Below are 57,671 nucleotides of genomic sequence, written 5' to 3' on the forward strand. Positions count from 1 at the left end.
CATTGATGATCGGTGGCAGCCTGGGGCTGGATAAGTTGCAGATTGCCTATCTGATCAGCTCCGATCTGTTTTGCTGTGGCGTGGTGACGCTATTGCAATGCATCGGGATTGGCCGCTTTGCGGGTATTCGGTTGCCTGTCATCATGTCCGTCACCTTTGCAGCCGTCACGCCGATGTTGGCCATCGGAGCCAACCCCGAAATCGGTCTGACCGGCATATTTGGTGCCACTATTGCGGCTGGAATTATCACCACGTTGCTGGTGCCGTTGGTAGGCCGTTTGATGCCGCTGTTTCCAACCCTGGTGACGGGGATTGTGATCACCTCTATCGGCCTTAGCATTGTGCGGGTCGGGATAGATTGGGCCGCCGGGGGCAGGGGTAATGCCAACTACGGTAATCCGGCCTATATTGGCGTCTCGCTGCTGGTGCTGATTTTTATTTTGCTAATCACCCGGTTTAGCAAAGGCTTTATCTCAAATATTTCCGTGCTGTTGGGGATTGGCTTCGGTTTTGTGGTGGCGCTGCTGATGGGAGAGGTCAGCTTTTCTGGCCTGGATGATGCCGCCTGGTTTGCCATCGTGCGCCCCTTTGCCTTCGGTTGGCCCACCTTTGATCCGGCTTCGATTATCACCCTGACGATCGTCATGCTGATCGTATTTATTGAATCGATGGGCATGTTTATGGCACTGGGGGAGATTGTCGGCCGCCCAACCACCAAGCAGGATGTGGTACGCGGGCTGCGGGTTGACGGCCTGGGAACCATTATCGGCGGTGTTTTCAATACGTTCCCGCATACCTCGTTCTCCCAGAATATTGGCTTGGTCAGCGTTACTCAGGTGTCCAGCCGCTGGGTGTGCGTGATGGCAGGTTTGATTCTGGTACTGTTCGGCCTGATCCCCAAAATGTCTATTCTGGTGGCCTCGATCCCGCAGTTTGTCTTGGGGGGCGCAGGTATCGTGATGTTTGGCATGGTGCTGTCTACCGGCATCAAGATCCTGACCAGGGTCAACTTCAATACCAACCGCTATAACGCCTATATTGTCGCCATCAGCCTGGGGCTTGGCATGATCCCGATCGTAGCGGCTGATTTCTTTACCCAGATGCCAGCGAGCCTGCAACCGTTGCTGCATAGCGGCATTTTGCTCTCTTCAGTGGCGGCGGTGCTGCTGAATCTCTACTTCAATGGCTATCATCCGGAGGAATAATGCTGCTGTTTATTGATGATCTCCGTTAACAGTGGCTTGCCAGCCAGTGGCGATAACAGGTAAAAACACTGTTCGACATAAAAGGAGTAATCAATGCGGATAACCTTGGCCCAATTTACCTGCCGTGAAGGGGACATTGCCCATAACCTGGCCGCCGTGCTGGCGCAGATTGAACGTTGCAGCGGCCAAACCGACCTGTTGGTGTTGCCAGAAACACAGCTTACCGGCTTTACCCATCCTGACGGCAATACGGACTACGCGCTGCAACTGCAAGGCCCGGAGCTCGCGCAAGTGGTGGCGGTAAGCCAGCGTACGGGTATTGCCGTCGCCGTGGGGTTTCTTGAGCAGGATGGCGCGCAGTTGTTCAACAGTTCGGTGTTGATCACGCCGGAGCAGGGCATCTATCTGCATTATCGCAAAAGCCATTTATGGACCAACGAACGCGTTGAAGCGCAAGCAGGCGATCGCCTGGTCTGCGGGCTGTGGCGTGGGCGGCGTATCGGCTTACTGATCTGCTATGACATCGAATTCCCAGAGGCATCAAGAGCGTTGGCCTTGATGGGGTGTGATTTGTTGCTGGTTACCGATGGCAATATGGATCCCTATGGTCACGTGCATCGTAACGCTTTGCTGGCTCGCGCTCAGGATAATCAGATGTTTGTGGCGATGGCCAACCGCGCCGGGCATGGGTGTGGGATGCAGTTTGCTGGTGAAAGCCTGGTTGTTGACCCCCTAGGGCGTGAGGTGGCCAGCCTGGGACGTGAGCCGGGAATAGTGCAGGCAGAGCTGGATTTTAGCCTGCTGGAAGCGGCCCGCCGCGAGTACCGTTACCTGGAAGATCGGCGTTTGGCACTCAGTGGGGAGACGCAGTGGCAGCAGCGGGATGATGAACAACGCTGGTGGCCGCTAATTCCGCGTTAACACCGCTTGCTGAAAGGCCAATGGCTTAGGTAAAGTCATAGCCAGATTGGTCACTGTAATTGATAGACTTGCAGCACTCTAAGGAGCCGTACCATGCAATTCCCCGCCCTGAGTAAAAGAATCGTGCCATTGGCTGCGCTGCTGGTGCTGTCGTTGCCCACAGCTTGGGCAGCACAAAACGCCCCAGCCCCGATCCCATCGGCGTTAATCGGCAACTGGAGCGTGACCAAGATCATTCCCACCCAGACCGTGGGCTGTTGGGATGAAAAGCAGGCACAGCAGTTGGTCGGTAATAGTATCAACTATAAAGCAGACGGTTTTACCTGGCATGATCAGCAACTGAGCAATCAGGGAGCGACCACCACCACGGTAGAGGCGCAAGAGTTTGTGGAAGACAACTCGGGCGATAATTGGTACGTCGATTTCCCGATTTTGGGCATCAGTACGCCTTCGGTGCAGCGAGTCATCATTCAGCATCAGGATGTCACCGTACCGGGGATCACCGATCAGGGGACTGAAGGCGTTCCCGGTGATAACGTGTTGGTGAAAGATCGTAATACGCTGATCTTCTCCCAATGCGGCGTGTGGTTTGAGGCGCAACGGCAGAAAAAATAGCTAGATGTCTGACGGTGGGGGCGCCGCTGCGCCCCTATGTTGTGAAACTGCTGGGTATCAGTTCGTCGGTTGGCAATCGGCTATTTCGAGTTTGCGTAACAGCGCAGGAATATCGACGGTGTCTATTTTATCGGCTTGCAGATAGCTCAGCGCATAGTCATGCCAAATACCAGACTCCAGGAACAGGATCATCAATTCACGGTCCAGATGATTATCATTCGTCATGCTGACCAGGATATTGAGTGCCTCAGATAACAGCTTGCCCGGTTTATAAGGCCGATCGGCCGCCGTCAGGGCTTCAAACACGTCGGCGATCGCCATCATACGCACCGGAATGCTCATCTGCTGGCGGGTTAACTGGTAAGGATAGCCTTTGCCATCCATGCGTTCATGATGGCCACCGGCAATCACCGCCACGTTGGCCATGGTGCGTGGGAACGGCAGCTTTTCCAGCATGATGATCGTCTGCATAATGTGCTCGTTGATTTTATAGCGCTCCTCCTCACTCAGGGTGCCTCTGCGGATGCCCAGGTTGTAAATCTCCCCGTGGTTATAGAGTAAGGTCGGCTCTTTGAGTTTGAAGTGATAGCTTTCGGGCAGATGGCTTTTCTCATCGCGGTAGATGATATGTTCTTCTTTATCCGCCAGCAGTGGCTCCTGGGTAGGTAAGGAGGCGGCAGGGCGGCGGTTTTTGCGCGCCAATTCTTCCCGTGCCACGCCTGCGGTGTCATCCAGAGTGCGGGTCCATTGATATTGTGCGATCTGTTGAATGCGTGCGAGCGCGCTGTCAGACAGAAATTCGCCACCGATATTGCACTGGGCAATAAAATAGAAATCCTCATCCAACTGCTGCAACTCATCGCGTAACTGTTGTTCTTCCTGCTCGGTAGCGGGGAGCATAGCGTGCTTGCGCAGGAAGCTAACCTCTTTTTCCCGTTTCAGCACCTCAAAGCGCATCCGCACCTCGTGAATGCGGTCGTAAATCATTTCCAGCTTGGTGGCCTTATCCACTATGGCTTCCGGCGTGGTGATTTTCCCGCAGTCATGCAGCCAGCAGGCGGTGTGTAGTTCCTCCCACTCATTGGCGGAAAGGCTAAAATCGGCGAACGGCCCTTGTTTGGCCTCAACCGCTGCATTGGCCAGCATCTTGGTAATGACAGGTACGCGCTGGCAATGGCCGCCGGTATAGGCGCTCTTGGCGTCGATCGCTCCGGCGATCAACTGAATAAAGGCTCCCATCAGATGCTTTTGTTCTTGCAGCAGATATTGCGTCTCTATCGCTACCGATAAGCTGCCCACCAGAGCATTAATCAGCTGTATTTTGGCTTGCCCATGTTCTGGGCCAGCTTCGGCAGGATTAAACAGCAGCAAGAACCCCATGAGTTGCTTATCATGAGTTTGCATCGGGACAGCCACGTAGCGCAGCGGCAGATGGGGGCCAAAGACCGTAAGCAGTTGGTCGGGGATATTCTCGTCAGTAAAGACTCCGGCAACGGTTTTACCTGCAAGAATTTGCCAAAATGCGCTGGGTTGCTGTGGATCAAACTGCAACGATGCTACCTCCGAGCTGGCCACCTCTTTTCCAGCCCAGTTGCAGGCTATGGGTGAAAAGCAGCCGGGCGTTTTGTCTGACAGGAAAATAATGCCGCCGCTCATGGTCGCGATTTTGCTGGTTTCATTGAGCAAACCCTGCATCTGCTGCGGGAAATTATCCTTGGCGGATAACAGGCTGCCCATCGAGATAAACTGCTTGAGCGTCAGCTTCATTTTGGACATGGCTTTGTGCAGGTCGTCCACTTCTTCAATCACCGAGCGTTCTTCCGCCCGCTCATCAAAATGCAGATTGCTTATGGCATCGGCATCCTGGCGCAGGCGGATCAGCGGCCGGGAAATACGTAGGGAGAAATACCAGACCAGCGGCAGGCTGAGCAGCAGCAACGCAAAGGCGATCAGGGTCGAGCGGTTGCGGATGGCGTTGGCATCGGCGGTAAGATAGGCCGAGGGTGTGGCAATCACCAACTGGTAGCCTTGGCTTTGCCCCTTAAGATCCACAACGGCCCCAAACCAGCTCTGCCCTTGTGCCGTAAATAGGCTGCTTGCGCCGTAATGGGGATCTAGCAACGTTTGCAGCACCGGGATGTGCGCAATGCTGTTCAGCCCATCCAGGCTTTTGGGGTTTTGCGCAGGCAGGCTGGCGATAGCTTCATTGGCAGAGTTAATGATCGCCGCCTGGCTACCCGGCGGCAGGTTTTGTTGAAGAAACAATGAAAGTGAAGCCAGCGAAACGTCCAAACCGATCACAGCATGGCCATCTGGAGCCTGAATGCTATAGGTGAAACCGGTCTCGCCGGTACCTTTGAAGGTATAGAGCGGGGAGGTAATCAGTTGCTGAGTTTTTACCGCCAACTGATACCAGGTACGCTCCCGGGGATCATAATTGTTATACGGCACGATTTTTATCGCCATAACCTGCTGTTTGCCGTCCAAAAAGATACTCTGAACCTGGGGCGAGCTCTCTAAAAAGCGGTAGCTTTGCGCTAGCCACTCGGCATCTTCCGGCGCATTAAATAAAACTCGGTTGGCAGGGGAGAGGCGGCGCAGTATAAAGAAATCGCCGTTGGGATAAGCGCTGTATACCGCGTTGGCATAATCATTTTGCTTGAGTATTTCGACCAGCGGGCCGATAAACGCCATGCGTTGTTCGAGCGTGGTGGCTTCTATTATTGGCATGCGTGCCAGCATATTCACCGACATTTTCATGCTGCGGGTAACGGAGTCCAGCTCCGCAGCAATGGCTTCGCCAGTTTTTTGATACTGCCGGTTGGTGCTGGCCTCGGTCAGTTTGGTGAGTTGGCTGTGGCTGAAAAACACGATCACGCTGCCGATGGAGACAATCAGCAAGGTAAACAGCGCGGCAATCTGGATATGCAGCGGATAGCGGCTTCTCAAACCTGTTATCTTTCCTGCCATGGTGCCCACCTTGGATGCCAATTTTTAGCTTTTTTAAATTATAGACGAAGCCGGAGGTTATCTGATTGTGTGCATCATAATTTATTGGTTTGATTTTAAAGTGAAATTTTTTGTTTCGTAGCTAAATAAACCAATGCGTTATTAAAAAATAAAGCTTTATGAAACAACGGCGACAAAGACAGCACTTTTGTCGCGCGCACGTTGTTCCTGGAACCGTTGAGGCTGTTACTTAACACCAAGCTTCTCCCTCAGTAGTGGCATGTAGCTATCGATGTTATAAGTTTTATCCCCGGTGATGCTGGCGCAGGCGTTATGGGCGTAAATAAAATAACCTACGCCAACGCTTAGGCCTAAATCATTAAGATCGGGCGTTTTGTGGTCTAAAAGGCTATAGCTTTCTGGAATTAAGTGTGTAAAAACATCTTCTGAACCGATATTTAAGACTTCTCTAACAATAATAGACTTGCCCATGGCGAGGTTTAAAGGTGCTCTGGATTTAACAGTGTCATATTGCTCACTCATGCATAGACGGTATTTATCGCACCCAGATAATTTGTTACTCTCACAATAAGCTTTTGACATTTCGGTTAGATTGTCAATATATAAATAAGAGATGTAGTTACTTTTGCACCCAGAGGTGAAAAGTAATAAAAAAAGTATGTAGTTATATTTTTTCAACTTTATTTGACTCCAGCTTAAACATTTCTTCGGCGTTAGCATGTCCGGTATAGGACATGCCCGTCATGCAGTGCGGCGCAATCATCGGAAAATACCAACGTATGTTTGCCATTTTGGTGCTCAAAGAAATAGTAAATCCCTTCTTCTGCCGCCAGGCGATGAATAAAATCGAGATCGCTTTCAGCTTGCCAACACTTAACGTAAACCGCACTCCACTGGCTTTCTTGCTCATCCCTAGCACGCGCTTTCCTTATTTATTACATGAAGATATTCCATTCAATTACAACAAAAAATCCATAGATACATAAATAATATTAATGTATATATGGCGAAATAACAACCAAAGGTGCTGCGTAAATGTGATCCAATACGACAGTGGGTGATTAAAGCGAAGAGTTGTCCTGCCTGGCTTTAGAGCGGATTGGTGCATTACGCCATTTTCATGCGAAATGTCATGGAAACCGATCAAATATAACCACTATATTTACATGGTTATAACCTTACTGACACCTGCCTACGCCAGCCAAGATAAGGAGATAACGTCAACGAAAGCGTGTTTTTTCAGTCAGCCTGTTCGGAAAGGATACCTATGAATCAATTTATCGTTGCGGAATCAGAAGCCTGCATTGGCTGCCGGAGTTGCGAGGTCGCCTGTGTGACTGCGCATCATCAAGGGGCATACCCAAGCAAGCGCGAATATTTTACCCCAAGAGTCAAGGTCATTCAGGGCACCCATGGTAATACTGCCGTGTTCTGCCACCATTGTGAAGATGCGCCCTGTGCCAATGTTTGCCCTACCGGGGCCATTGAACAGAGTGATACCAGCATCCAGGTCAGCCAGGAGAAATGCATCGGCTGCAAAGCCTGCGCGGTCGCTTGTCCGTTTGGCATGATGACGGTAGTGACAGAAACGGTGCAGCCCGCCAATCATCGCCTGGCAGACAGCTACCAGAAGGTTGAGGCACAGAAATGCGACTTGTGCAGCGAGCTAAACCATGAACCTGCCTGTGTACGCGCTTGCCCAACCCATGCACTCAGCCTGGTAGACAACCAAACGTTGCTGGAGCAACAGCGAGAAAAGCGGCTACGTGCTGCGGCGCGCGATCACCATAGCCAACTGTTTGGCAGTGCGGCTAATCAAAGCCCAGAAGCGAAAGCCCCGAAGAAATCAACGCCGATCCGTAATCTGCTGCAACAGCCTCGGGCACCTCGTCTGGAGGCCAGCAAAATCCCGCTAGAGCTGCGCAAAACCAGCTTTGCCGAAATCTACCAACCCTTTAATGAGCAGCAGATCCAGCAGCAGGCCGAACGCTGCCTGAGCTGCGGCAAGCAGAGTATCTGCTCCTGGACCTGCCCGCTGCATAACCAGATCCCGCAGTGGATCAAGCTGGCCAGCCAGGGGCGTATCTGGGAAGCGGCGGAGCTATCACACCAAACCAGCAGCCTGCCGGAAGTGTGCGGCCGGGTATGCCCACAGGATCGACTGTGCGAGCAATCCTGTACGCTCAACGAGCACGGGGGAGCGGTCACTATCGGCAACATTGAGCGTTACATCACTGAAACGGCCTTTGAGATGGGCTGGCGGCCCGATATGTCGGCGGTGAAAGACAGCGGCAAGCGCGTTGCCATTATTGGCGCGGGTCCGGCTGGGCTGGGCTGTGCCGATATCCTGGTGCGCCATGGCATCAAACCGGTCGTATTTGATCGCTATCCCGAAATTGGCGGGTTGCTGACCTTCGGCATTCCGGCGTTCAAACTGAAAAAGGACGTTATGGCCAGAAGGCGTGAGATCTTCAGCGATATGGGGGTGGAATTCCGCTTGAATACCGAGATTGGCAAAGATATATCGATGGAAACCCTGCTTAATGATTACGACGCGCTGTTCCTTGGCGTGGGGACCTATAAATCGATGCGTTCCGGCCTGGAAAATGAAGGTGCGCCGGGAGTGTATGACGCCTTGCCATTCTTGATTGCCAACACCCAACAGCTGATGGGTTATGTCGAAAATCCGAAAAGCCCTTACGTCAATATGGCGGGCAAGCGGGTGATCGTACTGGGGGGCGGTGATACCGCTATGGACTGCGTCCGAACCTCATTACGTCACGGTGCTGAGCGGGTGATTTGTGCCTATCGGCGTGATGAAAAGAGTATGCCGGGTTCGAAAAAGGAAGTGAAAAATGCGCGGGAAGAGGGCGCAGAATTCATGTTCAACCTGCAACCGCTAAGCATAGTGATCGATGAGGAGGGTAAGGTCAGCGGCATTCAAATGCGGCGAACCGAAATGGGGGCTCCAGACAGCCAGGGCCGGCGGCAGGCGGTACCCGTTGAGGGTTCGGAACATATCGTACCGGCGGATGCGGTGATCATGGCCTTTGGCTTTAGCCCGCATCGCATGGGCTGGTTGGCAGAACATAACGTCATGCTGGACAGGCAAGGGCGAGTGGTGGCGCCAACGGTGGCGGGTTATCCGTACCAAACCAGTAACCGCAAGATTTTCGCCGGTGGTGACATCGTGCGCGGCGCCGATCTGATCGTGACCGCCATTGCCGAAGGGCGCAAGGCGGCGGAAAGCATCGGCTATTACCTCAATGTGCTATAGCGCAGCTCAAGGAGAGACGGTATGAATCAGTTTGTCATTGCCGATATGAAACAGTGCATTGGCTGCCGCACCTGCGAGATTGCCTGCGTGATGGCGCATCTGGGGGATAATCCGTTGCCGATGACGGCGGAAAACTTCAATCCTCGCTTAAGGGTGATGAAAACGCTTAGCGTCAGCGTACCGATGCTGTGCCGCCAGTGTGAAAATGCCCCTTGTCTGAACGCCTGCCCAAACGAGGCCATCTATAACCAGGATGGCAGCGTGCAGGTGCTCCAGTCGCGCTGCATTGGCTGCAAGACCTGCATGGTGGCTTGCCCTTATGGCGCGATGGAGGTGGTGGTCAATCAGGGTTATGGCAGCAATGGTGTCGCGTACCAACGGGCCCAGGCGAATAAATGCGATCTGTGTCAGGGGCGCGAAGCGGGGCCAGCCTGTGTTGAGGTGTGCCCAACGGCGGCGTTAACCCTTATCCGGCCAGCAGACCTGCAAGCCATGCAGTTGGAAAAGCAACAGCGCGCGGCCCGTGGTTCTGCGCCGAGCCTGCGGTAAATTATCCATTACCTCACTACAACCCATTCTGCGTGATAATCGCGTGGAATGGGTTTTCTTTAATGATCCCCGCGATGTGGCTAAATGAAACGAATATCGCGGCTTTACCTTTAAACGTGATGATCTTTCAGAAATATTACCACCATGCTGCATGCTATAATTCGTCGATATTCTGCACGGAACCTCTTTGTTAAGGATAAATGACGATGACCCTTTTCCCAGGATTTAAAACCACGCTGTTGGCGGCATCGGTACTGTTAGCCTATTCCGGTGTGGCGCAGGCGCAAGACGTCACGCTCAACGATGTGACGGTCTTTATTCGTGGTGCCGAGCTATTCAACAGCAGCAAAGTGACGCTACCAGCGGGGGAAAGCGAAGTCGTCTTTACCAATATTGCCAGCGGGCTGAATGAACAAAGCCTGATGCTTGATGCCGATAACGGTGTGGTCGTGCAATCTTTCAGCATAAAACGTGATTTTCTTACCGAGCATGTGTCGCCTGAAGTGGAGCAATTAACCAAGCAGATTGATGATGAGGTACGCGAGCAAAGCAAATTGAACGTGCAGCGGGAAGTGATCCAGGCGCAGTTGGCGGTGCTGGAAAGTAACCGGGCGCTGGGTTCGGAGAAAGAGGGCGCTTCCGTTGAGCAGGTTAATCAAATGCTTGAACTGGTCAGCCGTCGCATGAGTGAAGTGCTGCTGGCGGATATCGAGCTTAAAGAGAAGATCGCCGCGATTGACAAGAATATCGAAAAGCTGAAGAGCCAGTTGGACGAAGCTCAGCAGAAGACAGGCCAAACGGTGAATCAGGTGGTGGTGAAGTTTTACACTGCGAAAGCGGTGACCAGCAACGTTAAGCTGTCTTATGTGATCCCGGATGCTGGCTGGGTGCCGACTTACGATGTGCGGGTCAACAGCATTACCCAGCCGGTCAAGTTGAGCTACAAGGCTAATGTGTTTCAGAACAGTGGCATCAATTGGGATAAGGTCAACCTGACGCTTTCTAGCGGCAACCCAAGCGAAGGGGCGCAGGCGCCGAAGTTGCAACCTTGGTATCTCGATTTTTATCAGGACTACTCAAGTTCCAAGATGGCAATGTCGATACCCAGACCGGCACCGGCTCCCGTTGCGGAGATGGCCGCTGGCGCGAATGCTCAAGAGCTTGATGGCGCAATGGCCTCCAGAGCTAAACGCTCCCTCTCTGACTATGTGGTCACCGACGCTGGCGGTGTGAATACCCGCTTTAGCATTTCCCTGCCTTATAACATTGCCTCCGATGGCAAAGGGCATTCGGTCACCATCAAGGATGTGGACGTTCAGGGCGACTACCGCTACGTGGTGGTGCCGAAAATCGAACCTGATGCCTTCTTGCAGGTACAGTTAAAAGACTGGGAGCAGCTTAATTTGTTGCCGGGCAAGTCCAGTATTTTCTTCGAGGGGTCATTTGTCGGCCAGGGGGATATCAATATCGCCGAGGCTAAAGAGACGCTGGATCTTTCATTAGGCCGGGACAAAAAGATTATCGTTAACCGCGAAAACGGCAAGCAGCTGACCTCGAAGGCGGAGTTTTTTGGCAATTCGGTAAGCCAACAGTACGCCTTTGTCACCAGCGTGAAAAATACCCGTAAAGAGCCGATTAAGCTGGTGGTGATGGAACAGATGCCGCTGAGTCGTGATTCGGCAATTACTATCGACGGGCTGAAGTACGACGGTGCCAGCTACGATAAAGACACCGGTAACGTGCAGTGGGCACTGGATTTACCTGCGAATCAGTCCGAGAAGTTCACCCTGTCTTATACGGTGAAATATCCAAAGGATAAGCGCGTTAGCAATTTATAAACATTGCCCTCACCCAAAATGAGAGGGGACTGAACGTGCCACATCAAGGCTATTGCAGTCGTCCTCAATATCAGTTTGGCTAGAGGCCGACTCTTGCACCTGAAAACGGCTCCGTACCAGCTCCCTCGCCCTTTGGGAGAGGGTTGGGGTGAGGGGAAAATTAGCCACCTAATGCCCTTGGACATCAACTTGTGTTGGGAATTACGCCGGTTTAAGACCCGGTTTAAGACCCGGTTCAACCAGGCTGTAAACCTGCTGGTTGAGCGTTGCGCTATTCGCCAACTGATAGACGTGTGCAGCAACGTCCGCACGCATCACAAAGCCATGAACTTCTTGCCCCTGAAAGCGTTGTGCCTTACCGGTAGCGTTGCCGTTCAGCAGCCCGCCGGGGCGCAAGATGGCGTGATCCAGCGTGCTGGTCTGTAACCAACTTTCTGCCAGCGATTTTTCACGTACCGCCTGGCCAAAGCCCGCTTTGGCACGTGGTGACAGAAACGGCCAGCCGTCACCACAGCCCAGAGAGGTGACGAGGATCATGCGCGATATCCCGCACTTTTCCGCCGTATCTATCACTGTCCGGTGGGCCAGATAATCCTGTGCGCCTCCCATTGAGGAGATGATCGTTGCGCTGGTACCAGCAGCTTCGCAAGCGCGAGTGACCGCAATGGCATCACAAGCGTCACCGAGATAAACCTGTACGCCTTTCTCCCGCAGGCGAGCAGCGGCATCAGGATTACGTACCACCGCAACCACCGGATGCTGTTCCGCCAGCGCAAGTTCCAGGGTTAGCGCGCCAACCCCCTTGCCACCAGCGCCAAAAATCAACCATGGTTTCATCGTTCACTCCTGTTAGAGGGTAGCTACCGCAATACGCGGCAGATCCAGTTGTTGGAGCAGCTCATCAAGAGACTGCAGAATATTGCTTGCCCAGAAGCGCCCTTCGTTGGTCAGGCGCAGGCAGGTTGAGGCGTCGCGGGTTAATCCTGCCCGATGCCACTGTGCGAGCAGCGGCTTCAGCTTTTCCGCATGAGGCGTCAGTTCATCAAGCGGAATGCGCGCGTTTTCCACGCCAGCCTGTAACGGTTGACGCCACTGGCTTCGGTTACCTGAGGTACGCATCATCATCATCAGTGGTTTGCGACCCGCGGCGATAGCGTCGTGCCAGCTAGTGAGGTTGCGCTCAATCATCCAGGAATAGCCGTTGACCGAGCCCCCCGCGCCGGAGCCAAAGGCCAGACAGTCTGCACCTTGCTTAATTAGCAGGTTGTACAAATTGCGCTCTCGCGTGGTGCGTGCCCAGTGGCTATTGCTGATACAGCGCCAGCCTGCCTGATCCATGAAATCGCAGCCCTGCAAATAGAGATCGCGCCGCTCGGCAGGTGAGGGAACCGAGGTGCGGCCAGTTTCCACAGCCTTACCCAGAGGCGTATTGGGCAGCAGATTAAGGGCGTAGAGATCGACACCGTCCAGGCCGATATCGCGGGCAATCGCCAGGTCTTCGCCCCAAAGTTTCGCATCCTGACCGGGTAAGCCAAATAGCAAATCGCACACTACGGCAGCACGGTCGCGACGAACTAGCCCTTCCATAAACGCAATGGCGCTTGCACCGTCGGAGGTTCGGGCCATTTTTTTGCGGATTTTGCTATTAAACGACTGAATACCAATCGAAAAGCGATTGGCTCCAGCATCCAGACAGGCGTCAATCCGTTCATCGTCAAAGTTTAGTACCCGGCCCTCGATGGTGATTTCGCAGTCTGGGGCCAGCGGCAGGCGTTCGCGTAGTGTGGTGATGATGCTAGCCAGATCCTGTGCGGCAAGTGCCGAAGGCGTTCCACCGCCAAAATAGACAGCATGGATTGGCGCAGACTGATGAAGTGGGCTGTCCGCTTCCATCTCGATCTCGCGTAGCAGCGCATCGGTGTAGCGGGTGCACCTGTCCTCCTCGAAACGGTTTTGGTAAAAGCCGCAGAAGGTGCAGTGGGTGGCACAAAACGGAATGTGTAGATACACCAGCCGTTTGCGGCTGGGCGCGGACTGGCCGATGACGTTTTGCCAGGTGGGGGCCAGCAGCGATTTTTCCACGGGGATCGCGCCGCGCAGCGGCATCATGGCACGACGATCTTTAAACGGCTGATTGCCTGCCAGTGCAAAATGCGGGGTTAAATCCAGCTCAGTGTCATGTTTCAACTCAAGGTCCTTCAATAGGGCAGAACTGATGGAGACAGGGCTGCAAGGAAGCGCAGCCACTCAGACCTGCCATAGTTTAACTGAAAATGATTACCATTTGCATTTATATACTGACAATCGTCAGTAGAGTCTATCCGGCCAGCAGCCAATTAAATGCAACGTTGATTTGGGTCAAACTTTTCGGCCCCCCGAATTAAATTTTTGTGGCCGCTGCGAACAACCATTGCTAACGCTGGAGTTTATATGTACTATCGCCGCGTTTTCCCATTCATTCACTTTGCAAAGGAGGTACATCATGAATTATCAAGCACTGTTTACCCTTTGCGGGTCGTATCCTCAGGCATAATTACCTGCTCTCCAGGTATTGCTAGGGCTACCGCCCGCCAAATCCAAAAAATTAGATAAAATATTAATCAGGATTGGTTATGAGCAATACTATTGGCTCCGTTACGCCGCGAGTTTCATTGATCGCGTCGGAACACACCTGGATTGAAGGAAATGCAATCCAACAATTAGAAATTACCGCCAAGCTGCCGGATATGGTGCGCGTGGTCGGGATGCCAGATTTGCATCCTGGCCGTGGTTACCCGGTCGGTGCCGCTTTCTTTTCACAACATCGCTTCTACCCGGCGTTAATCGGTAATGACATCGGTTGCGGTATGTCGCTATGGCAAACAGATTTGCTGGCGATGAAACAATCGCTGGATAAGCTGGAAAAAAACCTGGGCAATATTGACGGTCCGCTAGAGGAAGAAGAGTGGGGGGATATTCCGCCAGCGCTTCGCGATTATTCTCGTGCATTAGGCACCATTGGCGGCGGTAATCATTTTGCTGAACTATTACGCATCGACGAAATATATCAGCCGCAGGCCGGTCTCGATAAAAAACGTCTGATGCTGTTGGTGCACAGCGGTTCGCGTGGTTTGGGCCAGCTCATACTGGAACAGCATGTGCGCGCTCATGGGCATCATGGCTTGCTGGAAAATACCGAGGCGGCCAACGATTATTTGCAACAGCATCAACAGGCGCTGGATTTTGCGGGCTTAAACCGGCAACTGATAGCCCAGCGGATATTGCAGCGGTTACGCACTGCTGGCGATTGCCTGCTGGATATCCATCATAACCTGCTGGCGGCGGCCACCATCGAGGGCGTGAGTGGTTGGTTGCACCGTAAAGGGGCTACCCCGTCGGATGAAGGTCTGGTGGTGATCCCCGGTTCGCGCGGTGATTACAGCTATATCGTTCAACCGCTGCCTGCCGCCAGCAGTTTGTATTCGCTGGCGCATGGTGCGGGGCGCAAATGGATGCGCTCGGAGTGTAAAGATCGCTTATCAGCGCGTTTCAGCACCGAGCAGTTGGCCAGAACCCGCTTCGGCAGCCGAGTGATTTGCCGCGATCGCCAACTGATTTATCAGGAAGCGCCAGAAGCTTACAAGCCGATTGATAGCGTAGTGGGGGCCTTGCAGCAGGCCGGGTTGGTCACGTTGGTGGCGCGTATGCAGCCGGTGTTGACCTACAAAACCAGCGGGGGGCAGTGATGATCTTATTACAGATCTCTGCCGCCCAGGGGCCGGATGAATGTTGCCTGGCGGTGAGTTTGGCACTGCGTCAGTTCCACAAAGAGGCTCAGGCCATGCAGGTGGAACTGCATGAGGTTGAGCGGGAAGAGGGGCGCCTGCCCGGCACGTTGCGTTCGGTGCTATTGACGCTTAACGGCGAAGCGGCGGAGCCATTGGCCGCCAACTGGTGCGGGACGTTGCAGTGGATTTGCGAAAGCCCGTGGCGCACTGGGCGCTCCAGAAAGAACTGGTTTATTGGTGCTGCGCGTTTTTCTCCGGCAGCGGTGCCAAAAGAGAGCGAGATCCGTTTTGAGACATTGAAGTCCTCCGGGCCAGGTGGGCAGCACGTGAATAAAACGGAATCGGCTATTCGCGCCACCCATATCGCTAGCGGCATTAGCGTCAAAGTGCAGACCGAGCGCAGCCAACATGCCAATAAACGTTTGGCGTATTTGCTGATCGCTCACCGTTTGGAACAGCTTGAGCAACAGCACCTGGACGAACAGCGTGCTGAACGACGGATGTTTCACCATCAAATAGTGCGTGGTTCACCGGTTCGGGTGTTTAAAGGCGAAAGCTTTACGCCGCTCGCTTAATCAATATCGGCCTGATGGGGCAGGCCGGTAACCCTATAAGAAGAAAAGAAATGGAAACACATAAATATGGTCGGACGTACCATTATCCATTCTCACCGGGCACCACCAGTGACGATCGGATCAATAAACATTATTGGCAAGACATACGGTTAATCCCCTCACTGATCCATACGGAAAAGCTCGATGGTGAGAATAACTGCCTGAATCGGTATGGCGTATTTGCACGCTCCCATGCGGCACCGACGGTTTCTGCCTGGACGCGCCAGATCCGCCAGCGTTGGCAACTGATTAAAAATGACCTGGGCGATATCGAGCTGTTTGGGGAGAACCTGTATGCCACGCATTCGATCGAATATCGTGGCCTGCAACAGGACTTTTATCTGTTCGCCGTACGCTGTAAAGACATGTGGTTGAGTTGGCAAGAAGTGCAGTTCTACGCGGCATTATTTGATTTTGCCTGTGTGCCAGAAGTGGTACAGGATATGCCGCGCCAGACGGAACAAGAATACCGTTCGGCAATACTGGAGCAGGTGGGGGGAGTGGGGAGTTTTGCGCCGCACGACGTACATACCGGCTTGCCCTGTACCATGGAAGGGATTGTCACCCGCAATGCGGCTGAATTCCCGGTGGCTCAGTTTTCCCATAACGTATTTAAGTACGTGCGTAAAAACCATGTGAAAACCGATCGCCACTGGAGAGTGAATTGGCAACGAGCGCGTATGGCGTACGAGTATCAGCAGGAGGATAAACCATGTGGTGCTTAAGTGAAGACAAGCAGTGGGGCAGGCTGGCGGAAAAATTCCGTTGGGTGGCCGACATGCATCAGGTGCCGCAGGATCCCCGCCATCATGCAGAAGGGGATGTGGCAATCCATACCCAGTGTGTGCTGGCGGCACTGACCGAGTCGGCGCAGTTTTTGGCCTTGCCAGAACAACAGCAGGAGCTGGTTTGGGCCGCCGCGCTGCTGCACGATGTTGAAAAGCGCAGTACCACGCGGGTTGCCGACGATGGTTCAGTGACATCACCCAACCACGCTAAACGCGGTGAGCTGACCACACGCTCGATCCTGTATCGGGATATCGTTACGCCTTTTCAACTGCGTGAACAGGTAGCAGCCTTGGTCCGTTTTCATGGTTTACCGTTGTGGATCATGGGGCGGCCATCGCCAGAGCGGGCGCTGTTATTAGCGGCCTTAAGGTTGGATACACGGTTGCTGGCGATGTTGGCACGGGCGGACGTGCTGGGCCGCGAGTGTGACGACCAAAACGGCCTGCTGGATAACATCGAGCTGTTCGAACTGTTTTGTCAGGAGCAGCAATGCTGGGGTCAAGCGCGTCCTTTTGCTAGCGATAACCAGCGTTACCACTATTTGACGCATCCGCTGGCTAGCGTGGATTTTGTTCCTTATGAGCAATTTCAGAGCGAAGTGACGTTGCTCTGTGCGCTGCCGGGAATGGGTAAAGATCGCTATATCGCGCAGCATGCGGCTGGGCTTGAGGTTATCAGCCTGGACAACATCCGCCGGCAACACCGGTTGTCTCCTACCGACAAGAACGCGACCGGCTGGGTCGTGCAGCAGGCCAAGTCGCAGGCAAAAACGCTGCTACGGCGGGGCGAGCCTTTTGTCTGGAATGCTACCAATATTACCCGGCAGTTGCGTAGCCAGTTGGTTGAGTTGTTTATCGCCTATGGCGCAAGGGTGAAGATTGTTTACCTGGAAGTACCGTATGCCCAGTGGCAGCGGCAGAATGCCGAGCGGGAATACAGCGTACCTGCTGAGGCGATGGCGCGGATGCTGAGTAAATTGGAGATCCCGCAAGCGGACGAGGCGCTCGAGGTGGAGTTGCGGGTGCAGGACGCAAGCTAACCAGGTTTGTGCACCCTCAAAGGGTGAGGGTGCCAGCGCGGCATACAGTCCCCTATCCATGTGGATAGGGGACGTCACCCTAGATTAATTCGCGATCACCGTGACTAACAGCGGTGATTCAAACATCGCCTTCGGCGAAATAACCGATTCGTCCCACGGGATTTGCGTTCCGTAGCGCTCCTTCAGTTTCTTCTGCACGGCAGGAGCACCAAAGTTGAATTCACGCACTTTTTGCAGCTTGCCGATTTGAATCCCTAGTGCGCGATCGTAAATTTTCCACACCAACTCTGAGCAATATAACCTCTCATCTGACCAGGAAAACTGCATGTCGTAGGGCTTCCCGGCAAAGCTTTTGGCCTGCTGGCGTATTTTTAGCTGCGCGGACGGCGTCATCATTTGCTTGGCGTTCTTGAGGCGTTTGACGACAAAATGCTTTTTCTCTCCCCGTTCGATCCAGGTGGCCAGCGGCGTGTATTTCACCGTCGATACCGCTTCAAATACGTAAGGCTTGCCATCACGCAGCAGGATGATACCCATGTGGCTGTAACGCGAGCCGGTGGCCTGCTGTATCGCCAGGCTCTGTGCCGAGCGGGAAGTGTGGAAAATGATGTCACCATCCTGCACCGCAGGTAGCTCGCGAGCTTGGCTGACCAGCACGGTCATCAGGCCGATGGTGAGAAACAGAATTGCCCACAGGCGTTTGGTAAAAATCACGTTCAATCCCTCGAAGTTAGAATTTAGCGACTTTATCGGGGCTGTGTGAAGTGAGGATGAAGTGGTAGAGCAAAGATGGGAAGTCGCATTAGTAGCTCTCATGCTTTAATAAAAATAATGATATTTATCAATGCAATAATAACAATTCTATCATTGTGGTTAAAGGGTGCTTAAAGCAGGCCGATAGCTGTTCTATTGATGTTGTCACCTAAATAGGACGAAACCGGATGTTAGGGATCTACCGTATATCGATGAGAATGAAGCTTTTCATTGCTCTGTTTCCACTGCTACTGGCTTTATGCTGGTTTGCCGGGTCGGGTATGAAAACCCGTATCCATACCGAACGTCAGATGGATGTCATCGTTCAGTTAACGGCAATTGCGCGTGGTGCAGGGGATGTGGTGCATGAGCTGCAAAAAGAGCGTGGTATGAGCGCAGGTTACCTGGGCTCTGGCGGTGGGCAGTTTCGCACTGAACTAGCAGATCAACGTAAACTGACAGATGCGGCTATGGCGAAATTTAGCCAACTGTTATCCCAAACGGATAGCAGTGCATTGGAAGGGATTGATACATCGGCGATTCAGTTATTTAACGACCAAACCCAGTTACTGAGCGAGGTGCGTAATAACGTCAGCAATTTAAAGAGTGCGGCGCCACAGGCTATTGGTTTCTATACCAAGACTATCGCCCAGGTGCTGGATTTTGTTGGCGGTATTGGGCATTTGACGACATCGGGCAAAATTGGCCAGGAATTGTCAGCGTATTACAGCCTGCTTAACCTGAAAGAACAGTCGGGAATAGAGCGAGCATTACTCTCGGGTATTTTCTCTAGCGATCGTTTTGGTGATGGGCAATTCCGCCAGTTGAGCGATGTGGTGGGAAAACAAGAGGCCTGGCTTTCTGCGACTCGTCGTTTCAGCACCGCGGAGCAGGCGGCGGCGCTTGATGGCGCATTGCGCTCTACATCGGCAACTGATGCCCTAAAGTATCGTGAGATAGCGCTCGATAAAGTCGCAACCGGTGGATTCAAGGTCAATCCTACCGATTGGTTTAAGGCTCAGACTGTGCGCATTGAAGTGCTGCGTCAACTAGAGAATCAAACCGCTGACACGTTACAAAAGCATGCGGCAGAGTTGTCACGTACGGCACGTAGCGAATGGATGACTTTTCTGTGCATCAGCCTTCTTTCTCTGGCCGTGGCCTTGGCTATAGCCATTGTCGTTGCGCGGAGTATCCATCTGCAACTGCAAGGAACGTTGAAAACGATTGGTGAAATGGAGGGTGATTTGACCCAACGCCTCAGCGTGCCGGGTAGTGATGAGTTGTCAGCACTGAATCATGCCTATAATCAATCCATTGAAAATATTCAGCATATTGTTAAAGAGATTAAATCCGGCTCAGTGATCCTTCACCATGCTAGCAGTGATATCGCCGCGGGCAATCAGGATTTGGCGCAACGTACTGATGAACAGGCGGCATCTATCGTTGAAACTGCGGCAAGTATGGAACAAATGTCCACGGCGATCTCCCAGACTGCAGATAACGCCCGCGAAGCGGAACAACTCACGCTGGCGATGGAGCGCGATGTCATGCAGGCGAATCACGTGGCGAATGAAGCCAGCCAGAGCATGACGGAGATCCGTAATTCTAGTGAGCAGATTGCACGTATCGTGGCCTCTATTGACGACATTTCTTTTCAGACTAATTTATTGGCGCTCAATGCTGCGGTAGAAGCCGCTCGAGCTGGCGAGTCTGGAAGGGGATTTGCGGTGGTAGCGAGTGAGGTGCGTAACTTATCTCAACGTTGTGCTAAAGAGGCGAGCCAGATCCGGGAGCTGATTAATCAAAATATGGAAAAAATTGCGGAAGGCGTCGCCCGGGTTTCGGCTTCGGGGGTCGCACTAAAGGCGGCAGCAGATAATTCAGGACTGATGAAACAATATGTTAGCGATATCGCTCAGGCCGCAAACGAACAATCATTGGGGGTGGGGCAGGTTCATCTGGCTTTGAATCAACTTGAACAAGTCACACAGCAAAATGCGGCTTTGGTTTCCCAAGCGGCCAGTGCCAGTCAGGTACTGGATAACCAAGCCGCAGCGATGACCAAATTAGTGAATCGGTTCATCGTATAATATTCTCGTTGCAAGGGCGGTGGAAGTAATCCCGCCTCTTGCTCGATCATTCGTTTCGTAGCGTATTTTTATTATTCTTGATACGTCTCCGCTTTCCTGCATGCCGCTTACCGTATATTCCCAGATGTTTTTTCGTGTGAGCGGTATGTCGTTTTGTGCTGCGAGGGTGCATACTATCGCCCCTCCCAAAGGCGGTGGGCAAGGCTTTGGCGTTATCTGACAATAAAAAGGAACGGTGATGGAAAGGCGTAATTTTCTCAAGGGTGCTGCTGCGTTATCTTCTTTTGGGCTGATAAGCCCGGTCTGGTCTGAGTCGCGTAAAACGGACATCCCGGCGTCGACCTGCGTGGACAACAGAAGACGTTTTGTGATGACACAAACGTATAAACTGAAAGCGCCAGCAGGCTCAGAAGGTAAGGCCAATCTGTGGATCCCGGTCCCCGTGGACACCGCCTTTCAGCAACTGAAGCACATTTCTTTTTCTGGCAACTATCAGCAGGCCTACCTCACGGCAAATAATATCTACGCAGCCAAAACGTTGTTTGCTTCCTGGCCGGACTCCAAAGGCCCGATGGAACTCAAGGTGGAAATGCTGATTGAAACCTTGGACTGGGAACCGCTGAAGAGCAACCAACTGGCCGAATGGTACCTCCCGAAAACCGATCTGGTGTTCCCCGCAGAGATACAACCCTATCTGAATGCCACCCCGCATATCCCGGTAGACGGTGTGGTGAAAGAAACGGCGTTGAAGATCGTCGGCGACGAGAAATTACCTTTACAGCAGGCGCGGCTCATTCATGAATGGGTAAGAACCCATATGCATCGAGACGATGCGGTGATTGGCTGCGGGACCGGTGATGTGGGGCAAATCCTTAAGGCCGGTAAGCTGGGCGGCAAATGTACCGATATCAACTCCGTGTTCGTCGCGTTGTGCCGTGCCAGCGGGATCCCCGCGCGTGAGATGTTTGGTATTCGCCTCGGCGCATCCCGCAAGCTGGGGAACTATTCGAAGAAGGCATTTGGCAGCGCTGATGAACAAGGCGTGGCAAAAGTCAGCGGTGGGCAGCATTGCCGGGCGATGTTCTGGCTGGCAGGTTTCGGCTGGTTGCCAGCCGATCCGGCAGACGTCACTAAAATGCGTCTGGCAGAGAAAAAAGAAAACGGCGATGCCGCCGTTGAAGCCGTCAACGATTACCTGTTCGGCAACTGGGAAATGAACTGGGTTGGTTTTAACTACGCCCGTGATTTCGCACTTTCGCCAGAGGCAGAGCAGGGTGATCTCAATAACTTTGGTTACCCCTATGCTGAAGTGGATGGCGACCCGTTAAACTTCTACGATCCGGCCGAATTTAGCTATGACTATGTCTCTGTCGAACAGCGTTAAGGGCAGCGTAGTGACGCTGCTGGCGGCTTTGCTTGCCGCCGCAGCATCGACACTCTGTTGTCTCGGGCCGTTGTTGTATCTGGTGTTTGGTATCTCGGCTGCCGGGCTGACGGGGATCCCTGCGTTATCCTGGTTACAGTGGCCCATGATTATTGTGGCTATCGGGTTGATGCTGCGAGGATTTTGGCGGCTTTATCTGTCGCCGCGCCCGGTCTGCGTGAACGTCGTCAGCCGTCGGGCACTGATTTGGCTTTACTGGCTGTCGGTGCCGTTGCTGTTGGCGTTGATGACCTACCCCTATGTATTACCTTGGATTTGGGAAATGATGGAATGAAGAAGCGCATTTTTCTGCTGTTGGCTCTGGTGTTGATTGCGCCGCGGTTATGGGCAGAGAACCAGAAAGTCACAATTGATATCAAAGCAATGACCTGCTCACTGTGCGTCATCTCCATCAATAAAGCGTTGCGCTCTACTGAGGGTGTGATTAAGGCCAAAGCCTCACTGAAAACGCACCAGGCGGAAGTGATTGTGCCCGAGGGTTTCGACAATCAGGCATTGTTGACGGCAATTTCCCGTACCGGCTATAGCGGCGAAATCCAGGGCGTGGTGCCAGCTCCGTAGTTTTTACCCCGCATTTAACCATTGTGAAAGCAATGCATGAAGCTGTGAGGGTTCCAGTGGTTTATACAGCACCATATAACCCTCACTTTCCGCCTGCTGCAATATCGCCGAATTAAACTCACCGCTTACCATCGCTCCACTGGCCTGCGGGAGCCGGTGGAATAACTCCTGCAAAATGTCGAAGCCACTCTCACCCGAACGCAGGCGCTGATCGCACAAAATGGCCTGGGGGGAGAATCCGCTCTCAAGCTCGGCAAACGCCTCTTGTGCCGAGGCAACGCAGCGAACCGTTACGCCCCAGGCCTGCATCAAGCTTATCCAGGCAGAGGTGACCAGGGGGTCGTCATCGACCACCAGACAGGTACCGGAAAGTGCCCGATGCGCAACCAGGAAGGGCTTCTTATCCATGACTAACGGAGCCTTGACGGGAACAGTATCGCTGGCTGGCAGGCGTAGCCAAAAACGCGAGCCTTTGCCCTCAATCGAACTCATCGCACACTCGACTTTCATCAGCTTCGCACATCTTGCCACCACGGCCAGGCCCAATCCATGCCCGGCGCTATCTATTCGCCAGGCAAGCTCAGGGCGATAGAAGGGGGAGAATATCTGGGATTTTTCGGCATCGGCTACGCCAATCCCCGTATCCCATACTTCCAACAACCAATCCTTACCGCGTAGACGAACTGCGATCAACACCCCACCTTGTTGGGTATAGCGTAATGCGTTGTGTGTCAGGTTGATTAACGACTGCTTGATCAAAGAGAGATCGCCCAATGCCACGCAGCGTTGCCGAGGAAGCCTTGAGCGCAGGGACAAACCTCGGCTATTTGCCTCCTCACGAAACAGCGTGACGATCGACTCGACTAACGGTGCTAAATCCACTTCGGTCTTGGGAACATTGACGGCTTTATTTTCAATGATGGTCAGGTCCAGCAGTGAGTTGAACATTAAATGCAAAGAACGCACGCTTTGTTGCAAATCATGGAGTTGTGGGTTTAACAGGGTATCGCGATTCTTATGGATGATCGCTTCTATCAAGAATCCCATCGCGTGGATAGGTTGACGAAGGTCGTGGCTGGCGGTCGTCAGGAACAGGTTTTTATCCTGCAATGCCCGTTCCGCTTCCTCTTTGGCTACGCGGAATTGCTCAGCCAGCAGGATGCTGTCCTCTTCCAATCGCACCTGCTGAAGGAAGAACGCATGAGAGGTCAAGGCATGGCGATAAATAGCAAAGCCATATAAGAGGTTAAGCAACACAATGATGGGCCAGGTATCACCGTATCGCCAGGGGATTAATAGCAACAAGATCCCCCAACAACTGATGAAAAACCGCTGGAATGCGCCCAGCAGCGGGGTCAGGTGAGTGGCGTTGGCTGCAACGATAGCGGCGATGCTGATGTTGAGCAGCAGAATAAAATCAAAGGAGGGGTTTATGGCCGTCACGGCAATCAGTGAAGACAAGCCGATGCCATGCAGCAATGCCAGCCGATTGACCCAAGGTAGCCACTGGGCCAGCATGGCGGTTTCCGTTGTCGTACTCAGCTTGTGGCGATAGTGGCGATGGCATAACCAGACAATCAGGGAGGCTAGAAAGTACAGCGCAATCCAGCAGACGATCGGGGTTAACGGTAAGTGCAACTGATAGAGCCAGATGGCAAATACGATCCCGACGAAAGGGACCGCATAGATGCTGAATACCAACCGCGCCAACACATGGTTCAGCATTCGAAGCTGCGAGTGCGGGTTGATATCTTGCGTGGTTTTATCACTGATTGGGTTAATCATGGCGTGAAACGGCGCCCCTGTAGCAGCGTAATGGCTTCGATTCGGTTGGTGACGCCCAGCTTGCTGAGGATACTGGTAATATGCTCTTTGATAGTCGGCTCAGACACGGCCAGCGTAAGGGCGATACGTTTATTTGAGAACCCGCGCAGCATCATCGCCAGCACTTCTGTCTGGCGTTGGGTGAGCCCGAATTCCTGCTCATGAGTGGTTGATGGGGGACAACAGGCCAATTCCGAGCTATCTGGAAACCAGAGTTGCCCATTCTGGAGCGCGGTAACGGCAAGATGGAAGGTTTGTGGTGAGTCGTGCTTGTGAACGAAACCGTGCGCCCCAGCCTCCCGAGCTTTATGTTGTACTTGGTTATTTTCATCCCCACTGATGGCCAGCAGGCGAATATTGGCGTCCTGCTGTAGCAACTCTTTAATGAGGTGGAGTGCTGTACCATCAGACAGCCAGAAGTCCAGTACCAACAGGTGAGGGTAGCCGTTCTCTGCGATGCGACTATTGCACTCTTTGCGGCTGGCAGCAACATACACCTGCCTGTAACCACAGTGCGTATTTAAAAAAACGGCAATGCCATTCGCTACCATTGGGTGATCGTCAACGACCAAAGCATAGGGCTTACTCACGTCACTTTCCTTTTGTCGCCAATGTAACGCCTGCATTGATCACGGCATGCCAGATCAGTTGCCTACCCAAACTAGCAATATGGCCACCTTATGTAAACCCTACTTTGGTAGGGTTGTAGTTATATCATGATAAAAATATTCTGATGAAAAGTTAATAAGTGGTTATGGTGATAGGCGGATTCTTAGTTATTATGGCATTGTTAAGAATCATTATCAAATATCATTAATGAAACAGACATGGCGCGCAAGTTTTTCCTGGTTTAGCGCTATTAACAAAGCACTGTTGTTAATAATTGGTGTTGGCGGCACTAATAAATTTCCGAACATCAGGACGAGACACGCGTATATCTATATGGAAGTCGATGGTCATTTTCTGCTTGTCGGATGCAGTAGCATGGGGGGAAGACAAATTCAGTGCATCGTATATGAAGGCCCATATTATACCTAACAAGACCACCAAGGCCGAGGTGCAGGCAATTTATGGTGTGCCGGATGATCAGGACGTGAGTTCAGACGGGAGCGTAGTCTGGAAGTATGAAGCGAGAGGCAACTTGAGCACGGCTTCCTCCATTGTTGGCTACATCCCCGGAGCGGGGGCCGTTTCCAGTGCTCTTGGCATGGCTAACACGGCATCGAATGCTTCAGACAGTGCAGCCAAGGCATCGGCTAAAATGTCAGGCGATACTGAACACCATGGGAAGCGTATTTATATCGATTTCGACAGTAAAGGGATAGTTGACCATTGGTATATGTAACTTGAACTGCGTTAGCTGCAGTTCGGTTTAATAATACTTGGATTGATTTTAACCCGGATGAACCTCCGGGGCATTCCTGCTTATCAGCGATGAAGAATAAAAACACCAGGGAACTCTCATCGTAATGATTTTTTAGAATAACTAACAAGATGGTTTTTCTGTTTCCTCTTAAACCTGCCTTACATCATAACCTCAAGACTAATTAAACTCATTGGAGGAGTTTTTTCATATGAATAAAATTTATCGTTTGGTACGCCAACGGCATACCGGTGATCTGATCCCCGTAGCTGAATTTTCCCGCGCTGGCGGCAAATCCGCCCAAAATCGTAAAGTCGGAGTGACTCCCTGCCTGCTTCTGGCGATGGCGGGTATGGTTGGCTCCGTCGCAAATGTAGGCGCGGCTGAAATCGTGATTGATGGCGGCACAGAAGAAACCGTACCGGGCACCAAGCCGGATGGCTGGAAAACAGGTAACCGCGTCGATCTGGTGATTGGTGACACCGGTTCAGGCAAGTTAACCGTCAGCGACGGCGCCAAGGCAACTACCGTTGGGGCTAGTTATCTGGGCAGGGAAGCAGGAGCTGTCGGCAGTGCTTTAATAACAGGTATCGACTCGCGCTGGAAGCTCTACAACTACGATCCCCTCTACGGCCAGGATCTGAAAGTGGGGGTGGGTGGCGAGGGTAACGTTTCCGTACTTGACGGTGGAACGCTGGAAGTTTCATTTATTGAACTGGGCGTGAAGGAAGGTGCGAAAGGGGCGTTGGCGATCACGGGAGCGGGCTCGCAATTATTAGGCCATCAGGTGATTGTTGGTAAGGGAGGCGTGGGTGAGCTAACCCTTTCCGACGGCGGAAAATTCCGCCTGGATACCTTCGATAAAGTGATCGTGGGCCATGATGCCACTGGTGAAGGGACCATCAACGTCGACGGGGCCGGGAGCGAACTGTATTACGATATGTACGGTTCTTCAAACATCTACGTGGGCTACGCCGGTAAAGGCGTGATGAACGTGACCAATGGTGCCAAAGCCGGAGCACAGCAACTCAGCATTGGCACAACGGCCGGTGCCTATGGCGAGCTTAATCTTTCAGGAGTCGGTTCGATAGTGACCTCCGGCGGTGTCATCGTCAGAGTTGGTGAAAAAGGCGAAGGAAAGGTCAATATCACCGACGGTGCACGGCTCGATGGCCGTGGGTCTGGCAGTTATCTTGGCGATAGTTTCGGCGGGAAAGGGAGCGCGCTGATTTCGGGGAGTGGATCAACCTGGAAGGCTGCAACGCTGTTTGTAGGCTACAACGGCGAAGGGCAGATGGACATCATCGATGGCGGCAGCGTAGAGGCTGGCACGATGCGTATCGGTACGCGTGTTAAAAGTCAGGGCAACGTGCTCATCAGCGGGGCGGGTTCCTCTATCAAAGTGACCGGGCTTGATGTGGGTGTGGATGGCGTTGGCAGCCTGACCATCGCCAACGGTGCGCAGGTGACCAGCACGGGTGGCAAATTCGACGGCCTGGCTATCGGTGAACGTGAGCTTTATAGCGGTACCGCACCTGCAAGCGGCACGGTTCTGGTCAAGGATGCAGGCACGCTACTATCGGCCGGGTATATCAACATCAGTGGCGATAACGGCGATGGCACCCTGACGGTCACTGATGGTGCAGTGGTCAAAGTGGGCAGCGAAGGTGCGGTGCGGGTCGGTAACAGTACCTTTTCCGGTAGTAGTTCGGTGAAGCAGGCGGTGCTCAATATCGGTACCGGCGGTAAAGCAGGTATTCTGGATACGCCTGAAGTCTTTGTGCATAGCCGCGGCGTTGTAAACCTCAATTACACTGATAATCAGGATCTCTCTGCCAAGCTGAGTGGTGCCGGGACCATCAATCATCTGGGGACAGGGATTACCCGCCTGATGTCTAAAGATAATATCTTCGGCGGTACGGTAAACGTTGTCGCCGGTACGCTGCAGGCAGGGGTAGCCAATGGATTTGGGGCTAACTTTTTAAGCCCTGCCGTGTTTAACGTGGGTAACGCAGGAACGCTGGATCTGGCGGGTTTCAGTTCTATCTTTAGTGGGTTAAGTAACGCGGGCACAGTAAGTCTAGGCAGCAATGGCCAGGCAGGAACGACATTGTCACTGGCTAACACCAGCTTCTTTGGCGGCGGCGACGGCAGCTATAAAGGCGAAGGTGGCACCCTGCGGCTGAATACGGTACTTGGGGGGGATGACTCGGTGACCGATCGTCTGGTGATCACCGGCAGCAGCAGTGGCCAGTCGTGGTTACAGGTCAACAACGTTGGTGGTCAGGGTGCCGCAACGATCGAGGGTATTGAGGTGATCAGCGTTGCCAACGCATCTGACGGCGTGTTTAACCTGCAAAAACCGGTTGTCGCGGGTGCATACGAATATCTGCTGCATAAGGGGGGTAAACAGGATCCTGCCGACGGCAACTGGTACTTACGTTCGGAGGCGGTTAGCGTGCCCGAAATCCCTGTGCCAGAAACACCTGAGCCTGAAAAACCGACTCCAGAGACGCCGAAGCCAGAGACACCTGAACCTGAAACACCGACTCCAGAAACCCCTAAGCCAGAGATCCCTGAGCCTGAAAAACCAGGGTTGGTCACACCGCCGATCAGCGGTAAACCTTCTCTGCTACGTGTTGATGCTGCCGCCTATCTGAATAATCAGAATGCCGCCGTGCATATGTTCGACCATAGCCGCACCGATCGTCTTGGGGAGCCTGGATTTGGCGCCAGAGGCAAGGAGGGCCAGGGCGCGGTCTGGATACGTGCACAGCGAAATAATCTTGATGCTGGCGTGGTTGGCGAGCAGTTATCGGTCAAGACGGATCTAGACGTCATGCAGATTGGTGGGGAATTACAACATACCGTTGGTGAAGGCCGATTGCATACCGGCTTGATGCTGGGCTATGGCAGCGCTGACACCAGAGCGACGTCCGATCTCAGCGGGCGTGATGCCAAAGGCAAAGTCACAGGAACCAGCGTTGGCGTTTACGGTACCTGGTATCAGAATGCTGTAGCACCAAGCGGGTTCTATCTGGACAGCTGGCTACAATATGGCCGCTACGATAACGAGGTCAACGGCAGTGGATTGGCACAGGAAAAGTACAAGTCTAATACCTGGAGTGGATCGCTGGAGCTGGGTTATGCGTTAGCGCTGTATGAAGGGACAAGCCGCGGCCTGTATCTGGAGCCTCAGGGGCAGGTGATCTTTACCCGTTATAGTGGCGATGCCCACACTGAAGATAACGGTACCCAAATTGCGGCGCAGCGTAAAAATCAGACCACGACCCGTCTCGGAGCCCGGCTGTTTAGCAATTCCCTGGACCCTGCGGCCAATCAGATCCAGCCGTTCCTGCAACTGAACTGGTGGTCTGGTGGTAATGATGCGGCGATCGAGATGAACGGAACCAGGGTGAACCATAAACTGGCCGATAACGTGTATGAGGCTAAAGCGGGCGTTCAGGTTGAACTGGGCAAGGGGTGGAGTACTTCTGGTAACATTGGGGTGCAGGGGGGGAAAGATGATTTCCGCGACGTTAATGGCCAATTGGGGTTGAGGTACAACTTCTGATCCGATAACTCTGTAAATTGAAACCCACGCAGCCGCGTGGGTTTTAACGTTTTCAGCGCGGGTATTACACTCCGCAATCCAATGACTACCTTCAGGTATTAAAATCAATCTCTTCAAGCCATTCGGCTATAAACAACGACAGGGTGTCACCCATGTGAGTTCTCATATCCGCAGAGTCATTGCGTAGGCGTTTGAATTATTTCAACTTGATGCTTGGTAATTTCAGCTCAAATATTCGAAAACCGTCTACACTTGGCAGAGCAACGCTGATCGCTATTCATTTTCTCGTCTCTGAGTTAACCATTCAGACGCCGACTTTCATAGGGATTAACATGAAGACCATACAAAAGCGTGTTGAAATGCCTGGAGTTGAAGAGATAAAAAACAGCTTAATCAATAAGCTGAGATACGATTTATGTTTGGAGCTCAAGGATGCTACCCCTGCGGACATCTTTAATGCGTTGGCTCTGGCCCTGCGGGATTATCAGCTGGATAGTTTCTTCAATACCAAACGTTGTCAGCAACAGGCAAAACCCAAGCGACTTTACTATTTGTCGATGGAATTTTTACTTGGTCAGTCGCTGCGTAATAACTTGATGAATCTGGGATTGTTGCCCTGTGCTAAACAGGCAGTGAATGAATTAGGCTTTGATTTTGAAGATATTACCAGCCAAGAACCCGATGCCGCACTGGGTAATGGAGGATTAGGTCGACTAGCCGCCTGTTTTATCGATTCGATGGCCACGTTGGATATTGCCGCTTCAGGTCACGGTATCAAATATGAGTATGGTTTGTTTAAACAATCCATACAGAATGGCAAGCAGGTTGAACAGCCTGATGACTGGCACAGCACCCATTCTCCCTGGTTGATCGATCACCCTTCACAGCTGATGCTGATCCCTATCGGTGGTCACATCGAAGAGAGTGAAGATATTGATGGCAACTACAATCCTATGTGGATGGACTGGAAGGTCATTGTTGGCGTACCGCACGACTACTTCGTCACTGGCTACGGTGGCAATACGGTAAATAAACTGCGCTTATACAGTGCGAGCGCTTCAGATTCATTTGACGTTCATATATTTAACCGCGGTGACTATCTGCGTGCAGTTAGCCAGAAAATAGCGTCAGAGAATATATCGAAAATACTTTACCCGGCCGATGAAATCCAGTCAGGCAAGGAATTGCGTCTGACGCAAGAGTACTTTCTGGTTGCCTGTACCTTACGCGATATTTTGCACGACTATGCTCAGCGCTCGGAAGACATCACCGCATTGCCCGATGCGGTTGCCATCCAGTTAAATGATACCCATCCGGCTCTGACCATCGTCGAGATGATGCGTACGCTGGTGGATGAATACCGTCTGGATTGGGAAATTGCCTGGGGCATCACGCAAAAAACCTGTGCGTTTACCAACCATACGTTGATGCCAGAAGCGTTAGAAACCTGGCCTGTGGCATTATTTGAGAAATTGTTACCTCGGCACCTGCAGATTATCTACGAAATTAACCATCGGTTCCTTACTGAGATAGCTCATAAATGGCCAGACAAACCGGAGTTACTGGCTTCACTCTCGTTGTTTGAAGAGGGGCCTGAGAAAAAGATCCGCATGGCCAACTTGGCCATTGTGGGTAGCCATAAGGTGAATGGGGTGGCTAAATTGCACTCCGAACTGATTAAACAGCAATTGGTTCCCCACTTTTATTTTATCACTCCGGAAAAATTCACTAACCAAACCAACGGCGTCACGCCAAGGCGCTGGATCCAGCAAGCCAACCCGAAATTGGCCGAATTCTTGTCCCGTCAGTTAACTCCAGGTTGGGTTACCGATCTTGATAAATTGCAGCAATTGAAAAAATTAGCCAAGGACAGCGGAGCTTTGGAAGAGATTCAGGGCATTAAGCGGCATAACAAAGAGGCGCTTTGCCGGCTTATCACTGCTCAGCAGGGGATAAAAATCGATCCGCTATCCCTGTTTGACAGCCAGGTGAAGCGTATCCATGAATATAAAAGGCAATTGCTGAATATTCTGCACGTTATACACCTTTATTTGGGAATTGTTGAGTCTGGCAATGTTCTGATACAGCCAAAGGTTCACCTGTTCTCTGGCAAAGCCGCGCCAGGCTACGCCATGGCCAAACTGATTATTCAGTTGATTAATGAAGTGGCAAGGACGGTTAATAACGATCCGCGTGCCAAAGGGCAGCTTAATGTGCTGTTCCTGGAGGATTATAAGGTCTCACTGGCCGAACATATCATTCCCGCCACCGATCTTTCAGAACAGATCTCAACGGCGGGCACCGAAGCTTCGGGCACCAGTAATATGAAGTTTGCCATGAACGGGGCCTTGACCATCGGCACGATGGACGGTGCCAATATTGAAATTCGTGACGCGGTGGGAGCCGATAATTTTTATCTGTTTGGTGCCGACGCAGCTGAAATCAACAGCTGTCGGCAGGCAGGTTCCCATAACCAGATCTACCCCAATAATCCGACAATCAAAGAGGCGGTAGACGCTTTGGTGTCAGGCCGCTTCAGCCTGGATAAATCACTTTTTCAACCGATTTATCACTTGCTGAAGGAAAGCGATCACTATTGCCATTTGCTGGACTTTGACAGTTATCGTCTTGCCCAGCAACAGGCACTGCATGATTTCTCCCAACCCCAGTTATGGCACCAACGGGCGCTGTTGAACATTGCCGGTATGGGGGAGTTCTCAAGCGATCGAACTATCAAGGGGTATGCTAACGAAATTTGGGGGATCCCTTGTTAACGTGAAGCATGGTGAATCCGACCTCCCTGGCGGGGTTCCGTCAGGGGCACTTCAACCTAAGTGGGACATGGCCTGTAAAGGTAGAGGATCATGACGTATGGAACCCCTTAACCATAGTCACCCTGCTATGGCACCGCAGGTGGGCGTGTTGATTGTAGACGATTCCAAAAGTTATCGGCATCTGATGGCGGCCGCCTTGACGAAATGGGGATTTAGCGTCTGTGAGGCTGAAGATGGCCAGCAGGCGTTGCAAAAGTTGGCCCAACGGTCGATTCATATCGTCATCAGCGACTGGGAAATGCCCATCATGGACGGAGTCGCCCTGTGCCAGGCTATTCGCAGTGGCGACTTCGGCCACTACATTTATATCATTCTAGTGACGGCCCGGCAGTCTCTTGAGGATCTGCTGACGGGAATGGAATCGGGTGCCGATGATTTTTTATCGAAACCGGTGAATCAAAGCCAACTGCGTGCCAGGTTGCATGCGGCGGAGCGCGTGTTGTCGCTTGAAAGCACGCTGGCTGCACGTAATGAAAAGCTCTCTTATGCTTATCAGCAAATAGAGTCCGACCTGCAGGTCGCTGCCAAGCTGCAGCGCAGTTTCTTACCCGCCCACAACCTGTTGTTGGCAGGGTTCGAATCTGACTGGATGTTTTTACCCTCGGCTTATGTGTCGGGGGATTTATTAAACTACTTCCCGTTGGGGGAGCGCCATATCGCTTTTTTTAGCGTAGACGTTGCCGGACATGGCGTAAGTGCCGCCATGCTGTCACTGGCAGTTTCACGTGAGTTTATGGCGGGCCGGATCAGCAGTCATTTGTTATTGGAGCACTCGGCAGAAGGGGAGAGGGTTCCTGTGTCACCCCACCGTGTAGTCGGGGAACTGAATCAGCGCTTTTGCCTGGATAATGAGCAGGTCAGCAGTTACTACACGTTGATTTATGGCGTCATCGATATCAGTAATGGCAAGGGTACTCTTTGCCAGGCCGGGCATCCGACGCCGTTTATCATCCGCGCAGACGGCGAGTTATCTTGCGTTGGTGATGGGGGGATGCCTGTGGGGTTGTTTGAGGAAGCAGAATATGAAGATAGCGATTTCATGCTGGAGATCGGGGATCGGCTCTATCTTTACAGCGACGGGATCGTTGAATGTGAAGGTCAGCGTCAGGAACTCTACGGCGATCGGCGTTTACAGACATTACTGAGTGAAAGCCGACATTTGGCGAAGGATCAAGTGTTTGCCAGGGTGGAGAATGCGTTGAATGCCTGGCGCTGTGATGAAGATGAGCCGGTGCAAAAAACATCAGTAAGGCCGTCTCAGCCCTTTGCGGATGATATTTCGCTGATGGCAATAGATCGTATCGCGTAGTAACTTTCGCTAGACCAGAACAACTAAGACATTGTGAAAAAGGAGTCGTTATGAACTTTGAGATCCAGTCTGAGAGTGGCGTAGAAATTATTGCTCCCCTGGTCCGTCGCCTTGATGCGTCAGTCGCGGCGGTATTCAAACAGGAAATATTGTCTTTTATTCAACAGGGTAAAAACAACATCCTACTGGATTTCAGCCATGTCGAGTTTATCGACAGCAGTTGCCTTGGGGCGCTGGTATCCATCCTCAAGACATTAAGTGGCCGCGGGGATCTGGCACTTTGCGCCTTGAACAGCAACATTCAGAATATGTTCAAGCTGACGCGTATGGATCGAATTTTCATTATCGGCAGCGATCGTGCTGCGGCATTGAAGCTCATGCTGCACTGAGTCTGGTTTTGCGCCGAGGGAATGTCATATGACAAGTGCCAACGCCACGCTGTGTTTACCGGCATCATTGGACAGCCTTGCGCAGCTGAGCAACGAGCTGTATGGCTTTGTTGAACCGTTTTCGCTGGATCCCGCCCTGGTTTATCAGCTCGATTTGGCCTTGAGTGAGGCATTTACCAATATTGTCAGGCATGCGGTGAATTATGACGATAAGCAGAATATCATGATTGACTTGGCGAATGAGGGCCATCATCTGACTCTGACGCTGTCGGATCCAGGTTCACCCATCCCGGATAACATTTTGCATCAATGGGCGCAGCCGCCAGATCTTGCTCCAGACCCTCTAGATCAAACCAGTTGGCCGGAAGGTGGGATGGGGCTGATATTGATTCAGTCCGTGATGGACAAAGTGCAGTATGAATCGGTCAATGGTCGCAATCGGTTGACGATGAGTAAGAGCTTGTTGTAGGGCAGCTTGGCAGCAGTCATGAGACCTCCCTTGCAGCAGCGAGGGAAGCCTGCAGATGCTGGCATAATTCATCCACACCGCGATATTGAGCAGAGATCTCGGCCAAATCAGCTAATGCCGCAGCCTGTTCGATATTCCCAAGCCTGCTTTCCAGGGGCTGGCAAACAAAGTGGAGGCACTCTCCTTTTAGCCGATGGGCGCTTCGCCGGATGGCTTCAACATCTTGTGTCTCTATGGCGGTATGCAGCGCATTTGTCAAAGAGGGAAGTTCCTCTAAAAAGATCGTCACCAACTCGTTAAATAAGGCCTTGTCATCACCTAGCTGTGCCAGGGACTGAACGTAGTCGAAGATCTCTTCCTCTGGGCATACCTGAGCCGCATTGAGTGCCCGCTGGATTTCGCTGGCAAGATTATCCAACAGAATGGGTTTGCTGATATAGCCGTCGAATCCCTGAGCCAGGCATCTTTCACGATCGCCTTTCATCGCATGCGCGGTCATGGCAATAATGGGCAAATGCAGGCCTGATTGTTGCTCACCCGCACGAAGGAGTTTTACCGCTTCGATTCCATCCATTTCCGGCATTTGCAGGTCCATCAACACCAGGTCGTAGTCGTCTTGCTGCAACTTTTGCAACGCCAGTTTGCCATTGCCCACCACATCGCAGGTATGACCCAACTTACGGATAAAGTTGATCGCCAACTGTTGATTGATCAGATTATCTTCCGCCACCAGAATGCGTATCCCATTACCTGTAACCGGTGGCGGTGTTTCAACCGTGGACTCCGGAGCGACCATTTCTTGCGGAATAAAGGTGGCAGTGATGGTTTCTAGTAACTCGTTGGCATCAATGGGCTTGGTTAAAAAGCCCGAAACGCCTACCTTGCGCAATACGCCGGTGTCTATCCGGTTACCCATTGAACTGAGCATGATCAATTTACTTTGACGCAGCTCCGGCGTTGACATGATCTCTAGGGCCAGTGCCATGCCATCCATCTCTGGCATTTGCGAATCCAGCAGGATCAGCGGAAAACGCTGGCCCGTAGCCATCAACTCCAGTGCTGCCTGGCCAGAGTTGACCGTTTGTGGCTTGAGCCCGACATTGCGCAGCATGTCAAACAGTAACCTTAGGTTGGTTTCATTATCATCCACGACCAATACGTTCATCCCTTTTAGCCTGGCTGGCAACGTTATTGCCGTACGGCCTGATGAAGGGGTAACAGGCAAAGAAAAATAGAAGCGGCTACCGTGACCAGGCTGGCTGGAAACCTGTAACTTGCCGCCCATCATGGCCACCAGACGGGCCGAAATGGTTAGCCCTAATCCGGTACCGCCGTATTTGCGGGTGGTTGAACTGTCTGCCTGGCTGAATGATTCGAAGATAACCGTCTGTTTATCTTCGGCAATACCGATCCCAGTGTCGATAATGCTGAATGTCAGCATATTCGGGGGAGAGTGTGAGGGGGCGATCTGCAGTAGCACTTCACCGGTATGGGTAAATTTGAGGGCATTGCCAATCAGATTGGTTACGATCTGTCGTAAACGCAGAGCATCGCTGTGTAGCATGGTTGGCACGTCAGGATGAATGTCTACCAGTAACTCAATCCTCTTTTCGGAAAACTTAGGCATCAAGGGGCGGGTAATTTCATGGATGAGCTGGCGCAGGGAAAAGTCCTCAAACTCCAGGCTGATTTTGCCCGCCTCTATTTTCGAAAAGTCGAGAATATCATCAATGATCTTTAACAAGGCGCGAGCCGATGAATACACCATGTTGATGTAATCACGTTGTTCTTTATTAAGATTGGTTTCCAGGCACAATTGAGACATGCCCAGGATCCCATTCATTGGCGTGCGGATTTCATGGCTCATATTGGCCAGGAATTCACTCTTGGCTTGGTTGGCGGCGTGGGCTAATGCAACGGCCTGCTGGGACGAGGCTTCCGCGTCCTTACGTTCGGTGATGTCCTGCAAAGTCCCAATGACTCGCTGTACTTCCCCTTTGATACTGACGCTGATGATTTGCCCTTGGATCAGTACCCAGCGCTCGTCGCCATTGCTGTGCCTGACGCGCACTTCACAGTCAAAAACAGGCAATGCCGCTTTATTGGCCTGATGGAGACAGCGCAAAATCAGCGGTAAGTCATTGGGATGAATGACCTGCTGCCAAAGCGATGAGGAAAATGCATCGCTTTCACGGCTAACCCCTAACAGTAATAACAAGGCGTCGTTAACCTGCCACAGATCCTGGGTGCACTCCCAATCCCAGATCCCGATGCGCGAATTTTCTGCCGCCAGAATAAAATTACTATTCGGCACAGAGTTGCTGTTAGCGTTCATTTTTACTGCCTTGATCGGCGTCATGGTGCAACTCAGCCTGTCGCCTCATGAACTCCAAGCCCGGCGCCATAAAAATTGCCCAGGCGGTAAGCACTTCTTCATCACATTCCGGGTCGAGATCCCGCACCGTTTGCAAGACCGCCCGCCGCCAGTAGGCAAAAACAGAGGCGGGCAGGTTCAAACCTTGTGAACTCTGTTCCCGCGCCACATGTTCCAGATAGTCGGCCACGATGTGGGTGGTGGCAACCGAAAGCATATAAAAAAAGGATTTGTAGATGATTTTTTTGTGCGCTTGCTGATGTTCGGGCGTGGGCTGAATGTTCAGCTCTTGCGTACTTTCAATGAACAATCGGTAGAAATGAGAGAAAAACAGGTCGCCCTGATCTTTGGCGGTGATCCGATCGTAACTGCTATTGAACAACACTTCATAGTTGGTGCTCACGGCATGCTCTCTTTTGATTCTTACCCAATGTCTGGCGTGGCACCTCTTCTCCCGATGAGAAGGGCCAGGGAAGGTGGTGACTTCGCCCTAAGAGAGCAAGTCGTTTTCCTTAAAGTAGTCTAGTTAACGCCCGTCGAAGCGCAAGGATAGGGGGGTTATGGCGCCGGGCTTTTTTACCCGAAGCGGGGGAGGAGATCGAGCGGCAGAGAGAATGGAGCTCACAAAACAAAAATCCACGCGGGTGCGTGGATTTTAACTGTTTTACCTTGTCTTCATAAATCCTACCGAGATGCTATGAGACAACGGAAACCATTTAGACGTTAAACAAGAAGTTCATCACATCGCCATCTTTAACGACGTAGTCTTTCCCTTCTGAGCGCATCTTGCCGGCTTCTTTGGCACCTTGCTCACCCTTGTAGGTGATAAAGTCTTCAAAGGCGATGGTCTGGGCGCGGATAAAGCCTTTTTCAAAGTCGGTGTGGATTTTACCGGCCGCTTGCGGGGCAGTAGCACCAACCGGGATGGTCCAGGCACGCACTTCCTTCACGCCAGCGGTGAAGTAGGTTTGCAGATTGAGCAATTCGTAACCTGCGCGGATCACGCGGTTCAGACCGGGTTCTTCCAGACCCAACTCTGCCATAAATTCAGCGCGGTCTTCATCTTCCAGCTCTGCGATGTCGGATTCAACAGCGGCGCAAACCGCTACCACCACGGAACCTTCTTCGGCAGCAATCTTGCGTACAACATCCAGATACGGGTTGTTCTCAAAACCGTCTTCGTTGACGTTGGCAATGTACATGGTCGGCTTCAGGGTCAGGAAGCTCAGGTAGCGGATCGCGGCTTTATCTTCAGCAGTCAGATCCAGCGCACGCAACATACCGGCGTTTTCCAACTGTGGCAGGCATTTTTCCAGTGCGGCCAATTCGGCTTTTGCGTCTTTATCGCCGCCTTTGGCTTTCTTCTGCACACGGTGAATGGCGCGTTCGCAGGTATCAAGATCGGACAGCGCCAACTCGGTGTTGATGACGTCGATATCGTCTGCCGGATCCACTTTGTTATTCACGTGGATGATGTTGTCGTTCTCAAAGCAACGTACTACGTGGCCGATGGCTTCGGTTTCACGGATGTTGGTCAGGAACTGGTTACCCAGGCCTTCGCCTTTGGAAGCCCCTTTTACCAGGCCTGCGATATCAACGAATTCCATGGTGGTGGGCAGAATGCGTTGTGGTTTGACGATCTCGGCCAGTTGATCCAGACGTGCATCGGGCATCGGTACCACGCCGGTATTGGGTTCAATGGTGCAGAACGGGAAGTTGGCCGCTTCAATACCCGCTTTGGTCAACGCATTGAACAGGGTGGATTTGCCAACGTTAGGCAGACCGACGATACCGCATTTGAATCCCATGTTTATATCACCTTAAATATCTTGACTATCAACAGGTTAACATTAGCCTGCTGCATAAAGGACGAAATTATCCCGCCATTATACACGTAATGGGCAGTTATCTCGATCTGCCCGTTGCTGGCGCTATCACCCGAAAGGTTCCTTACGGTTGCTAACACCCGGGGCGGCTCAATTCAACGTCGGTAGAGGTGTTCTGCAGGCAAGGTGCAGATCCAGGTTGAACACATCGGGCAATAGGACATAGAACCTTAATATCGAAGATTATTCCGGCTATTTTTTGTCAGATATTTAGTAATATAAGTGATTTAATGTTTTATTTTATATGCATGTTTAACTATAAAGGCACTTTTTGTATAGGGCTATTCTTGGACTTTCCTTTTCCTCATCCAATGAAACAGTATGGCAACATATCATAATAAAAGCTGGTGGATTACAGCGGACAAAGAGTGACAGAACGTTAAACAGTAAGATGTTACTTATCTTATGGTGGGCTATCTAGGTAGGCTAGAAAAAATCATTAATTTCAAGCTAACTTTTGTTTTAAATATGATTATTATTTAATCACGATTTCGTTTTTCAGTCATGAGTTTCAATGAGGTGTTAATATATCATGCTGTTTTTATTGAAATTTATTATTTAATGGGATTTTTCTTTGTATTGAACCTAAATAGTTAATTTATTTAATGTGTGATTGAAGTTGCTTTGGGTTTTATAAGAATTATCTGTGGCTGTTTAATGGAAATATCCTGTAAATCTCATAGGATGTTTCTAGTTAAATATAAGCAAATTCTTAATTATATTGAGGTATCTTTCGGATGGTACCGATAAATTTAACTACAAGTATTGTTGGGCGTATTTTTTTAAGATATTATCCGCGTCTTATTAGTTGTACCATTTGAATTCAAGGAGGAATTTATTCCATGAATGGGATTGATGTGCTTTCTGCACCGATTTTATTATTACTTTCGGTTATTTCTTTTATTATTCATTTCCGGAACGAGCGGAGGAAGAGCCTGATTGAGCGGCCTTTTTTTGCTGGAAGTGCGGATTTGAAAAAGAAAACCACGACGGATGCCGTTGATACTGCTATGCAAAATAGCGTGCAGCCATGCTGTACTCGTAAGCTGTGCCGCTATTGCCCGATAAGTAGCAGGCCAAGCAAGTGAAAATCACATCACTTGGCCTAACGGCTTAGCTAGTCGCTTTAAACGCATGCAAACGATTCATGGCTTTAGTCATGCCTTCCTTCAGCAAGATCTCTGTGCAACGTAGCGACTCATCGATGGCATCATCAATCAGCGTTTGCTCTGCTGCTGGCGGTTTACCTAGCACAAAGCCTACCACCTTGTTTTTATCCCCTGGGTGGCCGATGCCAATACGCAAGCGATAAAAGTTCGGGTTATTGCCCAGCTTGCTCTGGATATCCTTCAGGCCATTGTGGCCACCGTTGCTGCCACCTAATTTGAGTTTCGCCACCCCCGGTGGCAGATCCAACTCGTCGTGGGCTACCAGGATCTCTTCCGGCAGAATGCGGTAGAAGGTAGCCAAGGCGCCAACGGCTTTACCACTCAGATTCATAAAGGTGGTAGGAACCAGCAGCCGAACGTCGTTACCGGCCAAATTCAGGCGTGCGGTGTAACCGAAAAACTTACTCTCTTCTTTCAACGGTTGGTTGTGGCGTTGCGCCAGTAGGTCAACATACCATGCGCCGGCATTGTGCCGTGTCTGGGCATACTCTGCGCCCGGGTTGGCCAAGCCAACAATCAGTTTGATACTGCTCACAAGAGATTCACTATGCTAGAAAAATGGAAAGGGCGTGCCCGTTGCCTTCCAGGTTGCGATCGCCTGAGGTTTCACAGCGGCACAGCTCGAAATTTATAGGCCATTAGTGTACCTGCCTGCGTGCAGAATGACAAAAATCTGGCGAACCACCGGTGAATAGCTGAAAAGTGAATAATACATTAGTAAAATAATTCAGTTATCTCGCTAACTTTTAACATAAAGTAAAGAATTGTCAGCCTTTAGTCGCCATTTGTGATCGGTCACGCAATACCCATGCTGAAATAATGACTATACTTAACTAATCAAAGTGGGATAACGAGTTAGGGTTTTCCCACTATTGGCACATGGCACTCTGGAGGTGGCATATGAAACGTAAAAGCGCTGAGGTCATTGGCAACGTTTTAATGGGAATGGGTATGGTGGTAATGGTTGGCGGGGTGGGATACTCCATCCTGGCTGAAGTATCACAGTTCAATTTGCCGCAGTTCTTTGCCCACGGCGCCATCATGAGTATCTTTATCGGCGCCTTGTTGTGGCTGGCCGGTGCACGTATTGGTGGACGCGAGCGGGTAGCAGATCGTTATTGGTGGGTAAAACACTTTGATAAACGCTGCCAAAACAACCCGCGCCGCCCGTCACATTGATTAACCACAACCAAGGATCTGGTGAACAAAGGCAAGGGAGCCTGGCCGTATAAGGTTTAAGGTTATGTCCCACATCCCGTAAAAAACCCGTTGTTGCTCACGCTTCAACGGGTTTTTTGTTTTCTGAGATGTTCACCCGAACAACCTGGCGCAGTGGAGGTAAACTGCGCCAGAGAAGGGATTAATGTTCGAACATCGCGGAAATTGACTCTTCATTGCTGATACGGCGGATAGCTTCAGCCAACATACCGGACAAGGTCAGAGTGCGCACGTTTTTCAACGCCTTGATTTCTGCTGACAGCGGAATAGTGTCACAGACGATCACTTCATCAATCACCGAGTTCCTGATGTTATCCACGGCGTTACCGGAGAAGATCGGATGCGTGGCGTAGGCAAATACGCGCTTGGCACCGCGTTCTTTCAACGCTTCGGCTGCTTTACACAAGGTACCACCGGTATCGATCATGTCATCGACCAGTACGCAGTCACGGCCTGCCACGTCCCCGATAATATGCATCACCTGAGAAACGTTTGCGCGAGGGCGACGTTTATCAATGATGGCCATGTCGGTATCGTTAAGCAGTTTGGCGATCGCGCGGGCGCGCACGACACCACCGATATCAGGGGAAACCACGATCGGGTTTTCCAGGTTCTGTTGCAACATGTCTTCCAACAGGATCGGGCTACCGAATACGTTATCTACCGGGACATCGAAGAAACCTTGGATCTGCTCGGCATGCAGATCGACTGTCAATACGCGGTCAACCCCTACGCTGGAGAGGAAGTCGGCAACAACTTTGGCAGTGATTGGCACACGCGCAGAACGCACGCGGCGATCCTGGCGGGCATAGCCGAAGTAAGGAATTACAGCAGTAATACGACCTGCGGAGGCGCGACGCAGGGCATCAACCATAACAACCAGTTCCATCAGGTTGTCGTTGGTGGGTGCACAGGTGGACTGGATGATGAAAATATCACCGCCGCGTACATTTTCGTTGATTTGCACGCTCACTTCGCCGTCGCTAAAACGACCTACAGCGGCGTCACCAAGGCTGGTGTACAAACGGTTGGCAATACGTTGTGCTAGTTCCGGGGTGGCGTTACCAGCAAAAAGCTTCATATCAGGCACGAGAAGAACCTCAGCATGCGTCCAGAGAAGATATTGTCATACGGTCTTCGCCAAGGGGCAGTTGGCGACGCCGACGCAATATACATACGGGTGTGTAAAACTAACTTGAACTGCAGAGCAGCGCAGAGATGACAGGGCCAGGTAGACGACCCTGCGCAACGACACGTTGAGCTACGGCTCAAACTGCCCAGAACGGATGCGATGTAGTGGTGAGACGTTAACGCCACGCGCTACAAATCCACGCAACCAGGCCGGGGCTTGATTTAACACCTGAAGAGCGGCGGGCTCGGAGTCGAATTCTGCAAACACACAAGCACCTGTGCCAGTCAGGCGTGACGGCGCGTATTGTAACAGCCATGAAAGAAGCTGTTCAACCTCGCGAAAACGTTTTCTTGCGATCGGTTCGCAATCATTTGCGTAAGGTGCCTGTAATAGGGCGTTCAGCGGGCGAACCGGGGTGTCTCTTTTTAATTCGGCATCGGCAAAAATCACCGGTGTGGGGATGCTGACACCAGGATGAGCGACCAAATACCACTTTTCTGCCGGATTTGCCGGCTGTAGCTGCTCCCCGATCCCTTCGGCAAATGCCGCATGACCGCGCACAAATACCGGGACATCGGCACCGAGGGTTAGCCCCATATCTGCCAACTGGTCGTCGCTCAGGCCACATTGCCAAAGTTCATTCAGTGCGACCAGTACCGTTGCCGCGTTGGAAGATCCTCCGCCAAGGCCGCCACCCATCGGCAAACGCTTGTCGATGCTGATGTCTGCCCCACGGGGAAGGGTGGCAATGGAATGGGTAGTGCAATGTTGCTGTAACAGACGAGCGGCCCGGACAATCAGGTTCTGCTCATCTGGCACCCCTTCTACGGGCGTTAGCAGCTGGATCTGGTCATCCTGGCGGGGAACGATGGTGAGCGTATCGCCGTAATCCAGGAACTGGAACAGCGTTTGCAACTGATGGTAGCCGTCTGCACGACGGCCGGTGATATAGAGAAATAGGTTCAGCTTTGCCGGGGAGGGCCATTGGTGGATCATCACTTGAGCGTCCAGTTATCCATTTTCAGCTTGATGCGTTGATCGCCCTGTTGCAGTTCAAGGCGGCTCGGTAACGGGATTTTTAGATCGGTGTTGTAGTCCTGATAGGTGACGACCCAGGTCAGATCGCCCTGCTTGTAGGTCAGCTTGTTCAGGCGGTACTGGGAGTCTAGGCTGAAGTCGGTGGCTTGCCCAGGCAGGCCGAGCATCCACTGGCGCAGGTTATCCAGCGGGATCTGCATGCCGGTCAGCTTGCGGATCATCTCTTCCGGGTTGTCGCTGACATAGCGTTTGCCCTGGTTATCCGTGAGCTGCACCACGCTTTTTTGCACGTTCAGCTCCAGCTCGGTGCTGCCAAGCGGGTTGGTCAGCAGCAGGCGGTAGCGGTCGGGTGTGTATTGTTGCCAGAAGAAGCGAGCGTAGACTTTCTTCTGATCGGTCAGATAAGCAAAAGCGCCCCGGGTCTGATACTGCTCAAGCTGTTGCACCGCTTGCTCATGAGCGAGCCACTGCGGAGACGTCGGGCTGGTAGCAGGGCCAGGTTTGGTGAGGGTACAGGCCGTCAGCACCAGGCTGGCTAATGGGATCAGGCGAAGCAAACTAACTTTGCGGATAGGCATAACGTTTTGTTGTCCTTTTGTCCTTGCGGGGCAGTGCGGGTTAGCATTTCTGCCACCACGCTAACGGGCGAGTGGCGTAACGTCAATAATACAATGGCGCAAAAGCCTTGCAGCAAGGGTGGCGTCTGGCGTGGGGAGGATTGTAAACGATGGCGGAGCTTTTGGGGTCGGAAATCTGTGGGCACAGCCTTCAGAACTGAGCGCGCCGTATAAGGGCGCGCTTTGGTGGATCAGAAATCGTAACGCAAACGAACAACCGTCATATCGCCCAGATTATCGGTGCTGGACGTCAGCACGTGCTCAACGTCGGCGCGGAAACCGTAGTCGAACTGGAAGGAGACGCCCAAGCCATTATCAATACGCTGATAGTCGCGGCCTGTGGTGTACTGCAGGCGGTCGCCCATAAAGTAAGGCATGATGGATTTCACCGCGTATTCGCCTATCGGGAAGCTATAACCAGCGAAATATTCAATCCCCCAGGCATCCCCAGCAAAGTAGTCATTAACCTGCTTTTTCTTGGTAGTCAGGAAGTTCTCATACCAGCCGCCGCCAAAGCTGAGTGTCCAGTTGTCCGGTTTCCAGCTCAGTGCGGTACCTAAAATGTTCTGATTGTAGTCTTTGCTGTCGTCGCTATTGGGGTTACGCATCTCGGCGCTGGTGTAGTTCCAGGCGGTGCCCCAGGTCAGATCTTTGTTCAGGTGATAATCCACTCCGAGTGAACCGCCGCCCTTACGTTTGTAGCGCAGGCCGTTACCAGGCAGGTATTCGTCATCGTTGAACAGGTAAGCGGCGTAGATATCGGCGTCGCCCACGGTTGTTTTATATTTCAGCATGCTGCGTGAACGGTAGGAGCCGTCATAGTCGCCGTTAATGCCGTTGCCTGGTGCCTGGGCCAGCATGTCGTAATCCCAGATGTCGGTTTTGGCCCCGACCACGTCGTAGTAAACGCTGTTTTGCTTACCGAAGGTCAGTTGACCCCAGGTTTTGCTTTTCAGGCCGGTATACAGCATACGGCGTGAGGTGTTGTTGGCCCCCTCGGCGTAGTGGTTATCCCAACTGAACAGCGCCGGGATGTTGACGCCTAACTCGTAATAGTTGATCCAGCTGATGTCATCGAACAGGTAGTAATCGGTGGCGAAGCGAAAACGCGTACCGCCGTCAAAACCGTTGCGTTTATAAGAACCTTTATCGCCATCGCCAGTCATCATGTTGAACTGCGGGCGAATACTGCCACCAACGGTAAAAGTGAGGCGGCTAAGGGGATCGCCCGCTTGCGGATCCTGCTTTAATAAGGTGATTTCACCGTGTGCGGCAAATGCGCTACAACCCGCTATCAGCCCTGCGGTAACCGCCTGGCTTAATCTACGTAATTTCATGGAACGTCCCTTTCTACGTGCTGCTCTAGATACGAAAACCCATCCATCGGCCAACCACGCCTGGGGCTTTCTGGTTTGCTCACTTTCCGGTGACAGAAAGTGAAATTCTGTAACGGTTTTTATGCAAATAATTCGCCAGCTAACTATTTGGCCAAATTATGGGAACATGCCGAAAAAATTGCAATTAAAACAATGGAAACCGTAACTCATCGCGATTATCAGTCATGTGTAATGTTAAGCCGTGGGAATACGAAGGATGCCGCCAAACAGGCTGAAAGGGGGAGTTTGCAAGGGGTGACATTACATTTCAGCGTTTTTCCCTTGAGGTTTCTGATGAGTTTGAAACATACCTGGTTTTGTCGTGTTGACTGATTTGTCCGACCAATACCAGCGATTGGCCGGAAGATGCGGTTGTCACTTTAATTGATGTCGCGCATCAAGTAGAATGCCGGACAACGAGAACCCGTACCAAGAGAAGTATTACTCGAAGCAATGACCCTTCTGGCGTTAGGTATTAATCACAAAACCGCTCCGGTTTCTCTGCGAGAACGGGTGACCTTCTCCCCAGAGTCGATCGACAAGGCGCTGAATAGCTTGCTGCAACAGCCATTGGTGCAGGGCGGCGTTGTGCTGTCTACCTGTAACCGTACCGAGCTGTACCTCAGCGTGGAGCAGCAGGATCATCTGCATGAACAGCTGGTAGCCTGGTTATGTGATTATCACCATCTGCGCCCGGAAGACGTGCGCAAGAGCCTGTATTGGCACCACGGCGACGAGGCCGTCAGCCACCTGATGCGCGTTGCCAGCGGGCTAGACTCTTTGGTACTGGGTGAACCCCAGATCCTCGGGCAGGTAAAGAAAGCCTTTGCCGAATCCCAGCGTGGCCAGTCACTTTCCGGTGAGCTGGAGCGCCTGTTCCAGAAATCCTTCTCCGTTGCCAAACGTGTACGCACTGAAACCGAAATCGGTGCCAGCGCGGTATCCGTTGCCTTCGCCGCCTGTGCGCTGGCGCGTCAAATCTTCGAATCCCTAGCCGAACTGAATGTGCTGTTGGTCGGTGCTGGGGAAACAATCGAGCTGGTTGCCCGCCATCTGCGTGAGCATAAAGTGCAGCATATGATCATCGCTAACCGCACCCGTGAACGCGCTCAGGTATTGGCGCAAGAGGTCGGGGCAGAGGTGATCTCATTGCCGGAGATTGACGCACGCCTGGCCGATGCCGATATCATTATCAGCTCCACCGCCAGCCCGTTGCCCATCATCGGCAAGGGCATGGTTGAGCGGGCACTGAAAGCGCGCCGCAACCAGCCGATGTTGCTGGTGGATATTGCCGTTCCGCGCGATATCGAGCCGGAAGTGGGCAAACTGGCGAACGCCTATCTCTACACCGTGGACGACCTGCAGGCCATTATTCAGAGCAATATGGCGCAACGGCAGGCGGCGGCCGTACAGGCCGAGACCATTGTGCAGCAGGAAAGCAGTAATTTCATGACCTGGCTGCGCTCACAGGGCGCGACAGATACCATCAGAGACTACCGTTCGCAGGCCGATCAAATCCGTGCGGAAATGGAGTCAAAAGCGCTGGCAGCGATTGCTCAAGGCGCTAACGTGGAGCAGGTGATCCATGAGCTGGCCCACAGATTAACCAATCGTCTTATTCATGCCCCTACCAAATCCCTCCAGCAGGCCGCCGGTGACGGCGACATGGAGCGGTTGCACATTTTACGCGACAGCCTCGGGCTGGATCAGCATTAGTTCTCTTTTATTAACAGGGTTTAAAACCACGCATGAAGCCTTCTATTGTTGCCAAACTGGAAGCGTTACAAGAGCGCCATGAAGAAGTTCAGGCGCTGCTCGGCGATGCCGGTGTCATTGCCGATCAAGATCGGTTCCGTGGCCTGTCGCGCGAATATGCGCAGTTGACCGACGTCAGCCGCTGTTTTCTGGAATGGCGTCAGGTGCAGGACGACCTCGCCACGGCAGAAATGATGCTGGACGATCCGGAAATGCGTGAAATGGCGCAGGAAGAGCTGAAACAGGCCAAAGCGGCGACGGAAGAGCTGGAACAGCAGTTGCAGGTGTTACTGCTGCCGAAGGATCCGGACGATGAGCGCGACTGCTTCCTGGAAGTGCGCGCCGGAACCGGCGGCGACGAAGCGGCTATCTTTGCTGGCGATCTGTTCCGTATGTATAGCCGTTACGCTGAAACTCGCCGCTGGCGGGTTGAGATCATGAGCGAAAACGTGGGCGAGCACGGCGGTTACAAAGAGGTGATTGCCAAAGTGTCTGGCGACGGCGTTTACGGTCAACTGAAGTTTGAATCCGGCGGTCATCGCGTTCAGCGCGTGCCGGAAACCGAATCCCAGGGTCGTATCCATACCTCTGCCTGCACGGTGGCGGTGATGCCAGCGGTGCCAGAGGCGGAACTGCCAGAAATCAACGCAGGCGATCTGAAAATCGATACCTTCCGCTCTTCCGGGGCCGGTGGTCAGCACGTTAACACCACCGATTCGGCGATCCGTATTACCCACTTGCCGACCGGCATTGTGGTTGAATGCCAGGACGAACGTTCACAGCACAAGAACAAAGCCAAGGCGATGTCGGTGCTTGGGGCTCGTATCCGCGCGGCAGAGATGGCGAAACGCCAGTTGGCAGAGGCTTCTACCCGCCGCAACCTGTTGGGCACCGGCGATCGTTCCGATCGTAACCGTACCTATAACTTCCCGCAGGGGCGCGTGACCGACCACCGCATCAACCTGACACTGTATCGTCTGGACGAGGTGATGGAAGGCAAGCTGGATATGCTAATCCAGCCGATCGTGCAGGAATACCAGGCCGATCAGTTGGCCGCACTCTCTGCTGAGCCTGAGTAATGGATTATCAAACCTGGCTGAAAACCGCGACTTTACGTCTGACGCACAGTGACAGCGCCAAACGTGATGCGGAGATCCTGTTGGGTTTCGTGACCGGTCGGGCCAGAACCTACCTGTTGGCATTTGGCGAAACTCTGCTGACGGCAGAGCAGACTGAGCAGTTAACGGGGCTGCTGGTTCGCCGTGAACGTGGGGAACCGGTGGCGTATCTGGTTGGCGAACGTGAGTTCTGGTCGCTTCCGCTGTCGGTTTCGCCCGCTACGCTAATCCCACGCCCGGATACCGAATGTTTGGTGGAGTTGGCCCTGGAGCGTCTGCCCGCAGCACCGTGTGCCATTCTGGATCTTGGCACCGGCACCGGCGCGATTGCCCTGGCGTTAGCCAGCGAACGGCCAGACTGCCAGCTCACCGGCATCGATCTGCAACCGGAAGCCGTGGCGCTGGCGCAGCATAACGCGCAAAAACTGGCGATTAACAATGCGCGCTTTTTGCAAGGGAGCTGGTTTACGCCGGTCGCCGGGCAAAAGTTTGCGCTGATCGCCAGTAATCCTCCCTATATTGATGAAGCCGATCCTCACCTTGGGCAGGGCGATGTCCGTTTTGAACCCTGTAGTGCGCTGGTGGCCGCTGAACAGGGTCTGGCCGATCTGGCGGCGATCGTGCAACAGGCCGCAGATTATTTAGAGCCGCAGGGTTGGCTGTTGCTTGAGCACGGTTGGCAACAGGGTGAAAATGTACGTGCGCTGTTGAATGCGGCGGGATTTATCGCGGTGGCAACGCATCGCGACTATGGCGGCAACGATCGCGTGACTCTGGGCCAAAAACCACTATAAGAAACCAAGGAAACCTCTATGGCCGCTTACATGGCGCTAAAACATCTGCATTTATTAACGGTAGCCATCAGCATTACGTTGTTTGTACTGCGTTTCTTCTGGAAGTGGCGTGCATCGCCGATGATCAACAAGCGCTGGGTAAAGATCACGCCACATATCAATGATACGGTGCTGTTTGCCACCGGTATTGCCTTGGTGGTGATGTTCAAACTTTACCCACTGCTTGGCATGGACTCGTGGCTGACCGAGAAGTTGTTTGGCGTTATTATCTATATCCTGTTGGGTTATGTCGCATTGGGCAAGAAGACGCAAAGCTGGAATATCCGTACCTTGGCATTCGTTCTGGCACTGGGCTGTCTGTATCTGATCGTTAAACTTGCCACGACCAAAATACCGTTCTTGATGGGATACCTATGAGCAGCATTGCCGATTTCGAATTTAACACTTCCTCATTGAGTGAGGGAGTGATCCTGGTGTCGAAGATTATCCGGCGGGACTTCCCGGTGGCGGAGGTAGAGCGCAAGTTACAGCAGTTGACTGAAGAAGCGCGCGCAATCATCCCGGACGATCTCAACCAGGATCAGCAGTTGGAAGCGCTCATCGAATTATTCTTTAAAACCTGGGGATTCGGCGGTGCCAGCGGTGTTTATCGGCTCTCTGACGCCATCTGGCTGGATAAGGTGTTGGAAGCCCGCCAAGGTACGCCAGTCTCTCTGGGCACCATTTTCCTGCATATTGCCCACCAGTTGGATCTGCCGCTGATGCCGGTGATTTTCCCCACTCAGTTGATCATGCGTGCTGACTGGCTGGATGAGGAGATGTGGCTGGTTAACCCGTTGAACGGAGAAACGCTTAACGAACATCAGTTGCAGGTTTGGCTCAAGGGTAATCTGGGGCTGGGGGCTGAACTGGAAGATGACGATCTGGACGAATCGGAAAACATTCTGGTGGTGCGTAAGATGCTCGATACGCTGAAAGCCGCGCTGATGGAAGAAAAACAGATGGAAATTGCGTTGCGAGCCAGCGAGGTGGTACTGAGTTTTGACCCGGACGATCCCTACGAGATCCGCGACCGTGGTTTGATTTATGCCCAGCTGGAATGCAACCATATCGCCATTTCCGATCTCAACTATTTTGTCGAGCAGTGCCCTGAAGATCCGGTGAGTGAAGTGATAAAAATTCAAATCCACTCTATCGAGCTCAAGCAGGTCACGCTGCATTAATTCACTGATTCCGATTTATTAATCAATAAGGTGCAAGCATGGAACAGAAAGTAGTCAGCATTGGCGACATCAAGGTAGCGAACGATCTACCGTTTGTACTGTTCGGCGGTATGAACGTACTGGAATCTCGCGATTTGGCGATGCGCATCTGCGAACACTACGTCACCGTGACGCAAAAACTGGGCATCCCTTACGTTTTCAAAGCCTCTTTTGATAAAGCCAACCGTTCATCTATCCATTCTTACCGTGGCCCAGGCCTGGAAGAAGGGATGAAGATTTTCCAGGAAATCAAAAGCACCTTCGGCGTGAAAATTATCACCGATGTGCATGAAGCCGCACAGGCGCAGCCAGTTTCCGAAGTGGTTGATGTGATCCAGCTGCCAGCCTTCCTGGCACGCCAGACCGACCTGGTTGAAGCCATGGCGAAAACCGGCGCGGTGATCAACGTCAAGAAACCGCAGTTCGTCAGCCCGGGCCAGATGGGCAATATCGTCGATAAGTTCAAAGAAGGCGGCAACGATCAGGTTATCCTGTGCGATCGCGGCAGCAACTTTGGCTATGACAACCTGGTGGTCGACATGTTGGGTATCAACGTGATGAAGAATGTGACCGGTGGCCATCCGGTGATCTTTGACGTGACCCACGCCCTGCAAACTCGCGATCCGTTTGGTGCGGCTTCTGGTGGCCGTCGTGCGCAGGTTGCAGAGCTGGCTCGTGCCGGTATGGCTGTAGGTTTGGCTGGCCTGTTTATCGAGGCGCACCCAGATCCAAGCAATGCCAAATGCGATGGTCCTTCGGCGTTGCCGTTGGATAAGCTGGAACCGTTCCTGGTACAGATGAAAGCCATCGACGATCTGGTGAAAAGCTTCGCTGAGCTGGATACCAGCAACTAACGGCTGCTGACAAATAGCTCTGTGGGGGCGCCGCATGCTGCGCTCGCCAATCTAAAGGCCCGACGTTAATCTGTCGGGCCTTTTGTTTTATTGAGCGTTTAGCGCGGTCAGCGCTTCTGGCAGGGTGGGGTAGAAATGCAGCTTGCCATCGATTGGCTTCATGCGCGCACGAGCCAGGGTTTTTAGCGGCTGGAACGGAATATCGGTGATCACCAGCTGTTTTTCGGCGGGCAGGGCGTCGATGTAACGTTGCAACGCGTTGAGTCCCCCGGCATCCAGCACCGGCACGGCATCCCATTGCAGAACGATGGTGTGGTAGTTTTCACCGCGTACCAGCAGATCGTTGAACACGCGCTCGGCAGCGGCGAAGAACAGCGGCCCGTTGACGCGCAGCACCAGTCGGCCATCCTCGGCGCTCAATTCGCTCAGGCGGGTCATGCGTGCGATTCGGCGCATAAACAGCAGTGAGGCCAGCACGATGCCAACAGTAATGGCAATCACCATATCAAACAGTACCGTCAGCGACATACACAGCAGCATCACCAAAATGTCGTCTTTCGGCGCCCGGCGCAGCAGATAAACCACTTTATGCGCCTCGCTCATGTTCCAGGCGACCAAGAGCAACAGCGAAGCCATCGCCGCCAGCGGTAAGTAGGACAGCCACGGTGCCAGCATTAGTAAGGACAGCAGCACCATTAACGAGTGGATGATTGCTGAAACCGGTGAGGTTGCCCCTGCCCGTACGTTGGCTGCCGAGCGGGCAATGGCGGCCGTCGCGGTGATGCCACCGAAGAACGGAGCGATGACATTACCCGCGCCTTGGCCAATCAGTTCGGCGTTGGAATGGTGCTTTTTGCCCGTCATGCCGTCCAACACTACCGCGCACAGCAGTGATTCGATCGCCCCTAGCATCGCCATGGAAAAGGCTGCCGGCAATAGGGCGGAAAGCAACTGCCAGCTCAGCTCCGTTGGTTTACCGTCGCCAGCAGGCAGATGCCAGGGCAACAGCCACTGCGGCAGGATCGGCGGGATACCTTGGCCCTGGCTGCCGTCGGCCAGTTCGAAACTGAAGCGGGAACCAATGGTCGCAACCTGATGATCGAACTGAGCCAGGATAGCCATCACCGCGGTGCCAGCCAACAGGGCGGGCAGGTGGCCGGGAATACGCAGCCCCAGCTTCGGCCACAGCAGCAGGACCACCAAAGTGACCGCGCCAATCAGCGTATCGCCATAGTCCAGGGTGGGTAAAGCATGAAACAGCGCATTGACCTTGCCGATGTAGTTTTCCGGCACTTCCGCCAGCTGTAAGCCAAAGAAATCCTTCACCTGCATGGTGGCGATGGTGATGGCAATCCCGGAGGTAAACCCAAGCGTGACCGAAAGCGGAATGTACTCTATCAGGCGGCCGAGCCGCGCTAACCCCATAATCAGCAGGAACACGCCGGACAGCATGGTGGCAATCAATAAGCCAGAGAGCCCAAACTGCTGTGAAACGGGGAACAGGATCACCACAAACGCCGCGGTGGGGCCGGAAACGCTGTAGCGCGAACCGCCGCTGACGGCGATCACGATGCCAGCAATGGCGGCGGTATACAGCCCATACTGGGGTGGAACGCCGCTGGCAATGGCCAGCGCCATCGCCAGAGGTATGGCAATGATGCCGACGGTAACTCCGGCAATGGCATCTTTCAGCAGACGTTGAAGGGAATAGGGTTCACGCCAGCAGGCATCTATCAGGGCGCTAAAAGGGCGGATACCGTTGATTTCGTGCGTTTTCATCTAAGTTGCAAACCAAGTCTATAAAAGAGAACGGAATGGCGGGCCATGGAGGTCCGTCTCGGAATAGCTGGTAGATACCATACCCCTTTCTGCCCGCCGATACCTAGATTTGTATCAAAGCATCAGGATTGTGATTAATTTATATTTGTTCAGCGGATCATTTGCGCCAAGCGCCAGCCTGTGCAGATCGTCCGCTGTTGATTGGGGGAAAAGCGCAGCTTTTATCGCTTAGTGTACTGCGGGCAAGGGTAAGCCTAGAAACTGAGCAAGAGTGCTGACCAGCAGATGATGGTCTTCGAGCTGTGGGGAGCCAGAAAGAGAGATGGAACCGACGCAACCCACATTGAGCAGGTTGATGGGGAATGCGCCGCCGTGGGCGGCATAGTCACGTACGCTGAGGCCATATCTCTCCTCCAGCGTGACTTGCCGTTGTTGCAGGCGTAACCCCACGGCATAAGAGCTTTTATGGAAATGGTTGACCACGTTACGCTTGCGCCGCACCCAGTCGGCAATGTCTGGCGTTGCTCCTGTCATGGCGTAGTAAAACAGCGTTTGTCCGCTTAGCTGAATTTCTATAGCGATGGGTAATTGGCGATGTTCTGCGGCATTTTTTAGCGCTACGCCCAGTTCCCATGCGGTGGCATGGTCGAAATGGTGGAAGGTAAGGTCCGTTTCTTGTGTCGCCAGCGCTTGCAATTCATCATCGATATTCATCAGATTTTCCCCGTGGTGTGATGGATAACAGACTATCCTGAACTGAGGATAGGACATAGATTGCCTGGCAATAACATATACCCGCCTAGTCATTGTCATTTTAAGTATGATGAGTGCTGTCGGAAGCGGTATTACAGGGGGCCGTTGCCAAAAATAACCCGAAAAACAACATTGCCGCATCCTGGAGTATGCCGAATAGTTATGACATATATTGCGTCGATCTCGTCTTTTTACAGTGACGCGTGCATCACCTATGCCACGCTGTCGGTAGCCTACTTTGCACTTAGCAGAAACGCCCCTTTTTCCTACCAGTCTGCCGTGTGGAAACGGGTGTTATTTGGTGTGCTGGCGGGGCTGGCGGTGCTGTATCTGAATCAGTCTCGGCTGTTGCTCACCGGTAATATTTATTACAGCTTTGCCATGATCCCGATGATCCTGGTGCTGTTTTTCGGTGGTGCAGTCAGTGGGATAGTGTGCTATCTGGTGAACTTTGGCTTTAACGGCGGCTTTACGCTGGATAATCTGTTTATCGGTTCGATCATCTTGCCGCTGCTGTTATCGGGGGTCTGGCGGAAAAAATCGAACCGGGTGTTTTATCTTACCATTGGTATCATTGCACTCTACCGCATTGCCGTGGTCTGCTCGTTGGTCAACTTCCGTGAATTGTGGCTGGATATTCTGTTGTATCAGGCTGCATCGGCGCTGTGCCTGGCGATTTGCTACCACGCCCTGAGCTTTAAAGAGCGCCATATTAACGCCTTTTTCTCCATGCGCAGCAAGGCGACGACCGACAGCCTGACCCATATCAACAACCGCGCCAGCGTGGATTACAAAATGATGCTGCAACACGCCCAACGGGAGTCTTGTGGCCTGATGCTGCTGGATTTAGACAATTTCAAACAGGTTAATGACACCTATGGTCATTTGGCGGGTGACGGCGTGTTGGCCAGCGTGGGGGCCATTTTGAAAGATTGTGTACGTGATGAGGACTTTGTTGGACGTTACGGCGGTGAGGAATTTATGGTCATCACGTCCAGTTATGAACCGCAGCATATTGCGGCCGTGGCGGAACGCATTCGCAGCCGGGTGGAAGGATTTGATTTTATTACCGAGAGTGGGGAGGCGATCCGGTTGACCATCTCCATTGGGACCTCGCTCTATCTGGCCGGTATGTCGGTGGAGAAAGCGATAGAGATGACGGATGAAGCGCTGTATGACGCTAAGCACGAGGGTAAAAACCGCGTGGTCAGCAGCCGTTTGATGTTGTTATCACAGCTGGGGAAGAGGTTTAGCCCTATGGCGGCTAAGAAGTCTTAGCCTGACCCGGGAGCAAACAATACTTTCTTTGGCACCTTTACTTTTTCCCCTCCAGCGTTGTTGCATCGGTTTTACCGACGACAGCAACATTGCTTTCAGCATAATCCAACTCTTTAGATAAAAAGTAATTAAGGAATGTTCGTATCACGGCAATGATTGCCAGTTTAATCAACTCTTCCATGCTAGGGTTGATCGTCGTTGCCAAGATATCAGCCGCTAATTGAAACTCTAACGCCAAAGCGAGCCAGGTTCCAAAGCGCGCCCTGATCAAATAGAGTATGGACTGACTTTTAACTTTGGTTATTGTGGTATAAAGTGCCTTTACCAACCCGACAAAAACGCAAATAACGGAGAGAAGCTCTAAAAAAACCTGTAGCATTAGAGAGAAATAGATAATTATTTCTTTGATACTGTCCAATTAGATGGCTCCGTTTTCCATGTTTATTAGCCTATCACCAACAAACCGTGCTTAGTGAATGGCTTGGAATAGGGCGTTTTAACTCAGGCCCGTAAAGGATTTTACTTTTCGCTACGCTTGTTGTTTAAGTGGAGTGAAAAGCACTTATTGAAATAAGCTTTGACGTGCTCTTCCATCGCGTGAACTTTTTCGTCAATGCGTTGGCAAAGGAATTCATCGCTATTCATTGCCTGGACTCGTTGTAACGCTATTAAGTCAATTTCTTTTTTTTGTTCTTCAGTCAATTCGCCGCTAGTGTGCTGATTAGTCATGATGATACCTGTATCCTGAGTAAAGTAACTAAATTATAGCGCTATCAGTATAGTAGCAAATACTTTCTAACTTTTGTTTAAACAGAGTGTGACGATAAATTGTCCGATTGTATCGTCGAGAGGCTTACAGCTACCTTGACGCCGCACCCCTCACCCTAGCCCTCACCTAAAAGGAGAGGGGACCGAACGTGCCACAACTTGTCTACTGCATCTGACCGTAGCTCTGTACCCGCTCCCTCTCCCCAATGCAGTGTTAATGTGGCACTCGATCTATATTGTGGGAGATGGAAATGAGTAGTCTTAACTGACAGCCAATAGCTCAGTCTTTCTTGTTATATAGCGGTAAGAGAGGGCTTGATTCGCAAGCTCACCCTGCTGGCGGCCCGTCGGCCGTCCAAAATGTCTCTGCGATGCGAGTCATTTTGTCGAACCCTGCCGAGGCTTCTCACCCCTCTCTGACTGTGTTACATGCAAAAAAAAGTCTGAACGTTAGTTCAGACTTTTTCTTGGAATATGGCGGTGAGAGAGGGCTTGATTCGCAAGCTCACCTTACGGGCGGCCCGTCGGCCATCCAAAATGTCTCTGCGATGCGAGCCATTTTGTCGAACCCTGTCGAGGTTTCTCACCCCTCCCAGACTGGGGAACATGCAAAAAAAAAGTCTGAACGTGAGTTCAGACTTTCTCTTGGAATATGGCGGTGAGAGAGGGGTTCGAACCCTCGATACACTTACGCGTATACACACTTTCCAGGCGTGCTCCTTCAGCCACTCAGACACCTCACCGTACGTTGCGCGTTACTCAGTGCAACGGGGCGCTACTATAGGGAGAGTCGGTTAACCGGTCAAGAATATTTTTACGGTTTTAGCTCAGGTGGTTAAGCCGTCGCCGCTTTGCCGTAAATCAAGTCGGAATACCGCGATTATTTAGCCCAGCACCTGCGGACAGGTGCTGTTCAAACACGAACTTCATTGCTTGCCCCACTGGAGAGGTGGGGCAAGCCTTCAGGGCATCAAACCAATAAAGACCGTCTTTTTACGTGGGCCGGTCATCAGTGCCTCCAACTCTTCGACACAGGCTTGGTAGTGCGGGGTCGTTTTATGGAAAGCCACTGCCTGCTCATCGACGTAGGCCTCATAGATATAAAAGCGCGTGGGGATGTCTGGATCCTGTAACACATCGAAGCGCAGGTTGCCCTTTTCCTGGATAGCCCCCAGATGGTTTTGACGAAACACCTCGATAAACCGTTCAACCTTGTCGTCATGAACGTTAATTTCGACCAGGGTAACGTGCATAATCAGCCTCCTTGATTGGGGCGGGCCTGGAAAACCGGCCCGCATTTCAGCCGTATCAGCCTTTTTCGCTGAGGAAGAGTTCGTAGGCGTGTTCTACCGTTTCATTCTGATGAACGATGGCGTGTACCGCCTTGATCATGGCTACCGGGCTCTCCGATTGGAAAATATTCCGCCCCATATCAACCCCGGAGGCCCCTTGATCAATGGCCTGGAAGCACATCTCCAGCGCCTCGCGCTCTGGCAGCTTCTTACCACCGGCGATGACGATAGGGACCGGGCAGCCAGCCACAATGCGTTCAAACCCTTTGTCCACGTAGTAAGTCTTGATGATTTGCGCTCCCATCTCGGCGGCGATACGCGTGGCCAGTGAGAAATAGCGCTGATCGCGTGCCATATCTTTCCCTACGCCGGTCACCGCCATGGTGGGCATACCAACTTTCAGGCCCGCATCGATCAGTTGGATGATGTTTTTAATCGACTGGTGCTCATGTTCCGTGCCGATATAAACCTGCGCGGCGACGGCACAGCTATTCAGACGCACCGCGTCGTCCATGGCGACAGCTACCGCCTCATTGCTCAACTCGGTCAGAATGGAGTTTGCCCCTGAAGCGCGCAGGACGATGGGTTTGTTGGTGGCGGGTGGGATCACGCTACGCAGAATACCCCGGGTACACATCAACACGTCTGCATGCGCAAACAGCGGCGCAATATTGATATCAATACGCTCCAGCCCGGTCGTTGGCCCCTGAAAATAGCCGTGATCAAAGGCCAGCATCACGGTTCTATTGGTGCGGGGATTGAAAATACGTGCCAGGCGGGACTGCATGCCCCAATCCAGCGCACCGCAGCCTTTTAAACTAAACAGGGCATTTTGCTGCGGTTGGTCAACATGGAAGTCTTTGCCATCTTTGATGTCATCTAAATCAGCCATTGTATTACTCCCTCCACATAATCGGTGCGATAGGTTAGAAGTTGTATTTGTCGATATTGTCTTTGTTGAACACCACGCGCTCAGGCAGCAGCACGATGCCATTGCCTTTCGCCTGGTAG

The 57,671-nt window shown here is 52.3% G+C and carries 51 protein-coding genes, 1 tRNA gene and 1 pseudogene (2 of these 53 running past the window's edge); 29 read left to right on the plus strand and 24 right to left on the minus strand.

The annotated features are described in order from the left end of the window. From IMQ33_RS10280 to IMQ33_RS10290, 3 genes and pseudogenes are all read left to right on the plus strand, one after another. A pseudogene (locus tag IMQ33_RS10280) lies at positions 1 to 1,190 on the plus strand (nucleobase:cation symporter-2 family protein); its annotated part reaches 151 nt to the left of the window's first position; the annotation flags it as partial. Between the two features lie 108 nt (positions 1,191 to 1,298). Next, a complete protein-coding gene (locus IMQ33_RS10285; RefSeq protein ID WP_196061943.1) occupies positions 1,299 to 2,126 on the plus strand; it encodes a carbon-nitrogen hydrolase family protein in 828 nt (275 codons plus the stop codon). A gap of 93 nt (positions 2,127 to 2,219) precedes the next feature. Then, positions 2,220 to 2,741, plus strand: coding sequence for a hypothetical protein (locus IMQ33_RS10290; RefSeq protein WP_196061942.1), 522 nt, complete (start codon positions 2,220 to 2,222; stop codon positions 2,739 to 2,741). Positions 2,742 to 2,798: 57 nt separating this feature from the next. Here the strand turns inward: IMQ33_RS10290 and IMQ33_RS10295 are convergent, their stop codons facing one another. The 3 genes from IMQ33_RS10295 to IMQ33_RS26390 all read right to left on the minus strand — a co-directional run bounded on the left by IMQ33_RS10295 (position 2,799) and on the right by IMQ33_RS26390 (position 6,643). After that, positions 2,799 to 5,711, minus strand: a complete 2,913-nt coding sequence (locus tag IMQ33_RS10295; RefSeq protein ID WP_196061941.1) for an HD domain-containing phosphohydrolase — start codon at positions 5,709 to 5,711, stop codon at positions 2,799 to 2,801. A gap of 225 nt (positions 5,712 to 5,936) precedes the next feature. Next, entirely contained in the window at positions 5,937 to 6,389 is a 453-nt protein-coding gene (locus IMQ33_RS10300) for a hypothetical protein (RefSeq protein ID WP_196061940.1), read from the minus strand. A gap of 35 nt (positions 6,390 to 6,424) precedes the next feature. Beyond that, positions 6,425 to 6,643, minus strand: coding sequence for a contractile injection system protein, VgrG/Pvc8 family (locus tag IMQ33_RS26390; RefSeq protein WP_370575358.1), 219 nt, complete (start codon positions 6,641 to 6,643; stop codon positions 6,425 to 6,427). Between the two features lie 335 nt (positions 6,644 to 6,978). On the opposite strand from IMQ33_RS26390, the gene aegA reads away from it, so the two are divergent. The 3 genes from aegA to IMQ33_RS10320 all read left to right on the plus strand — a co-directional run bounded on the left by aegA (position 6,979) and on the right by IMQ33_RS10320 (position 11,375). Continuing rightward, on the plus strand, positions 6,979 to 8,988 hold the full coding sequence (gene aegA, locus IMQ33_RS10310; protein ID WP_186580028.1) for a formate-dependent uric acid utilization protein AegA: 2,010 nt from the start codon (positions 6,979 to 6,981) through the stop codon (positions 8,986 to 8,988). Between the two features lie 21 nt (positions 8,989 to 9,009). Continuing rightward, on the plus strand, positions 9,010 to 9,537 hold the full coding sequence (locus tag IMQ33_RS10315) for a 4Fe-4S dicluster domain-containing protein (protein ID WP_065685580.1): 528 nt from the start codon (positions 9,010 to 9,012) through the stop codon (positions 9,535 to 9,537). A 206-nt stretch (positions 9,538 to 9,743) separates the two neighbouring features. Next, positions 9,744 to 11,375 carry a DUF4139 domain-containing protein gene (locus tag IMQ33_RS10320; RefSeq protein ID WP_196067756.1) on the plus strand — a complete coding sequence of 544 codons (1,632 nt, stop codon included), beginning with the start codon at positions 9,744 to 9,746 and terminating at the stop codon, positions 11,373 to 11,375. A 201-nt stretch (positions 11,376 to 11,576) separates the two neighbouring features. Here the strand turns inward: IMQ33_RS10320 and chuY are convergent, their stop codons facing one another. Together chuY and hutW are read right to left on the minus strand one after the other, a co-directional pair. Further along, a complete protein-coding gene (gene chuY / locus IMQ33_RS10325; protein WP_196061939.1) occupies positions 11,577 to 12,212 on the minus strand; it encodes an anaerobilin reductase in 636 nt (211 codons plus the stop codon). 12 nt (positions 12,213 to 12,224) lie between these two features. After that, positions 12,225 to 13,562: a heme anaerobic degradation radical SAM methyltransferase ChuW/HutW gene (gene hutW, locus IMQ33_RS10330; protein WP_196061938.1), complete on the minus strand. Its 1,338-nt coding sequence runs from the start codon at positions 13,560 to 13,562 to the stop codon at positions 12,225 to 12,227. A gap of 425 nt (positions 13,563 to 13,987) precedes the next feature. Between hutW and IMQ33_RS10335 the strand changes: the two genes are divergently transcribed. From IMQ33_RS10335 to IMQ33_RS10350, 4 genes are read left to right on the plus strand one after another with little or no spacing between them, the layout of a single operon-like run. Beyond that, on the plus strand, positions 13,988 to 15,100 hold the full coding sequence (locus IMQ33_RS10335) for an RNA ligase RtcB family protein (RefSeq protein WP_161713761.1): 1,113 nt from the start codon (positions 13,988 to 13,990) through the stop codon (positions 15,098 to 15,100). Further along, positions 15,100 to 15,717, plus strand: a complete 618-nt coding sequence (gene prfH / locus IMQ33_RS10340) for a peptide chain release factor H (RefSeq protein ID WP_161738955.1) — start codon at positions 15,100 to 15,102, stop codon at positions 15,715 to 15,717. Before IMQ33_RS10335 ends, prfH begins: the two co-directional genes overlap by 1 nt. Before the next feature lie 50 nt (positions 15,718 to 15,767). Next, on the plus strand, positions 15,768 to 16,481 hold the full coding sequence (locus IMQ33_RS10345) for an RNA ligase family protein (RefSeq protein WP_161738954.1): 714 nt from the start codon (positions 15,768 to 15,770) through the stop codon (positions 16,479 to 16,481). After that, positions 16,469 to 17,584 (plus strand): AAA family ATPase, encoded by a 1,116-nt coding sequence (locus tag IMQ33_RS10350; RefSeq protein ID WP_230326707.1) that lies wholly within the window; start codon positions 16,469 to 16,471, stop codon positions 17,582 to 17,584. The genes IMQ33_RS10345 and IMQ33_RS10350 overlap by 13 nt, the downstream gene beginning before the upstream one ends. Before the next feature lie 84 nt (positions 17,585 to 17,668). Here IMQ33_RS10350 and IMQ33_RS10355 read toward each other — a convergent pair whose 3' ends face one another. Continuing rightward, a complete protein-coding gene (locus IMQ33_RS10355; protein WP_065685836.1) occupies positions 17,669 to 18,247 on the minus strand; it encodes a YiiX family permuted papain-like enzyme in 579 nt (192 codons plus the stop codon). A gap of 278 nt (positions 18,248 to 18,525) precedes the next feature. On the opposite strand from IMQ33_RS10355, the gene IMQ33_RS10360 reads away from it, so the two are divergent. The 4 genes from IMQ33_RS10360 (at position 18,526) to IMQ33_RS10375 (ending at position 22,435) form a co-directional block, all read left to right on the plus strand. Beyond that, complete coding sequence (locus tag IMQ33_RS10360) at positions 18,526 to 20,430, plus strand: methyl-accepting chemotaxis protein (protein WP_196061937.1); 1,905 nt, start codon at positions 18,526 to 18,528, stop codon at positions 20,428 to 20,430. A gap of 238 nt (positions 20,431 to 20,668) precedes the next feature. Then, entirely contained in the window at positions 20,669 to 21,814 is a 1,146-nt protein-coding gene (locus IMQ33_RS10365) for a transglutaminase family protein (RefSeq protein WP_196061936.1), read from the plus strand. Then, positions 21,786 to 22,148, plus strand: a complete 363-nt coding sequence (locus IMQ33_RS10370) for a mercuric transporter MerT family protein (protein ID WP_098930826.1) — start codon at positions 21,786 to 21,788, stop codon at positions 22,146 to 22,148. Before IMQ33_RS10365 ends, IMQ33_RS10370 begins: the two co-directional genes overlap by 29 nt. Continuing rightward, positions 22,145 to 22,435 carry a heavy-metal-associated domain-containing protein gene (locus tag IMQ33_RS10375; RefSeq protein ID WP_065685590.1) on the plus strand — a complete coding sequence of 97 codons (291 nt, stop codon included), beginning with the start codon at positions 22,145 to 22,147 and terminating at the stop codon, positions 22,433 to 22,435. The genes IMQ33_RS10370 and IMQ33_RS10375 overlap by 4 nt, the downstream gene beginning before the upstream one ends. 3 nt (positions 22,436 to 22,438) lie before the next feature. On the opposite strand, the gene IMQ33_RS10380 is transcribed toward IMQ33_RS10375, so the two are convergent. Next, positions 22,439 to 24,220: a hybrid sensor histidine kinase/response regulator gene (locus tag IMQ33_RS10380; protein WP_065685591.1), complete on the minus strand. Its 1,782-nt coding sequence runs from the start codon at positions 24,218 to 24,220 to the stop codon at positions 22,439 to 22,441. Then, positions 24,217 to 24,849: a response regulator transcription factor gene (locus tag IMQ33_RS10385; RefSeq protein ID WP_065685592.1), complete on the minus strand. Its 633-nt coding sequence runs from the start codon at positions 24,847 to 24,849 to the stop codon at positions 24,217 to 24,219. Before IMQ33_RS10385 ends, IMQ33_RS10380 begins: the two co-directional genes overlap by 4 nt. 362 nt (positions 24,850 to 25,211) lie before the next feature. On the opposite strand from IMQ33_RS10385, the gene IMQ33_RS10390 reads away from it, so the two are divergent. The 6 genes from IMQ33_RS10390 to IMQ33_RS10415 all read left to right on the plus strand — a co-directional run bounded on the left by IMQ33_RS10390 (position 25,212) and on the right by IMQ33_RS10415 (position 34,197). Beyond that, entirely contained in the window at positions 25,212 to 25,604 is a 393-nt protein-coding gene (locus IMQ33_RS10390) for a hypothetical protein (RefSeq protein WP_196061935.1), read from the plus strand. 229 nt (positions 25,605 to 25,833) lie between these two features. Continuing rightward, positions 25,834 to 29,196, plus strand: a complete 3,363-nt coding sequence (locus IMQ33_RS10395; protein ID WP_196061934.1) for an autotransporter outer membrane beta-barrel domain-containing protein — start codon at positions 25,834 to 25,836, stop codon at positions 29,194 to 29,196. 332 nt (positions 29,197 to 29,528) lie between these two features. After that, positions 29,529 to 31,970 carry a glycogen/starch/alpha-glucan phosphorylase gene (locus tag IMQ33_RS10400; protein ID WP_226906527.1) on the plus strand — a complete coding sequence of 814 codons (2,442 nt, stop codon included), beginning with the start codon at positions 29,529 to 29,531 and terminating at the stop codon, positions 31,968 to 31,970. Between the two features lie 127 nt (positions 31,971 to 32,097). Next, positions 32,098 to 33,339: a SpoIIE family protein phosphatase gene (locus IMQ33_RS10405; protein WP_173410158.1), complete on the plus strand. Its 1,242-nt coding sequence runs from the start codon at positions 32,098 to 32,100 to the stop codon at positions 33,337 to 33,339. A 50-nt stretch (positions 33,340 to 33,389) separates the two neighbouring features. Continuing rightward, positions 33,390 to 33,728: an STAS domain-containing protein gene (locus tag IMQ33_RS10410; RefSeq protein WP_196061933.1), complete on the plus strand. Its 339-nt coding sequence runs from the start codon at positions 33,390 to 33,392 to the stop codon at positions 33,726 to 33,728. 28 nt (positions 33,729 to 33,756) lie between these two features. Then, positions 33,757 to 34,197 carry an ATP-binding protein gene (locus IMQ33_RS10415; protein ID WP_196061932.1) on the plus strand — a complete coding sequence of 147 codons (441 nt, stop codon included), beginning with the start codon at positions 33,757 to 33,759 and terminating at the stop codon, positions 34,195 to 34,197. 16 nt (positions 34,198 to 34,213) lie between these two features. Here the strand turns inward: IMQ33_RS10415 and IMQ33_RS10420 are convergent, their stop codons facing one another. The 3 genes from IMQ33_RS10420 to ychF all read right to left on the minus strand — a co-directional run bounded on the left by IMQ33_RS10420 (position 34,214) and on the right by ychF (position 38,379). Beyond that, a complete protein-coding gene (locus tag IMQ33_RS10420) occupies positions 34,214 to 36,532 on the minus strand; it encodes a PAS domain-containing hybrid sensor histidine kinase/response regulator (RefSeq protein WP_196061931.1) in 2,319 nt (772 codons plus the stop codon). Next, complete coding sequence (locus tag IMQ33_RS10425; RefSeq protein WP_083196422.1) at positions 36,522 to 36,974, minus strand: Globin; 453 nt, start codon at positions 36,972 to 36,974, stop codon at positions 36,522 to 36,524. Before IMQ33_RS10425 ends, IMQ33_RS10420 begins: the two co-directional genes overlap by 11 nt. 313 nt (positions 36,975 to 37,287) lie before the next feature. Further along, complete coding sequence (gene ychF, locus IMQ33_RS10430; protein ID WP_021181096.1) at positions 37,288 to 38,379, minus strand: redox-regulated ATPase YchF; 1,092 nt, start codon at positions 38,377 to 38,379, stop codon at positions 37,288 to 37,290. 920 nt (positions 38,380 to 39,299) lie between these two features. Between ychF and IMQ33_RS10435 the strand changes: the two genes are divergently transcribed. Then, complete coding sequence (locus tag IMQ33_RS10435) at positions 39,300 to 39,545, plus strand: hypothetical protein (RefSeq protein WP_138106327.1); 246 nt, start codon at positions 39,300 to 39,302, stop codon at positions 39,543 to 39,545. Between the two features lie 25 nt (positions 39,546 to 39,570). Here IMQ33_RS10435 and pth read toward each other — a convergent pair whose 3' ends face one another. Beyond that, positions 39,571 to 40,161 (minus strand): aminoacyl-tRNA hydrolase, encoded by a 591-nt coding sequence (gene pth, locus IMQ33_RS10440; RefSeq protein ID WP_065685599.1) that lies wholly within the window; start codon positions 40,159 to 40,161, stop codon positions 39,571 to 39,573. Positions 40,162 to 40,526: 365 nt separating this feature from the next. Here pth and ychH point away from each other — a divergent pair, with 365 nt between their 5' ends. Next, complete coding sequence (gene ychH, locus IMQ33_RS10445; RefSeq protein WP_196062298.1) at positions 40,527 to 40,805, plus strand: stress-induced protein YchH; 279 nt, start codon at positions 40,527 to 40,529, stop codon at positions 40,803 to 40,805. Positions 40,806 to 40,986: 181 nt separating this feature from the next. Here ychH and prs read toward each other — a convergent pair whose 3' ends face one another. The 4 genes from prs to IMQ33_RS10465 form a co-directional block, all read right to left on the minus strand. Beyond that, complete coding sequence (gene prs, locus IMQ33_RS10450) at positions 40,987 to 41,934, minus strand: ribose-phosphate diphosphokinase (protein ID WP_002211240.1); 948 nt, start codon at positions 41,932 to 41,934, stop codon at positions 40,987 to 40,989. Between the two features lie 171 nt (positions 41,935 to 42,105). Beyond that, entirely contained in the window at positions 42,106 to 42,972 is an 867-nt protein-coding gene (gene ispE / locus IMQ33_RS10455) for a 4-(cytidine 5'-diphospho)-2-C-methyl-D-erythritol kinase (protein WP_065685601.1), read from the minus strand. Beyond that, positions 42,972 to 43,592: a lipoprotein insertase outer membrane protein LolB gene (gene lolB / locus IMQ33_RS10460; protein ID WP_021181100.1), complete on the minus strand. Its 621-nt coding sequence runs from the start codon at positions 43,590 to 43,592 to the stop codon at positions 42,972 to 42,974. Before lolB ends, ispE begins: the two co-directional genes overlap by 1 nt. A 230-nt stretch (positions 43,593 to 43,822) precedes the next feature. Beyond that, positions 43,823 to 44,968: a porin gene (locus IMQ33_RS10465; RefSeq protein ID WP_065685602.1), complete on the minus strand. Its 1,146-nt coding sequence runs from the start codon at positions 44,966 to 44,968 to the stop codon at positions 43,823 to 43,825. Between the two features lie 492 nt (positions 44,969 to 45,460). On the opposite strand from IMQ33_RS10465, the gene hemA reads away from it, so the two are divergent. From hemA to kdsA, 6 genes are read left to right on the plus strand one after another with little or no spacing between them, the layout of a single operon-like run. Next, the gene (gene hemA / locus IMQ33_RS10470; protein ID WP_024528845.1) at positions 45,461 to 46,723 is read left to right on the plus strand and encodes a glutamyl-tRNA reductase; all 1,263 of its coding nucleotides are present in this window, start codon (positions 45,461 to 45,463) and stop codon (positions 46,721 to 46,723) included. A 32-nt stretch (positions 46,724 to 46,755) separates the two neighbouring features. Beyond that, positions 46,756 to 47,841, plus strand: coding sequence for a peptide chain release factor 1 (prfA, locus tag IMQ33_RS10475; protein ID WP_024528846.1), 1,086 nt, complete (start codon positions 46,756 to 46,758; stop codon positions 47,839 to 47,841). Beyond that, complete coding sequence (gene prmC, locus IMQ33_RS10480) at positions 47,841 to 48,674, plus strand: peptide chain release factor N(5)-glutamine methyltransferase (RefSeq protein ID WP_196062299.1); 834 nt, start codon at positions 47,841 to 47,843, stop codon at positions 48,672 to 48,674. Before prfA ends, prmC begins: the two co-directional genes overlap by 1 nt. A gap of 18 nt (positions 48,675 to 48,692) precedes the next feature. Further along, positions 48,693 to 49,091, plus strand: coding sequence for a SirB2 family protein (locus tag IMQ33_RS10485; protein WP_024485432.1), 399 nt, complete (start codon positions 48,693 to 48,695; stop codon positions 49,089 to 49,091). Beyond that, the gene (gene sirB1 / locus IMQ33_RS10490) at positions 49,088 to 49,897 is read left to right on the plus strand and encodes an invasion regulator SirB1 (RefSeq protein WP_065685605.1); all 810 of its coding nucleotides are present in this window, start codon (positions 49,088 to 49,090) and stop codon (positions 49,895 to 49,897) included. The genes IMQ33_RS10485 and sirB1 overlap by 4 nt, the downstream gene beginning before the upstream one ends. A gap of 38 nt (positions 49,898 to 49,935) precedes the next feature. Next, entirely contained in the window at positions 49,936 to 50,790 is an 855-nt protein-coding gene (kdsA, locus tag IMQ33_RS10495) for a 3-deoxy-8-phosphooctulonate synthase (RefSeq protein ID WP_021181107.1), read from the plus strand. An 87-nt stretch (positions 50,791 to 50,877) separates the two neighbouring features. Here the strand turns inward: kdsA and dauA are convergent, their stop codons facing one another. Then, positions 50,878 to 52,569, minus strand: coding sequence for a C4-dicarboxylic acid transporter DauA (dauA, locus tag IMQ33_RS10500; RefSeq protein WP_196062300.1), 1,692 nt, complete (start codon positions 52,567 to 52,569; stop codon positions 50,878 to 50,880). A gap of 228 nt (positions 52,570 to 52,797) precedes the next feature. Further along, positions 52,798 to 53,283: a heme-degrading domain-containing protein gene (locus tag IMQ33_RS10505; protein WP_196062301.1), complete on the minus strand. Its 486-nt coding sequence runs from the start codon at positions 53,281 to 53,283 to the stop codon at positions 52,798 to 52,800. Positions 53,284 to 53,484: 201 nt separating this feature from the next. Between IMQ33_RS10505 and IMQ33_RS10510 the strand changes: the two genes are divergently transcribed. Further along, positions 53,485 to 54,600, plus strand: a complete 1,116-nt coding sequence (locus IMQ33_RS10510; RefSeq protein ID WP_065685608.1) for a GGDEF domain-containing protein — start codon at positions 53,485 to 53,487, stop codon at positions 54,598 to 54,600. A 37-nt stretch (positions 54,601 to 54,637) separates the two neighbouring features. Here IMQ33_RS10510 and IMQ33_RS10515 read toward each other — a convergent pair whose 3' ends face one another. The 6 genes from IMQ33_RS10515 to lsrB all read right to left on the minus strand — a co-directional run. Then, a complete protein-coding gene (locus IMQ33_RS10515; RefSeq protein ID WP_065685609.1) occupies positions 54,638 to 55,018 on the minus strand; it encodes a DUF1622 domain-containing protein in 381 nt (126 codons plus the stop codon). Between the two features lie 101 nt (positions 55,019 to 55,119). After that, complete coding sequence (locus IMQ33_RS10520; RefSeq protein ID WP_065685610.1) at positions 55,120 to 55,329, minus strand: hypothetical protein; 210 nt, start codon at positions 55,327 to 55,329, stop codon at positions 55,120 to 55,122. Between the two features lie 692 nt (positions 55,330 to 56,021). Then, a tRNA-Ser gene (locus tag IMQ33_RS10525) sits at positions 56,022 to 56,111 on the minus strand. Positions 56,112 to 56,330: 219 nt separating this feature from the next. Further along, positions 56,331 to 56,621: a (4S)-4-hydroxy-5-phosphonooxypentane-2,3-dione isomerase gene (gene lsrG, locus IMQ33_RS10530; protein ID WP_196062302.1), complete on the minus strand. Its 291-nt coding sequence runs from the start codon at positions 56,619 to 56,621 to the stop codon at positions 56,331 to 56,333. A gap of 55 nt (positions 56,622 to 56,676) precedes the next feature. Next, positions 56,677 to 57,552 carry a 3-hydroxy-5-phosphonooxypentane-2,4-dione thiolase gene (gene lsrF / locus IMQ33_RS10535; RefSeq protein WP_065685618.1) on the minus strand — a complete coding sequence of 292 codons (876 nt, stop codon included), beginning with the start codon at positions 57,550 to 57,552 and terminating at the stop codon, positions 56,677 to 56,679. 34 nt (positions 57,553 to 57,586) lie between these two features. Further along, a protein-coding gene (gene lsrB / locus IMQ33_RS10540; protein WP_196062303.1) for an autoinducer 2 ABC transporter substrate-binding protein LsrB crosses the window boundary here: on the minus strand, positions 57,587 to 57,671 show its 3' end. It continues 938 nt past the right edge of the window; only the last 85 of its 1,023 coding nucleotides appear in the window; the start codon falls outside the window, past its right edge; the stop codon is at positions 57,587 to 57,589.

Origin of the sequence: Serratia sp. Res13-Sevr-LER1-36-b, assembly GCF_015673035.1 — a bacterium.
Lineage (GTDB): Bacteria > Pseudomonadota > Gammaproteobacteria > Enterobacterales > Enterobacteriaceae > Chania > Chania fonticola_C.

Excerpts from the sequence above, each read along its gene's own strand:
- ychH (WP_196062298.1), top strand. The coding sequence starts at position 40,527 with ATGAAACGTAAAAGCGCTGAGGTCATTGGCAACGTTTTAATGGGAATG.
- IMQ33_RS10400 (WP_226906527.1), top strand. The coding sequence starts at position 29,529 with ATGAAGACCATACAAAAGCGTGTTGAAATGCCTGGAGTTGAAGAGATA.
- prmC (WP_196062299.1), top strand. The coding sequence starts at position 47,841 with ATGGATTATCAAACCTGGCTGAAAACCGCGACTTTACGTCTGACGCAC.
- IMQ33_RS10370 (WP_098930826.1), top strand. The coding sequence starts at position 21,786 with ATGACTATGTCTCTGTCGAACAGCGTTAAGGGCAGCGTAGTGACGCTG.
- lsrG (WP_196062302.1), bottom strand. The coding sequence starts at position 56,621 with ATGCACGTTACCCTGGTCGAAATTAACGTTCATGACGACAAGGTTGAA.
- aegA (WP_186580028.1), top strand. The coding sequence starts at position 6,979 with ATGAATCAATTTATCGTTGCGGAATCAGAAGCCTGCATTGGCTGCCGG.
- hemA (WP_024528845.1), top strand. The coding sequence starts at position 45,461 with ATGACCCTTCTGGCGTTAGGTATTAATCACAAAACCGCTCCGGTTTCT.
- dauA (WP_196062300.1), bottom strand. The coding sequence starts at position 52,569 with ATGAAAACGCACGAAATCAACGGTATCCGCCCTTTTAGCGCCCTGATA.
- kdsA (WP_021181107.1), top strand. The coding sequence starts at position 49,936 with ATGGAACAGAAAGTAGTCAGCATTGGCGACATCAAGGTAGCGAACGAT.
- IMQ33_RS10520 (WP_065685610.1), bottom strand. The coding sequence starts at position 55,329 with ATGACTAATCAGCACACTAGCGGCGAATTGACTGAAGAACAAAAAAAA.
- IMQ33_RS10315 (WP_065685580.1), top strand. The coding sequence starts at position 9,010 with ATGAATCAGTTTGTCATTGCCGATATGAAACAGTGCATTGGCTGCCGC.
- IMQ33_RS10355 (WP_065685836.1), bottom strand. The coding sequence starts at position 18,247 with ATGACCGTGCTGGTCAGCCAAGCTCGCGAGCTACCTGCGGTGCAGGAT.
- IMQ33_RS10320 (WP_196067756.1), top strand. The coding sequence starts at position 9,744 with ATGACCCTTTTCCCAGGATTTAAAACCACGCTGTTGGCGGCATCGGTA.
- IMQ33_RS10405 (WP_173410158.1), top strand. The coding sequence starts at position 32,098 with ATGGCACCGCAGGTGGGCGTGTTGATTGTAGACGATTCCAAAAGTTAT.
- ispE (WP_065685601.1), bottom strand. The coding sequence starts at position 42,972 with ATGATCCACCAATGGCCCTCCCCGGCAAAGCTGAACCTATTTCTCTAT.
- IMQ33_RS10420 (WP_196061931.1), bottom strand. The coding sequence starts at position 36,532 with ATGAACGCTAACAGCAACTCTGTGCCGAATAGTAATTTTATTCTGGCG.
- IMQ33_RS10505 (WP_196062301.1), bottom strand. The coding sequence starts at position 53,283 with ATGAATATCGATGATGAATTGCAAGCGCTGGCGACACAAGAAACGGAC.
- IMQ33_RS10375 (WP_065685590.1), top strand. The coding sequence starts at position 22,145 with ATGAAGAAGCGCATTTTTCTGCTGTTGGCTCTGGTGTTGATTGCGCCG.
- IMQ33_RS10485 (WP_024485432.1), top strand. The coding sequence starts at position 48,693 with ATGGCCGCTTACATGGCGCTAAAACATCTGCATTTATTAACGGTAGCC.
- IMQ33_RS10415 (WP_196061932.1), top strand. The coding sequence starts at position 33,757 with ATGACAAGTGCCAACGCCACGCTGTGTTTACCGGCATCATTGGACAGC.
- lolB (WP_021181100.1), bottom strand. The coding sequence starts at position 43,592 with ATGCCTATCCGCAAAGTTAGTTTGCTTCGCCTGATCCCATTAGCCAGC.
- IMQ33_RS10410 (WP_196061933.1), top strand. The coding sequence starts at position 33,390 with ATGAACTTTGAGATCCAGTCTGAGAGTGGCGTAGAAATTATTGCTCCC.
- chuY (WP_196061939.1), bottom strand. The coding sequence starts at position 12,212 with ATGAAACCATGGTTGATTTTTGGCGCTGGTGGCAAGGGGGTTGGCGCG.
- IMQ33_RS10390 (WP_196061935.1), top strand. The coding sequence starts at position 25,212 with ATGGTCATTTTCTGCTTGTCGGATGCAGTAGCATGGGGGGAAGACAAA.
- IMQ33_RS10435 (WP_138106327.1), top strand. The coding sequence starts at position 39,300 with ATGAATGGGATTGATGTGCTTTCTGCACCGATTTTATTATTACTTTCG.
- IMQ33_RS10380 (WP_065685591.1), bottom strand. The coding sequence starts at position 24,220 with ATGATTAACCCAATCAGTGATAAAACCACGCAAGATATCAACCCGCAC.
- IMQ33_RS10365 (WP_196061936.1), top strand. The coding sequence starts at position 20,669 with ATGGAAAGGCGTAATTTTCTCAAGGGTGCTGCTGCGTTATCTTCTTTT.
- IMQ33_RS10295 (WP_196061941.1), bottom strand. The coding sequence starts at position 5,711 with ATGGCAGGAAAGATAACAGGTTTGAGAAGCCGCTATCCGCTGCATATC.
- IMQ33_RS10395 (WP_196061934.1), top strand. The coding sequence starts at position 25,834 with ATGAATAAAATTTATCGTTTGGTACGCCAACGGCATACCGGTGATCTG.
- sirB1 (WP_065685605.1), top strand. The coding sequence starts at position 49,088 with ATGAGCAGCATTGCCGATTTCGAATTTAACACTTCCTCATTGAGTGAG.
- ychF (WP_021181096.1), bottom strand. The coding sequence starts at position 38,379 with ATGGGATTCAAATGCGGTATCGTCGGTCTGCCTAACGTTGGCAAATCC.
- prfA (WP_024528846.1), top strand. The coding sequence starts at position 46,756 with ATGAAGCCTTCTATTGTTGCCAAACTGGAAGCGTTACAAGAGCGCCAT.
- IMQ33_RS10285 (WP_196061943.1), top strand. The coding sequence starts at position 1,299 with ATGCGGATAACCTTGGCCCAATTTACCTGCCGTGAAGGGGACATTGCC.
- IMQ33_RS10345 (WP_161738954.1), top strand. The coding sequence starts at position 15,768 with ATGGAAACACATAAATATGGTCGGACGTACCATTATCCATTCTCACCG.
- IMQ33_RS10465 (WP_065685602.1), bottom strand. The coding sequence starts at position 44,968 with ATGAAATTACGTAGATTAAGCCAGGCGGTTACCGCAGGGCTGATAGCG.
- prfH (WP_161738955.1), top strand. The coding sequence starts at position 15,100 with ATGATCTTATTACAGATCTCTGCCGCCCAGGGGCCGGATGAATGTTGC.
- IMQ33_RS10335 (WP_161713761.1), top strand. The coding sequence starts at position 13,988 with ATGAGCAATACTATTGGCTCCGTTACGCCGCGAGTTTCATTGATCGCG.
- IMQ33_RS10360 (WP_196061937.1), top strand. The coding sequence starts at position 18,526 with ATGTTAGGGATCTACCGTATATCGATGAGAATGAAGCTTTTCATTGCT.
- IMQ33_RS10290 (WP_196061942.1), top strand. The coding sequence starts at position 2,220 with ATGCAATTCCCCGCCCTGAGTAAAAGAATCGTGCCATTGGCTGCGCTG.
- IMQ33_RS10510 (WP_065685608.1), top strand. The coding sequence starts at position 53,485 with ATGACATATATTGCGTCGATCTCGTCTTTTTACAGTGACGCGTGCATC.
- lsrF (WP_065685618.1), bottom strand. The coding sequence starts at position 57,552 with ATGGCTGATTTAGATGACATCAAAGATGGCAAAGACTTCCATGTTGAC.
- IMQ33_RS10350 (WP_230326707.1), top strand. The coding sequence starts at position 16,469 with ATGTGGTGCTTAAGTGAAGACAAGCAGTGGGGCAGGCTGGCGGAAAAA.